The sequence below is a fragment of the Streptomyces sp. NBC_01546 genome (genome assembly GCF_045208355.1).
GTDB lineage: Bacteria > Actinomycetota > Actinomycetes > Streptomycetales > Streptomycetaceae > Streptomyces.
Genome location: NZ_CP109379.1, coordinates 280274 through 336708 on the forward strand (window position 1 = coordinate 280274; position 56435 = coordinate 336708).

51 protein-coding genes and 9 pseudogenes (2 of these 60 running past the window's edge) are annotated in these 56435 nt (G+C 69.4%); 28 read left to right on the top strand and 32 right to left on the bottom strand.

All coding sequences use genetic code 11. From position 1 onward, the window contains the following. Window positions 1-392, bottom strand: the beginning of a protein-coding gene (locus OHA89_RS01500) for an ATP-binding protein (RefSeq protein ID WP_266615542.1). 877 nt of this gene lie to the left of the window's left edge; 392 of the gene's 1269 nt are visible here — the first part of the coding sequence; it begins with the start codon at window positions 390-392; its stop codon lies off the left edge, out of view. Between the two features lie 565 nt (window positions 393-957). Here OHA89_RS01500 and OHA89_RS01505 point away from each other — a divergent pair. Continuing rightward, on the top strand, window positions 958-1728 hold the full coding sequence (locus OHA89_RS01505) for a maleylpyruvate isomerase family mycothiol-dependent enzyme (protein ID WP_406364949.1): 771 nt from the start codon (window positions 958-960) through the stop codon (window positions 1726-1728). A gap of 1046 nt (window positions 1729-2774) precedes the next feature. On the opposite strand, the gene OHA89_RS01510 is transcribed toward OHA89_RS01505, so the two are convergent. Together OHA89_RS01510 and OHA89_RS01515 are read right to left on the bottom strand one after the other, a co-directional pair. After that, window positions 2775-3209, bottom strand: a complete 435-nt coding sequence (locus tag OHA89_RS01510; RefSeq protein WP_406364951.1) for a hypothetical protein — start codon at window positions 3207-3209, stop codon at window positions 2775-2777. 34 nt (window positions 3210-3243) lie between these two features. Continuing rightward, window positions 3244-3972, bottom strand: coding sequence for a YafY family protein (locus OHA89_RS01515; RefSeq protein WP_266615548.1), 729 nt, complete (start codon window positions 3970-3972; stop codon window positions 3244-3246). 205 nt (window positions 3973-4177) lie between these two features. Between OHA89_RS01515 and OHA89_RS01520 the strand changes: the two are divergent. Further along, window positions 4178-4649 (top strand): annotated as a pseudogene (locus tag OHA89_RS01520) (transposase); the annotation flags it as partial. 192 nt (window positions 4650-4841) lie between these two features. Next, a complete protein-coding gene (locus OHA89_RS01525; RefSeq protein ID WP_406364953.1) occupies window positions 4842-5246 on the top strand; it encodes a hypothetical protein in 405 nt (134 codons plus the stop codon). Here OHA89_RS01525 and OHA89_RS01530 read toward each other — a convergent pair whose 3' ends face one another. Together OHA89_RS01530 and OHA89_RS01535 are read right to left on the bottom strand one after the other, a co-directional pair. Then, on the bottom strand, window positions 5247-5381 hold the full coding sequence (locus OHA89_RS01530; protein ID WP_266615552.1) for a hypothetical protein: 135 nt from the start codon (window positions 5379-5381) through the stop codon (window positions 5247-5249). Between the two features lie 253 nt (window positions 5382-5634). Further along, window positions 5635-6372, bottom strand: coding sequence for a dienelactone hydrolase family protein (locus OHA89_RS01535; RefSeq protein WP_266615554.1), 738 nt, complete (start codon window positions 6370-6372; stop codon window positions 5635-5637). Window positions 6373-6824: 452 nt separating this feature from the next. Between OHA89_RS01535 and OHA89_RS01540 the strand changes: the two genes are divergently transcribed. Beyond that, window positions 6825-7577, top strand: coding sequence for an ASCH domain-containing protein (locus OHA89_RS01540; protein WP_322975481.1), 753 nt, complete (start codon window positions 6825-6827; stop codon window positions 7575-7577). Window positions 7578-7920: 343 nt separating this feature from the next. On the opposite strand, the gene OHA89_RS01545 is transcribed toward OHA89_RS01540, so the two are convergent. Continuing rightward, entirely contained in the window at window positions 7921-9264 is a 1344-nt protein-coding gene (locus OHA89_RS01545) for a lipase family protein (RefSeq protein WP_266615556.1), read from the bottom strand. 244 nt (window positions 9265-9508) lie between these two features. Here OHA89_RS01545 and OHA89_RS01550 point away from each other — a divergent pair, with 244 nt between their 5' ends. After that, the gene (locus OHA89_RS01550; RefSeq protein ID WP_266615558.1) at window positions 9509-10783 is read left to right on the top strand and encodes a CdaR family transcriptional regulator; all 1275 of its coding nucleotides are present in this window, start codon (window positions 9509-9511) and stop codon (window positions 10781-10783) included. 111 nt (window positions 10784-10894) lie between these two features. On the opposite strand, the gene OHA89_RS01555 is transcribed toward OHA89_RS01550, so the two are convergent. Continuing rightward, window positions 10895-11416 carry a MarR family winged helix-turn-helix transcriptional regulator gene (locus tag OHA89_RS01555; RefSeq protein ID WP_406364956.1) on the bottom strand — a complete coding sequence of 174 codons (522 nt, stop codon included), beginning with the start codon at window positions 11414-11416 and terminating at the stop codon, window positions 10895-10897. Window positions 11417-11528: 112 nt separating this feature from the next. On the opposite strand from OHA89_RS01555, the gene OHA89_RS01560 reads away from it, so the two are divergent. Then, on the top strand, window positions 11529-12377 hold the full coding sequence (locus OHA89_RS01560; RefSeq protein ID WP_406364958.1) for an alpha/beta fold hydrolase: 849 nt from the start codon (window positions 11529-11531) through the stop codon (window positions 12375-12377). A 234-nt stretch (window positions 12378-12611) separates the two neighbouring features. Then, on the top strand, window positions 12612-12992 hold the full coding sequence (locus OHA89_RS01565) for a hypothetical protein (protein ID WP_406364960.1): 381 nt from the start codon (window positions 12612-12614) through the stop codon (window positions 12990-12992). 214 nt (window positions 12993-13206) lie between these two features. Here the strand turns inward: OHA89_RS01565 and OHA89_RS01570 are convergent, their stop codons facing one another. The 3 genes from OHA89_RS01570 to OHA89_RS01580 are packed head-to-tail and all read right to left on the bottom strand — an operon-like array spanning window position 13207 to window position 16405. After that, entirely contained in the window at window positions 13207-14061 is an 855-nt protein-coding gene (locus tag OHA89_RS01570; protein WP_406364962.1) for a PEP/pyruvate-binding domain-containing protein, read from the bottom strand. Further along, window positions 14058-15764: a PEP-utilizing enzyme gene (locus OHA89_RS01575; RefSeq protein ID WP_406364963.1), complete on the bottom strand. Its 1707-nt coding sequence runs from the start codon at window positions 15762-15764 to the stop codon at window positions 14058-14060. The genes OHA89_RS01570 and OHA89_RS01575 overlap by 4 nt, the downstream gene beginning before the upstream one ends. A gap of 17 nt (window positions 15765-15781) precedes the next feature. Then, complete coding sequence (locus tag OHA89_RS01580; RefSeq protein WP_266615569.1) at window positions 15782-16405, bottom strand: TetR/AcrR family transcriptional regulator; 624 nt, start codon at window positions 16403-16405, stop codon at window positions 15782-15784. Window positions 16406-16553: 148 nt separating this feature from the next. Between OHA89_RS01580 and OHA89_RS01585 the strand changes: the two genes are divergently transcribed. Then, on the top strand, window positions 16554-16817 hold the full coding sequence (locus OHA89_RS01585; RefSeq protein ID WP_406364965.1) for a transposase: 264 nt from the start codon (window positions 16554-16556) through the stop codon (window positions 16815-16817). A 265-nt stretch (window positions 16818-17082) separates the two neighbouring features. Here the strand turns inward: OHA89_RS01585 and OHA89_RS01590 are convergent, their stop codons facing one another. Further along, window positions 17083-17490 carry a hypothetical protein gene (locus OHA89_RS01590; RefSeq protein ID WP_266615571.1) on the bottom strand — a complete coding sequence of 136 codons (408 nt, stop codon included), beginning with the start codon at window positions 17488-17490 and terminating at the stop codon, window positions 17083-17085. Between the two features lie 522 nt (window positions 17491-18012). Between OHA89_RS01590 and OHA89_RS01595 the strand changes: the two genes are divergently transcribed. Next, window positions 18013-18411 carry a hypothetical protein gene (locus OHA89_RS01595; RefSeq protein WP_266615573.1) on the top strand — a complete coding sequence of 133 codons (399 nt, stop codon included), beginning with the start codon at window positions 18013-18015 and terminating at the stop codon, window positions 18409-18411. Between the two features lie 40 nt (window positions 18412-18451). Here the strand turns inward: OHA89_RS01595 and OHA89_RS01600 are convergent. Continuing rightward, window positions 18452-18658, bottom strand: a pseudogene (locus OHA89_RS01600) (hypothetical protein); the annotation flags it as partial. Window positions 18659-18692: 34 nt separating this feature from the next. Continuing rightward, window positions 18693-19127, bottom strand: coding sequence for a hypothetical protein (locus OHA89_RS01605; protein ID WP_257552374.1), 435 nt, complete (start codon window positions 19125-19127; stop codon window positions 18693-18695). A gap of 146 nt (window positions 19128-19273) precedes the next feature. Here OHA89_RS01605 and OHA89_RS01610 point away from each other — a divergent pair, with 146 nt between their 5' ends. Next, entirely contained in the window at window positions 19274-19822 is a 549-nt protein-coding gene (locus OHA89_RS01610; protein ID WP_266615576.1) for a hypothetical protein, read from the top strand. Window positions 19823-20139: 317 nt separating this feature from the next. Here OHA89_RS01610 and OHA89_RS01615 read toward each other — a convergent pair whose 3' ends face one another. Beyond that, the gene (locus OHA89_RS01615) at window positions 20140-20295 is read right to left on the bottom strand and encodes a hypothetical protein (RefSeq protein ID WP_406364966.1); all 156 of its coding nucleotides are present in this window, start codon (window positions 20293-20295) and stop codon (window positions 20140-20142) included. A gap of 45 nt (window positions 20296-20340) precedes the next feature. Between OHA89_RS01615 and OHA89_RS01620 the strand changes: the two genes are divergently transcribed. The 4 genes from OHA89_RS01620 (at window position 20341) to OHA89_RS01635 (ending at window position 22573) form a co-directional block, all read left to right on the top strand. Then, window positions 20341-20589, top strand: coding sequence for a hypothetical protein (locus OHA89_RS01620; RefSeq protein WP_266615580.1), 249 nt, complete (start codon window positions 20341-20343; stop codon window positions 20587-20589). A gap of 71 nt (window positions 20590-20660) precedes the next feature. Next, window positions 20661-21242 (top strand): hypothetical protein, encoded by a 582-nt coding sequence (locus tag OHA89_RS01625; RefSeq protein ID WP_266615582.1) that lies wholly within the window; start codon window positions 20661-20663, stop codon window positions 21240-21242. 80 nt (window positions 21243-21322) lie between these two features. Then, window positions 21323-21922 (top strand): hypothetical protein, encoded by a 600-nt coding sequence (locus OHA89_RS01630; RefSeq protein WP_406364967.1) that lies wholly within the window; start codon window positions 21323-21325, stop codon window positions 21920-21922. Window positions 21923-22003: 81 nt separating this feature from the next. Continuing rightward, window positions 22004-22573 (top strand): hypothetical protein, encoded by a 570-nt coding sequence (locus tag OHA89_RS01635; protein ID WP_266615586.1) that lies wholly within the window; start codon window positions 22004-22006, stop codon window positions 22571-22573. Between the two features lie 1023 nt (window positions 22574-23596). On the opposite strand, the gene OHA89_RS01640 is transcribed toward OHA89_RS01635, so the two are convergent. Next, complete coding sequence (locus tag OHA89_RS01640) at window positions 23597-23830, bottom strand: hypothetical protein (RefSeq protein WP_266615590.1); 234 nt, start codon at window positions 23828-23830, stop codon at window positions 23597-23599. A 412-nt stretch (window positions 23831-24242) separates the two neighbouring features. Further along, window positions 24243-25013, bottom strand: coding sequence for a 2OG-Fe dioxygenase family protein (locus OHA89_RS01645; RefSeq protein WP_406364968.1), 771 nt, complete (start codon window positions 25011-25013; stop codon window positions 24243-24245). Window positions 25014-25412: 399 nt separating this feature from the next. Here OHA89_RS01645 and OHA89_RS01650 point away from each other — a divergent pair, with 399 nt between their 5' ends. After that, window positions 25413-26144, top strand: a complete 732-nt coding sequence (locus OHA89_RS01650; protein WP_406364969.1) for a hypothetical protein — start codon at window positions 25413-25415, stop codon at window positions 26142-26144. 21 nt (window positions 26145-26165) lie between these two features. Here OHA89_RS01650 and OHA89_RS01655 read toward each other — a convergent pair whose 3' ends face one another. After that, window positions 26166-26303, bottom strand: a complete 138-nt coding sequence (locus tag OHA89_RS01655; protein WP_406368772.1) for a hypothetical protein — start codon at window positions 26301-26303, stop codon at window positions 26166-26168. 32 nt (window positions 26304-26335) lie between these two features. Between OHA89_RS01655 and OHA89_RS01660 the strand changes: the two genes are divergently transcribed. The 3 genes and pseudogenes from OHA89_RS01660 to OHA89_RS01670 all read left to right on the top strand — a co-directional run. Next, window positions 26336-26683: a hypothetical protein gene (locus tag OHA89_RS01660; protein WP_406364970.1), complete on the top strand. Its 348-nt coding sequence runs from the start codon at window positions 26336-26338 to the stop codon at window positions 26681-26683. Between the two features lie 429 nt (window positions 26684-27112). Then, window positions 27113-28702 (top strand): alpha/beta hydrolase, encoded by a 1590-nt coding sequence (locus OHA89_RS01665; RefSeq protein ID WP_266615594.1) that lies wholly within the window; start codon window positions 27113-27115, stop codon window positions 28700-28702. A gap of 507 nt (window positions 28703-29209) precedes the next feature. After that, window positions 29210-29487 (top strand): annotated as a pseudogene (locus OHA89_RS01670) (glutamate--cysteine ligase); the annotation flags it as partial. 93 nt (window positions 29488-29580) lie between these two features. Here OHA89_RS01670 and OHA89_RS01675 read toward each other — a convergent pair. Further along, window positions 29581-32238, bottom strand: a complete 2658-nt coding sequence (locus OHA89_RS01675; RefSeq protein WP_406364971.1) for a hypothetical protein — start codon at window positions 32236-32238, stop codon at window positions 29581-29583. Between the two features lie 818 nt (window positions 32239-33056). Here OHA89_RS01675 and OHA89_RS01680 point away from each other — a divergent pair. Then, complete coding sequence (locus OHA89_RS01680) at window positions 33057-33566, top strand: GNAT family N-acetyltransferase (RefSeq protein WP_266615597.1); 510 nt, start codon at window positions 33057-33059, stop codon at window positions 33564-33566. A 104-nt stretch (window positions 33567-33670) separates the two neighbouring features. After that, a pseudogene (locus tag OHA89_RS01685) lies at window positions 33671-34150 on the top strand (IS5 family transposase); the annotation flags it as partial. On the opposite strand, the gene OHA89_RS01690 reads toward OHA89_RS01685, so the two are convergent. Then, the gene (locus OHA89_RS01690) at window positions 34147-34476 is read right to left on the bottom strand and encodes a hypothetical protein (RefSeq protein WP_406364972.1); all 330 of its coding nucleotides are present in this window, start codon (window positions 34474-34476) and stop codon (window positions 34147-34149) included. The pseudogene OHA89_RS01685 and the gene OHA89_RS01690 overlap by 4 nt on opposite strands. Before the next feature lie 131 nt (window positions 34477-34607). Here OHA89_RS01690 and OHA89_RS01695 point away from each other — a divergent pair. Together OHA89_RS01695 and OHA89_RS01700 are read left to right on the top strand one after the other, a co-directional pair. Next, window positions 34608-34976, top strand: a pseudogene (locus tag OHA89_RS01695) (transposase); the annotation flags it as partial. Window positions 34977-35005: 29 nt separating this feature from the next. After that, complete coding sequence (locus OHA89_RS01700) at window positions 35006-35398, top strand: DUF6193 family natural product biosynthesis protein (protein WP_406364973.1); 393 nt, start codon at window positions 35006-35008, stop codon at window positions 35396-35398. A gap of 147 nt (window positions 35399-35545) precedes the next feature. Here the strand turns inward: OHA89_RS01700 and OHA89_RS01705 are convergent, their stop codons facing one another. Both OHA89_RS01705 and OHA89_RS01710 read right to left on the bottom strand, forming a co-directional pair. Further along, a complete protein-coding gene (locus tag OHA89_RS01705) occupies window positions 35546-35773 on the bottom strand; it encodes a hypothetical protein (protein ID WP_406364974.1) in 228 nt (75 codons plus the stop codon). A gap of 911 nt (window positions 35774-36684) precedes the next feature. Further along, window positions 36685-36771 (bottom strand): annotated as a pseudogene (locus OHA89_RS01710) (transposase); the annotation flags it as partial. A 376-nt stretch (window positions 36772-37147) separates the two neighbouring features. On the opposite strand from OHA89_RS01710, the pseudogene OHA89_RS01715 reads away from it, so the two are divergent. Next, window positions 37148-37240, top strand: a pseudogene (locus tag OHA89_RS01715) (transposase); the annotation flags it as partial. Between the two features lie 75 nt (window positions 37241-37315). Here the strand turns inward: OHA89_RS01715 and OHA89_RS01720 are convergent. The 5 genes and pseudogenes from OHA89_RS01720 to OHA89_RS01740 form a co-directional block, all read right to left on the bottom strand. Then, window positions 37316-37618, bottom strand: a pseudogene (locus tag OHA89_RS01720) (transposase family protein); the annotation flags it as partial. Between the two features lie 68 nt (window positions 37619-37686). After that, window positions 37687-39195: a DUF4246 domain-containing protein gene (locus OHA89_RS01725; RefSeq protein WP_406364975.1), complete on the bottom strand. Its 1509-nt coding sequence runs from the start codon at window positions 39193-39195 to the stop codon at window positions 37687-37689. 653 nt (window positions 39196-39848) lie between these two features. Next, window positions 39849-40172, bottom strand: coding sequence for a hypothetical protein (locus tag OHA89_RS01730; protein WP_266615604.1), 324 nt, complete (start codon window positions 40170-40172; stop codon window positions 39849-39851). A gap of 460 nt (window positions 40173-40632) precedes the next feature. Next, window positions 40633-41025 carry a nuclear transport factor 2 family protein gene (locus OHA89_RS01735; protein ID WP_266615606.1) on the bottom strand — a complete coding sequence of 131 codons (393 nt, stop codon included), beginning with the start codon at window positions 41023-41025 and terminating at the stop codon, window positions 40633-40635. A gap of 75 nt (window positions 41026-41100) precedes the next feature. Continuing rightward, complete coding sequence (locus tag OHA89_RS01740) at window positions 41101-42324, bottom strand: alpha/beta hydrolase family protein (RefSeq protein ID WP_406364976.1); 1224 nt, start codon at window positions 42322-42324, stop codon at window positions 41101-41103. Between the two features lie 91 nt (window positions 42325-42415). Here OHA89_RS01740 and OHA89_RS01745 point away from each other — a divergent pair, with 91 nt between their 5' ends. Both OHA89_RS01745 and OHA89_RS01750 read left to right on the top strand, forming a co-directional pair. Then, complete coding sequence (locus OHA89_RS01745) at window positions 42416-43039, top strand: TetR/AcrR family transcriptional regulator (RefSeq protein WP_257552395.1); 624 nt, start codon at window positions 42416-42418, stop codon at window positions 43037-43039. 578 nt (window positions 43040-43617) lie between these two features. Further along, window positions 43618-44658, top strand: a complete 1041-nt coding sequence (locus tag OHA89_RS01750; protein ID WP_406364977.1) for a hypothetical protein — start codon at window positions 43618-43620, stop codon at window positions 44656-44658. Between the two features lie 318 nt (window positions 44659-44976). Here the strand turns inward: OHA89_RS01750 and OHA89_RS01755 are convergent, their stop codons facing one another. After that, window positions 44977-45417, bottom strand: a complete 441-nt coding sequence (locus tag OHA89_RS01755; protein WP_215140860.1) for a hypothetical protein — start codon at window positions 45415-45417, stop codon at window positions 44977-44979. A 484-nt stretch (window positions 45418-45901) separates the two neighbouring features. On the opposite strand from OHA89_RS01755, the gene OHA89_RS01760 reads away from it, so the two are divergent. Continuing rightward, window positions 45902-48220, top strand: a complete 2319-nt coding sequence (locus OHA89_RS01760) for an NACHT domain-containing protein (RefSeq protein ID WP_406364978.1) — start codon at window positions 45902-45904, stop codon at window positions 48218-48220. Between the two features lie 582 nt (window positions 48221-48802). Here OHA89_RS01760 and OHA89_RS01765 read toward each other — a convergent pair. Beyond that, window positions 48803-49636 carry a PIG-L family deacetylase gene (locus OHA89_RS01765; RefSeq protein ID WP_266615615.1) on the bottom strand — a complete coding sequence of 278 codons (834 nt, stop codon included), beginning with the start codon at window positions 49634-49636 and terminating at the stop codon, window positions 48803-48805. A gap of 607 nt (window positions 49637-50243) precedes the next feature. After that, window positions 50244-52291 (bottom strand): annotated as a pseudogene (ligA, locus tag OHA89_RS01770) (NAD-dependent DNA ligase LigA). A 297-nt stretch (window positions 52292-52588) separates the two neighbouring features. Here ligA and OHA89_RS01775 point away from each other — a divergent pair. Next, complete coding sequence (locus OHA89_RS01775) at window positions 52589-52930, top strand: HopJ type III effector protein (RefSeq protein WP_266615618.1); 342 nt, start codon at window positions 52589-52591, stop codon at window positions 52928-52930. Between the two features lie 193 nt (window positions 52931-53123). Here the strand turns inward: OHA89_RS01775 and OHA89_RS01780 are convergent, their stop codons facing one another. After that, window positions 53124-53651 carry a hypothetical protein gene (locus OHA89_RS01780; RefSeq protein WP_266615620.1) on the bottom strand — a complete coding sequence of 176 codons (528 nt, stop codon included), beginning with the start codon at window positions 53649-53651 and terminating at the stop codon, window positions 53124-53126. A 308-nt stretch (window positions 53652-53959) separates the two neighbouring features. Between OHA89_RS01780 and OHA89_RS01785 the strand changes: the two genes are divergently transcribed. Further along, window positions 53960-54445, top strand: a complete 486-nt coding sequence (locus OHA89_RS01785) for a hypothetical protein (protein ID WP_266615621.1) — start codon at window positions 53960-53962, stop codon at window positions 54443-54445. Between the two features lie 170 nt (window positions 54446-54615). Here OHA89_RS01785 and OHA89_RS01790 read toward each other — a convergent pair whose 3' ends face one another. Both OHA89_RS01790 and OHA89_RS01795 read right to left on the bottom strand, forming a co-directional pair. Then, on the bottom strand, window positions 54616-55266 hold the full coding sequence (locus tag OHA89_RS01790) for a hypothetical protein (RefSeq protein WP_266615623.1): 651 nt from the start codon (window positions 55264-55266) through the stop codon (window positions 54616-54618). A gap of 85 nt (window positions 55267-55351) precedes the next feature. Then, window positions 55352-56435, bottom strand: the 3' portion of a protein-coding gene (locus OHA89_RS01795; protein WP_266615625.1) for an MFS transporter. Its footprint extends 182 nt past the window's final position; the window shows 1084 of its 1266 coding nt (coding positions 183-1266); its start codon lies off the right edge, out of view; it ends in the stop codon at window positions 55352-55354.

Consider the following 56435-nt stretch of genomic DNA (forward strand, 5'->3'; position numbering starts at 1 on the left):
AGGCCCGGGCGGGCGCCGAAGCCGCAGTTGTGCAGGGCGGCGGCTCCGGTCCCGCCGTCGGGCAGGACCGCCTGCACCGTTCGGACGCCACCGGCGAACAGCCGGTCCTCCAGGGCTGTGATCAGATTGCTGCCCAAGCCCTGGTGCCGCCAGGCGGGCGCCATGCAGATGCGCAGGATCCACGCTCTGTCACCCTCCACCTTGCTCACTGCGGCGCCGACCACCACCTCGTCCGCCGTGGCCACCACCGCCGGGTGGAGGGCCTGAAGGGCGGCCACGGCGTCCGCGAGCGGGAAGAGCGGTGGCTCCTCGGCCGTGCGATTCTCCGCATCGACGCGGATCACCGCTTCGAGATCGTCCTGGGTGTAGTCCCTGACACGCCAACCCGTCATGATCAGCTCCGCGCGTTCGGCCGTACTCCCATCATCAGCCGATGCACGGAGGAAGCGCGCGACGGGGCCACACGTCCGATCAGCCGGCGCCCTGCCACTCGATCAGCACGTGCTTCTGTTTCGCGCCGGGCGCAGCCCGGAGGCGCTACGACGTCAAGCCGACGGGTGCGTGCCCCAGCCGTACCCTTAGTGGCTGTTGTTGTTCCGAACTTGAGGAGTGCTGGTCGAACGGGAGTCACCTGAACTCCCGACCCGACCGGTCCTCCCCCGCCGTCGTGACCTCCGCGTCCATCACATCGAGCGGCATCATGACCGCGCGCACCGGGTGGACGTCACGTCGCCGAGTGCCCGGCCGCACGGCGAGGCCAGAGCACCCACAGGCACGACGCCTGGCGTACCGCCACCACCAGCGTCCTCGCAGCCGTGCGCAGCTTGTCACCCGAGCGGTGGGAGGCGAGGACGTCCGCAATGGCCAACCGGCGGCGACTGTGAAAATCGCTGTCCGATCACCGGAGCACGGTGATAGACATCCGGTGTGGAAAAGAATCTTGAGTTTTTTGATCTGTTGCGACTGATCGATGAACGGTCGACCGCCTTCCGCGCCGTGGTCGCCGCCGCGCCCGGTCTCGACGCGCAGGTGCCGACCTGCCCCGGGTGGACGCTGTTCGATCTGGTGAAGCACCTCGGTGGGGGAGACCGTTTCTGGGCCGCCATCGTCGGCGCGGGGTCTGCCGACGCTCCCCCGGCCGAGGCCGTCGCCGCGCGCGCCGCGCTGGAAGTGCCGCAGGAGCGCGAGGCCCTGCTGGCCTGGCTGGACGCGTCGACGCAGCTTCTGCTGGGCGCCCTGCGCGCGGCGGGACCGGAGAGCGGTTGCTGGACGTGGTGGCCCGCGTCGCAGTCACCGCAGACCGCCGGCGGCACCGCCCGGCACCGGGTCCAGGAGACCGCGGTGCACACCTACGACGCCCAGCTCGCCGGGGGCGCCCCGCAGCCGCTGCCGGTCGAGCTGGCACTCGACGGTGTGGAGGAGTTCCTGTTCACCGTCTGCGCAACGCCGAGTGCCTGGCCGCACAAGCCCACGGCCTTCGACTTCCACGCCGCCGAGGGCCGCTCCTGGCGCCTCACCGTCGACGGCGACGGCGCACGCATCACCCGCATCCCCGCGCCCACCGCCGCGACCGGCGAAGACTCGGATGCAGCCGGCGCCTCCGTCCACGGCACGGCCAGTGAGCTGGTCCTCTACCTGTACGACCGGATCCAGGCCGACTCCTTGCACGTTGACGGAGACGCAGGGCTGCTCGACCTGCTCCGCGCCTGGGAGCCGGAGGAGAAGTAGGACGTAGCGGGGCGGTTGGCCGCGCCTCGAGCCGGTAAGACACGACTCTTCGCCAGGCTCGTCAGTCGCGGCACCGGGCTCAAACCCGCGAGGCGGCCTCGGGGCGTCACCAAGCCGACCGTCTACCTGGATGGCAGTGCGAATTTGTCCGTCCCAGCGATCACGAGAAGCGACGCGACTGCCGTCGTCCCGATCTCGTCGAGAAGTCAGTCGATCGGGTGACTGCGGCGGCTGCCGTGCATGAGAGCAGGGCCTCTTGGTAGCTCGAAGGTGTCGAAGCCAACGTGCGGTCCAGGAGGCCCTGTTGTCGCATTTCTACGGCAACGCGGGAGCGGGTCCACTTCAGCCAATCTCGCGTGTGACTGTCTGGCTCACAGGTTCGGGAACGCCAGAGACCACGGGGCGCGCGAGCGTCGGTATCCCACCGACATGTCGGACGCCGAGTGGGCGGTGGTCCGGCCACTGCTGCCGGTGCCGGGCTGGCTGCGGGTGCCGGGGCGGGCAACCGGAGGCTTATTGCCACCGCGCGATGCTGGACGCGATCCGCTAGGTGGCGACCCGAGTGTGGAAGATCGTGCTGGCGAACAAGCAGGAGAACGGGGTCGTTGAACGCAATTCGGCAGATTGATCACCATTCGACACATGCATACCTGGTCCGCTTGCAGCGAGGAGCCCGGTTCGCAGGAGCCGTACGGCTGGGGAGGGCTGGCGTCGGCGCGTGATGAGTCCGAGCCGGCGTGCGGCGAATTGCGGCCCTGGCGACAGCCGGAGGCTCCCGCCACTGTGCTCCCGCGCGGCGTCTCCAGACCACCCCGTCGAACTGCTCCCGCAGTTTGGCGGGGTACGAGCCAGCCTAGGCGTCAGACCGGCTCCAAGGTCAGCGAAGTGACTGTCGGCGTACACAGGAATCTGCTCAGGCCCGTACCCGTGAATGTGCTCGGGCTCTCGGAGTCCGCGCCGGCCGGCTCGGTTCGAGTGGGGGCTACGGGTGGTTCAGACGAGAACGTGACGGCTCGCGATCTCCGGTACGCACGTATGGAGGGTGGCTACGCGGCGAACCGGCGGTTGCCGGTGAGCGACCACACGCCGGAGATCCGGCCATCGGCGATGGAGAACATGTCGATGCCGCTCTTCGTGACAGGTGCGCCTGAACCGTCAACGTAGGTCACGGTCCACCGGGATGCGAGCTGTCCGTGAGCAACGTCGATGACGGGCGGACCATCGAGGTCGTAGGTCAGTCCGGTAAGGGCCTGGCGGTGGGCGGTGATGAAGGTGAGGAGGGTGCTGCGTTCTAGCATGGAGTCGGTGCCGGTGCCTTCGACGGCGTTCGCGAAACGCAGCTGGAAGCCGGGGGCAATGATCTGCTCCGCGAGTGCGAGCTCGCCGTTCCACAGCGCCGTCCACCCCTCCAGCAGCCTCGTGCCGTGCTCGCGGGTCGGCAGGGCTGCGTCGGCGGTGGGAGGCTGGGTTGTCAGATGCATGGGGTGCCTTTCCGTTGTCGTGGGGCACCAGCTTCTATGCTTTGGGCGACAGCCCTATGTCGGTGTTTACAAGTTCGTCGAGAGGGACGAACTCCCAGCCCAGGGTGTCGACGGCGGCAAGATCCACGGGGCGCGGCGGGGCCGTCTCCGCCAGGGCGTTCGCCTGCTGGATGCGGTCGAGACGGAAGCCGCGTACCGCGGCACGGAGCCGGCACCAGCCGATGAGGTACCAGTGGTCGCCGCCCAGAAAACCCATGGGTTCGACGATGCGATCGGTGCTGGCGCCCTGCGCGTCGGTGTAGTGCAGGCGTAGGACCCGTCTAGTGGAGAGCGCCTCTCGCAAGGTGTGAGGGACGTTGGCCCGTTGCCGCTGGGAGACAGTGAGCCGGACGCGGTCGGCGAGCTCGTGTGTGGCGTGGCGCTCGCGCTGGGGCATGACGGCGAAGACCTTGCGCAGCGCCGAACGGGCATCGCCTGCGAAAGGTGTCCCGGACAGTGCGTGCAGTCCCACCGCCAGAGCTATCGCTTCCGCCGGGGTAATCGTCAAAGGTGGCAGGGTGTGGTCCTTGTCCAGGACATATCCACCGCTGCGGCCGGGCTCAGCGTAGATGGGCACACCGGATTGCTGCAGGGCGTTGAGGTCGCGCTCGATGGTGCGGGAGCTGACATCGAAGCGCCCGGCCAGCCACCGGGCGCTCCGCGGGCGGGGCGAAGCTGCACGCAATTCTTCCACCAGCGCATACAAACGATCAGTACGGTTCACAGGAAGGGACCGTAGACCAGCGTGACCAGAGACGCCCGGGCAGGTAGGTGCCTCCACCACCCGCCAGCGAGCCTGTTCACTCGTACCCGGCTGAGCACATTGAGGTGTACGCCGACAATTGACCGTCACCCGCGAGTCATCCCGAGAGACTTGGCTGAGCTGGGATGTTCATGCGGCCACTGCTTCTGATTGGGGTGGTTGGGCCCTGGATGAAGCGATCGCCACCATCGACGCACGCATCGCGGCCCGATTCCGAGAGCACCGGGATGCCAAGGTGATCCTCAGCATGCCCGGCATGGGCCCGTTTACTGGGGGCGGAGTTCATCGCCTGCACCGGCGGGGACATGGACGCCTTCGGCAGCGCGGGCCGCCTCGCCGGAGTCGCCGGCCTCGCACCGGTCCCACGGGACTCAGGACGGATCAGCGGCAACATGCGCCGACCACACCGCTATCACCGCAGGCTCCTGCGCGTTTTCTACCTCTCCGCCCAGATCGCCGCCCGTTTCCGCCCCACCTCGAAGACCTTCTACGACCGCAAGCGGAACGAGGGCAAGAGCCACAAACAGGCGATCCTCGCCCTCGCTCGCCGCCGCCTCGATGTCCTGTGGGCCCTCATCCGCGACCAACGCCAATGGACAGCCCAGCCACCGCAACCAGTCCTGACCGGCGCCGCATAAAGCCGACCGTCCTGGTGAAGGTAGGTTGATCACCAGTTGGCGGGTGGCCGTGGGGAGGAGCTGCTATGACAGAGATCGAGGTCCCGGGGCCTGAGCCCGACTGGCAGCCGGCCACACAGCCGCCCTACTACACCGGCAAAAAACCCCGCCAACCAGTACAGCGTCTGGGAGCACTCCGCCCCGCTGTTCCAGATGATCGGAGCGCTGGCGTTGCCGGTGCAGCCCGTGGCTCAGCGGCTACGTCTGCACGTGGAGCGGTCGTGGGACGGGCTGGACGAGCTCGATGTCGTTCTGTTCCGGCTGGACGGTTTCAGCTTCGCGATCAGCAAGCACGACGGCAATCCGCTCGGCGTCTCGTATGTCTGGCTCACCCAGCCGCACGAGCAAGCCGACAAGGCCCTGGACACCCTCCTGGAGACAGTCGGGATCGGGGAGGACGCCGTCGCGTTCCGCGGAGACGCCCATGATTTTCGAGCAGAGCAGATCGCCACATCACAGGAGACCAGCTCTCCTGCCGAAGCTTCCGGCGCCACCTCGCCGACCTCTCTGTGGGCAAGGTTCCGCCGTGCCATCGGCATGACATCAGCCACCCCGTAGTCACCCTCGACGCTTGACCTCCGCCACCAGCTGATCGAAGGCCGGGCTGATGTGCCCCGTGTCGGTTTGGTCGTCGCGCTGAACACCGTCCCCAGGTACGCCGTTGTCGATGCGGACGGGACGGTCGTTGCTCATGTTGTCCCGTACCTGCGCGGTCTGATCCTGGACGACAACCGTCCGGCGACCGTGAAGAGCTACGGTCGGCCGCAGGTCGCGACGATCACGGCCAGGGCTCCGTCGCAGTAAATCCGGTATTTACTGCGACAGTTGGGAATACGTATCCACGACAGCACAACTGTCCGAATGCGGATCGGCTGTGAGGGCTTGAGGGGAGGAGGCTGTCAGTGCGCGACGCCAACCAGGCCTGGCACCAGCATGTTTGCCTGGGTCATGCCCCCAGGTCCTCCATCACAGGCAGGCACTCGGCGAGCAGGTCGACGACGTCGCGCCATGCTCGCTGCGCGTGCTGTGGGTGGTAGCCGACGCCGGGAACCGTGGGGTGGTCGACCGGCGGGTGGTGGAAGGCGTGCAAGGCGCCGCCGTAGACCGTGAGGCGCCAGTCGACGCCCGCGGCCTGCATCTCGGCGGTGAACGCGTTCCGTTGTGCGGGCGGCATGATCGGGTCTTCCGACCCGACCCCGGCCCACACCGGGCAGCGAATGCGCGCTGCCTCGCCCGGTCGGCCCGTGGTAGTTGCGTTGACTGTCCCGATCGCGCGCAGGTTGACGCCGTCGCGCCCGAGTTCCAGCCCGACGGCGCCTCCGGTGCCGTAGCCGATGGCGGCGATCCGGTCGGGGTCGGCCCGCGATTCGGTGCGCAACACGTCGAGCGCCGCATGGCCGATGCCCCGCATCCGGTCGGGATCAGAGAGCAGTGGTATGCAACGGGCCAGCATCTCCTCGGGGTCGCCCAAATAGCGCCCGCCGTGAAGGTCGAAGGCCAGCGCTACGTATCCCAGCCCGGCGAGAGCATCGGCCCGGCGGCGCTCGACGTCGCTGAGCCCCATGCCCTCTGGTCCGAGCAGCACCGCGGGCCGGCGGTCGACACCGGCCGGGAGCGCGAGGTGCCCGATCATCGTCAAACCGTCCGCCGGGTACTCGACCGCACGCGTCGTGATCGTCGTCATGAGACTGGACTGTAGTGATCGTCGAGCTCGGTCCGGCCGGTGTTCTGCCGCTGGCAGAACAGCGTGCGTGTCCCTCGTGTCCCTCTGAAATACGGGGGCCGAGCGCTCAGGGCTTCAAGATCATCTCGTTGGCCCTTTGGCGCGTACCTCGGTCACACCCCACCCGACGTGCAGAACACCGCCGCCGCCTTCACCGTCGGCATCAATGGGCCACCACAGCCACGGCAGAGCCGCGGCCCGGGATCGTCGTCCGTGACCACGACCAGCCTCAGCCAGGGCGCTCCATCCCTGCCCACAGGCCACCATAGAGGCCCAGTCAAGGCAAGCCGAAATCCCGTGGAGCCCACCTGCATGGCGTGGAATGATCTTGGCGACTGCTGACGAAAGGGAAGGCTGAAAACGTGTACGTACCGTCATCTGCACGAGCTCTCGATGATGACGAGCGTGAGCTCGTGGAGCTGGCACGCCGCACGATAGACGCGCATACCGACGCCGGGCCCGACGAAGACGGCATCCACACGATGGGCGCCGCGGTCATGGCCGCCGACTACCGGATGTTCGCCGGCGTGAACCTCTACCACTTCACCGGCGGACCCTGCGCCGAACTCGTGGCTCTGGGAGCCGCACGAGCCCAGGGCGCCCGCCAGATGCGCTGCATCGTTGCCGTGGGAAACCACGGGCGCGGGGTCATCGGCCCGTGCGGGCGCGATCGGCAGGTCTTCGTGGACTACTACCCCACCATGCGCGTCATCGTGCCCACGCCCGCGGGGCCCAGGTCCGTTCTCGCCGCCGACCTGATGCCGCTGACTCAGCGATGGACCCCGGAAGGCATGAACGGTCTCGACCCATCGCTCTACCAAGACCCCGAGACGGCCGGTCCCCCGATCATCCGGTTCAACCCCCGCTACCTCGAAGACGTCCGCTCCGGCGCCAAGACCAAGACCACCCGCTTCCGGGACCCGGCCCAGCTCGGGCCGGCACGGCTGGTGTTCGAGAGCGACCCCGAAGTCGTCCTGCCGGCAGAGGTGACCGGTATCAGGCACTGCCTGGTCAGCGACCTCACCAACCAGGACGCCCAAGCCGAGGGGCTGACGACCGCAGCCGAACTCCGGGAAGGCCTCAAGGGCCACTACCCAGATCTGGCGGGAACCGACGAAGTCGACGTAATCACCTTCCAGATCAACGACAAGACAGGCGCCGCTTAAACCGCGGAGGCACCAGCAACGACTGGGCCGCAAGGTGACGACGAGCACGGGGGCCACCATATTCACGGCGAGTTGGGAGCGCACCGCACAAGTCGCCTACGCGTACGCGAGCGCCGGCCCGGGCGGCGCCGATGCGCCTCACCAGACGACGTTGCCGCGATCACTGCGGGCCTCGATCCGGACTGCTTCGGCATCGGCTTCCACTCTGTCGACCACGAGGTCTTCGACCTCCGGCCAGACCAACTCCCGGAACCACTGCTCTCACTGCGGGCGATAGCGGACCCAGTCTGGTGTTCACGCGAGGCCCTGCCGCGGGTTCGCGCGGCAGGACCTCGCACGAAAGTCAGGACAGCGGCGCGGGCTCTTCCGGGTCCAGTGAGTTGCCTGCGGGGATGCGGCCGCAGTCGGACGGGGCCGACCGGCCGGCGAAGCGGTCACCCAGCCAGCTCAGCGCGACGGGCGCCCAGACGACGGGCGCGCCTGTGTGGCTGAGCAGCTCGTACTGGCTGTACTTGACGGCGGCCTCGCCGGTGGCGCAGTACTGCCGGGCGAGAGCCCGCGCGTCTCCGGTGACCATGACACCGTCGCCCGTGCCGATTCCCGGATGGTTGTTGAAGGTTCCTTCCAAGATGCCCGCGTTGCCCTGGGCGATGAATCCGGGGACGGACGGGGTGCCGGCGGAGCCGAGGTTGAGCTTGTTCACCGCCTCCAGAAACGCGGGAATCGAGTTGGGGTTGGCGTACTCCGGCTTCGCCATCTTCTTCCAGGTCAGCCCGGGGTAGCGCCCGAGGGCGTCAACAATGGAGCCGTGCTCCAGCTCCTTGTAGACCTCCAGGCCGTAGCCGTTGAGATGGGACTTGAGGTCGATGCCGTAGGAGCGGGCGACTCCGATGACCGACATGGGAATGACACCCGACCACGCCAGTGAGCCGTCCACGTACTTCAGGTTGTGTGCCGGGTCCACGAGCAGGCCGCCCTCGGCATACCCGACCAGCTTGCGGTTGACGTCCGGCGCGTAGCTCGGCGCGAGCGCGGCCGCCCAGTTGGTCGCGATGGCACCGCCGGAGTAGCCCATGAGGCCGAAGGCAGTGGAGGAACTTAGGCCGGTCTTTTCCGACTTGGTCGCGGCGCGGATCGAGTCCAGCGTGTTCGTCCCGTACTCCGGCCCCGCGGCGAAGTTCGCTCGCTGTCCCTCGGTGTCCGGGATGACGACGTCGTAGCCCTGCGTCAGCAGTGGTGCCAGGAAGAGGGCCTCGACGTTCGGGATGAGGCCGCCCAGGGTTACGTCTCCGGCGATCGCCCGGGATGGCCCGTCTTCCGGGCTGAGCGAGTCGTAGAACGACTGGTAGGACACCGCCTTGCTCCGGTCGCCTGTGGGGCTGCGCACCACCGTGGTCACGTTGGCAGCCGGGCGGCCCTGGGCGTCGGTGGTGCGGTAGAGCAGTTGAACTGCCTTGAGCGGCGTGGGAATGCCGACGAGGTGGTACTGCAGCGTCCGGGTTTTCAGCACTGTGCCCGGCGCGAACGCGGACAGGGGCTCGCTGCCTCCATAGGCGTAGAACGGGTCGCTCGCCGTTGCCGTCGCTGCTTCCGGTGTGGACTCGGCGGCGGTGGCCGCCGGCGCGGCGGTCATGGCCGCCGCGGTGGCGACTGCGACGGAGATCAGGCGAACGGTTGCCTTGGTCATGCGTTCCTCGATTCCTGGGTGGGGGGCTGACGCGCCGGCACGAGGTCCCGTACATCGGCGCGTCAGGTCGGGGCGGGCGGCCCCCGGCAGGCAATTGCGGTGAACGATGCGGCCGCGGTCCGCCACATCTGGCCATTCACCGGCCAGTCGTGTTACCAACCAGTAGGTGATGTCCCGGAAACATCATGGGGCCGGTATGCGGCTGCGGCTCCGGGGCGGGGAACAGAGATGTGCGAGGTGGATTGTGACCGGATCCAACGCGGTGGAACGGGACCCGGTGCCGCAGTTCGGCGGCGTGCCGGTCCACAAGCGGCTCCAGGACGCCACCGGGGCGCTGGAGCGTGCGGTGATGGCACGGCTCGTCGAGCGGCTGCCCGTCTACGGAACGCTGCCGGCGGAACACCTGAGCGGCGACATCGCCAAGCAGGTGACCCTCGGCATCCGGAGCTTCGCCGCGGTCCTGTGCACCGGCGAACTGCCGGAGCAGGCTGAGGCCGCGGCGATTCGCGAGTCCTCGGCCCGGCGTGCCGACGAAGGTGTGCCGCTGGAGGCCGTGGTCGGTGCCTATCACCTGGGTGCGGAGGAGTGTGCCGCCCAGGTCTTCTCGGCGGCCGAACCGGGTGACCTGAGCGACGTGCTGCTGGTCCAGCGCCAACTGCTCGCGTATCTGCGGCTAGTGAGCTGCGAGGTCGCAGCCGGGTACGTACAGGAGCGGCAGACGGCCCTCAGTGACGAACAGGTCGCCCTGCAGTCGCTGTTGTCCCGGCTACTGGAGGGCGGCAGCCCGCAGGTCGCGGCCGACCGCGCCGGCATCCGTCTGCCGCCCCGCTACCTGGTGTTGAGCATCTCAGTGGGACCGCACCCGGACGAGCTGGTGCCGGGCGTGAACCATTCCGTCGCGGCGCGCCGCAAACTCCGGCGGCTGCGCAATGAACTGCAGCGCCAGACGACGGGAGTGCCGCTGTCCGTGCTCTCCGGCGACGGCGGGCTTGTACTGATCCCGTACGAGACGCCCGCCGCCGACTTCGGCCGTGCGGACCGGGACCGGCTCTCCCGGCTGGTCGAACAACTCGGCCGGATGTGCGGCGCCGAGCTGGTGGCTGCGGCGGCAGCCGCAGCACCGGAAGGTGTCGCGGAGGCTGCCCGGTTGGCCGGGGAGGTACGCGAGGTGGCGGAGGCGTCCGGCCGAGGGCCCGGACTGTACCTGCTCGACGATGTGCTGCTCGAGTACCAGCTGAGCCGCCCCGGCCCGGCCAGGGAAGGGCTCGCTGCGCTGCTCGCCCCGCTGGATGCGCGCCCGGAGCTGCTCGTCACGTTGCGCGCGTTCCTCGCGTGCAGCCTCGACCGGCGCCGGGCGGCGGCCCGGCTCCAGGTCCACCCAAACACGGTTGACTACCGCCTGCGCAAGGCGACCGAGTTCACCGGACTGGACGCTGCCCGCGGTGCCGATGCGCTGACGCTGCGCGCCGCACTGGCCGCCCACGACGCCGTACTGCAGGGTAAGCCTGACGCAAGCTGACACCGCCCGGCTTCGCCGGGTCGGAAGACCGGCCCGTACGCGCCGTCTCCCCCGCCGACGGGCCCGACGCCCGGTCAGCGGTTCTTGGGGGGTGGGGCCGGTTGCCGTCGGTCAGCCCGAAGGGGCGCTGTGACGCTGTCCGGCATGGGGTGGCTCTGTAGCGGCGTCAAGAGCGCGACCACGGACCGCGATTGACGGGGTCAATCGCCGGGCCAGCAGGTCCAGGGCCTGGGAGACCTCGCGAACGACGCCCGGATCCGGGGCGGTGCCGTCCGGGTCGGCCAGAGCCGCGGCAAGCACGTCGTCGATGGTTGCGGCGCGGACCTCGGCAACCCGGCCGGACGGCTTCGCGGTGGGCCGAATGAGCCGGCGTCGCCGATCGGCCGGATCGGGCTCAGTGTCGACCGAGCCGGCTGTCTCCAGCCGTGCGACCGCGGTGGATACCTGACTCTGTGGCAGACCTGTCCGCTCGGCAACTTCGCCGACGGTTGTCCCCGGGTGGGATACGAGGTCGCCGAGGACGACCAGCACCGAGCGGGTCGCCCCTGGCGAACCGGACTTCACCTGGGGCATCGCCTGCTCACCGATCTTCATGAGGGTGCGACCGAGGAGGAACAGCTCGACTCCGTTCATACACGAAGAGTACATCGAAACAGATGCATCCATCTTGATGTATCTGTTTCGATGGATTACGCTCGAGTCGTCAGCCGCCCCAGGCCGACAACACCATCAGAGGGGACCTGCCATGCCCACGACCGCCGCCACCCTTCGCACACTCTCCGTCCCGGGCTCCACGCTCCACTTCCGGACCGAGGGCCGCGGCCCCGTCCTCCTCATCTCCCAGAGCGGCGAGGGCGACGCGGACCGCACGGTCGACCTCGTCCCGCACCTGGCGGACACCTTCACGGTCGTCACCTACGACCGCCGCGGCCTTTCGCGCAGCACGCTCGACGACCCCGCCCGCCCCGTCACCATGGCCGACCACGCGGACGACGTCGCGCGCCTGCTCGCCGAGGTCACCGATGGGCCGGCATTGATGGCCGGGTTCAGCATGGGTGCCGCCATAGGCCTCCAGACCGTGGCCCGCCACCCAGGCATACTGCGCACACTGATCGCGCACGAGCCCGTGATGCCGAACCTACTGTCCGAGACGGGCCGTGCGGAGCACGTGGCGGAACTGACGGCCATCCAGGATGCGTTCACGTCCGGTGGTCTGCCGGCGGCGTTCCCGGCGATCGCCCGGCACCTGGGCATCGACCCGGAGCACGACGAGACAGAGGAAGGCCTCACCCCCCAGCCGCTGACACCCCGCCGAACGGCCAACTTCGAGTTCTTCATCGGAACGGAATTCACGGCCGTCACCACAGACGCCCTCGACCCGGCACGACCGGTGCAGGCCGCGGCGCGGACCGGAACACGCATCATCCCGGCGACGGGCCGAAACACCCGGCGCACGGTGCACACCTACCGCTGCGCACTGGCACTCGCCGCGCAACTGAACACGGAATCAGTCCAGTTCCCCGGCGGGCACAACGGCAACACCGCGTTCCCCCGCGCGACAGCCCAGGTGCTCAAGGACCTCCTCAGGGGGTGACCCGAGCAGCAGACACAGAAGGGACACAGCGTGCGCTCAGCCGCGGACAGCGGACAGCGGACAAGCCTCAATCCCTGTCCACAAGCGCAAGACAGGCGCGGCCCTGCAGCGGATCAAGGACACCCTCCAACGGCTGGCCAAGACCAGAACACCGATCACCATGGCCGCCGTCGCCCGCCAGGCGGACGTTTTTCCCGCACTTTCCTCTACGAACACGCCGACGCCAAGACCCTGGTGAGCGAGGCGATGAGCCGGGCCGCTGGCCGCCGCTTCCAAGACCGCAGGGACGAGCAGGCTGCCATGGGGGCATCTTGGCGCGAGCGCGCGCTCAACGCCGAGGATGCCCTCAAGGCCTCAAACGCCGAGATCCTCGCCCAGCGCGAACAGATCGGCGACTTCCTTGGCCAGATCAAGGACCTGCAGACCCAGTGGACCGAGGAAGACATCGTCCGGATCACCACTGACAACGGCACCTTGAAGAGGCGGGTCCGAGAACTGGCCGCGGAGAACAAGTCGCTGATCGGCAAACTGGCCGCAGCCCGCGACAACATCCGGTTCGCCGACAAACGGATCGCCGAACTCGAGACCCAAATCCTCGAACACCAACGGACCTGAGAAGTCCTATCTCAACCGATCTTGGAACGTAGGTCGAACATTCCTGATCACCTTCGACGGCCGACTCCCAGTGGCCCGTCAGTAGCCCCAACCACCATGGTTACAGCGTTCGACTGACCCTCTCTGGGTCGTGCCCCATCTGGGACGCCGCCAGCATCTTCAACCACAAGCAGTCCACGCTCGTCCCGAGCTGAGGTGGGTGGCTATGCAGGGGTCAGTGCGGCGGCACGGCCCCGGTCATCGGCCGGCGCTGGAGCAGACGGAGACGGTCGGCGACGAAGGCCCACTCCAGGTCCTGCGTCCCGCCGAAGACCTGCTCGCAGCGGGCGGTGAGTTCCCGCAGGCTCTCCAACCGCGTCTCGTCGAGGCAGAGTCGGTGAATTCGGTCGGCGGGGACCGGGACCTGGCTCGTTCCGCCGACCAGCGCGGGCTCCACAGCCAGGTCCTTCATGCCTGCCGTGCGCTCGATCACCCGGCCGTCGCGGCGGACCCGGTAGTGATCCGGTACGACCAGGCCGCTGACCACGGCTTCGCCCAGGCCCCAACTCGCCTCGATCACCAGGACGTCGGAGCCGTCGAGGGGGTCTCGGGAGAACAGGACTCCGGCGCACTCGGGTACCACCAACTCCTGTACCACCACTGCCACTCTGGGCAGGCCGGGCAGCCCGAGCCGCTCACGGTAGGCGAGCGCGGCGGCCGAGCGCGCCGAATCTCTCACCGCTCGGACCGCCTCGGTCAGCCCGTCCGGACCCTGTACGTTGAGGCAGGTGAGGTGCTGTCCGGCGAAGCTCGCCGCGGCCGAGTCCTCGCCCAGTGCGGATGAACGCACGGCCAGCCCGCCGCCCTGCAAGTCGGTGGTCGACACGTGCAGGGCGGCGAGCGCCTCGTCGTCGCCTTCTGCGACGGCGTCGACAAACAGCCATTCCAGGGCGATTCCTTCCGGTACCGGTAGACCGACCCGGGCGGCGGCCGCGAGCTGTGAGGCCTTGCCGCCGTACCGGCTCTCGTCGGTGGCCAGGCGGAGCGGCACCGGGGCGGACCACGTGCTCGGCGACAGCGGACCGGTCATCGGACCACCGCCGCCTCTCCGGCCCTGCCGTCGACCCGCACCCAGGCGCCGTCGGGTATCACTGCCGTGGCATCCGTGCATCCGACGACGCCGGGGATGGCGAACTCCCGGGCGACGATGGCGGCGTGGGAGAGCGCCCCACCGCGATCGGTGACGATCGCGCCGAGCAGTGGCAAGACGATGTTGAAGGCCGTGGTGGTCGCGCCGGTGACCAGAACGTCCCCGGGCTGGATGCGGTCGAACTCGGGCACGCCGCTGATTACCCGTGCCGTGCCCTCGTACACGCCCGGGCTCGCGCCGAGCCCGTGCACGGTCCGCCCCTCGGTCCGCGCTGCCGGGTTGCTGAACATGGCAAGGACGATGGCCCCGAGGGCGCGTTCCAGGCGTGCCGCGGCGGGCGGCAGCCAATCAGGCGGCAACGGGTCGCCCGGGGGTGGACCCAGCATCGGCGGTGCGTCTGCGTACCGGGCGTGGTCGCGGTAGTGCGCCCGGGCGGCGAGTTCTGCGGCGTCGGGCCCGGAGCCCGTATGGACCAGGGCGCGCAGCTCGGCGTAGCCAGCCTCGGCCAGATGGGCGGGTGCGTAGATCCGGCCCTGCTCGGTGAGCCGTCGGCCGGCCGCCAGGATGGCGCGCCGGGTGAGTCCGATGGCCGGCAGGTCCGCGCACGAGCCGCGCTCGTCGCGCAGCCGGGAGACCAACCGCGCCTCGGCGAGCAGCTCGTCGAAGCGGGAGCGGTGCGGCGCGGGTACGGCGGCGCGAAGGTCGGCCGCCGCGTAGGCGCGCTGGTCGACGCGGGCGTCCGCCTGGGGCCTCGTCGAGGAGGAGACCGCCGAGCGAATGGCCGCGAGCACGACGGCGGGCAACTCCGCCACGCAGGGATCGCCCACGTCCTCGCCATTGACGGGGCGCCAGCCCGCCGTCTCCAGGTAGTCGGCGAGGGCGGTACTCGTACGTCCCGCGACGGCCCCCAGCGCCGCCAGCAGCTCCTGGGGTCGCGCCGGGGAGGCAAGCAGCTCGCTCGCCCGGGGGTCCGCTGCTACGGCGGCGGCCAGCTCGGCCAGTTCCTCCCGGTCCGCCAGCGGGTCGGGGCTCGATCCGGCCAGCGGGGCCAGGATCTCGCCGCTGGTACGCCCGGTCCACTCCTGACAGTGTGCGAGCAGATCGCCCATCGGCAGCAGTGCCGGCATGTTGAACAGGTGGTGCAGGTAGCCGGCTCGGCGCTGGTGTTCCCGGCACCGGTCGAGGTAGGCGAGCAGACTGCCGGTATCGAGGAGACCGGGCTCGACCTGCTGCAGTTCGCGCCGCTCGCGCTGCAGCCCGGGTCTGACCTCCTCGTCCCAGCGGCGCAGGTCCTCGCGCCACAGCTTGCGCTCGAAGACGGTCGCGCTGGTCGAGAGCCTGGCGCGGATCTCGGGATGAACGGCGGCAAGGCGTTCCCAGACCTCTCGCGGCGGGTGGTCCGTGGCGTCCGGCGGGGCTCCCAGCGGCTGGGGATGGTAGTAGCAGAAACCGTTGACGAAGGCCCAGTCCAGCCGTTCGAGCAGCGACCCGTACCGGCGCAGGCTCTCTCCGAAGCCGCGGTGCATCTCCTCGATGAAGATCTCGGCGTGGAACCTGGTCACCGGGCGGGTGAAGTGGGTCGGGTCCAGGAACCAGGTACCCGGCCCCGGTGGAGCGAAAGTGCGTTCCGTGGCGATGCTCATGGCTTCCTCCTCGCCGGTCATCTACCCGGGTCGCGCAGCGGGCCGTCCGGGTCTCGCCGCAGCTCGTCCGTGAGCACCCGCACCGCCCAGGCGGCGGCCGCGCCGGCCTCCGCCCCGTCCAGCCCCGCCTGCAGCCGCATGGCCTGCCAGGCCGGGGCGCTCACCAGCAGGTACAGCACGGCGACCGCGCGGCGGCGGGCTACCGGGTCGGCCTCCGCCGTGAGCTCGGCCAGCGCCGCCTCCACCGAGTGGAACCGGTGCCTGCGGCCCTGCTCCCGCAGCGGCCGGGCCGCCTTGGAGTTCAGCATGGCGAGGATCAGCGGTGCGTGCTCGTCGTACGAGCGGTAGAGCTCCGGCGCCACGCGGCGCAGCCCGTCCAAGGTGTCCGGGTAGGACTGCGTGAGCACGTGCAGATTCTCCTGGGCCCACCCGCTCCAGGCCGCGAAGAGCGCCTCCCTGGTCGGGAAGTGCCGGTAGACGGTGCGGACGGCGACGCCTGCGCGCTCCGCCACGAGTGGAATGGTCAGCTCCTGGACGCTTTCGTCGGCGATGGCCTCGGTGAGCGCGGCGAGGATCAACTGCCGGGTCTGATCAAGCTGCCCGGCACGCAGTGGACTCTCGTACGCGCGCTTCTCTTTCATGGCACGTCGACAGTACTACAATTCACGCTAAACTGTCAAGAAACGGGAATAATCCCCCCAAGGAGGGATGGAGGCTGAGAGAGATGTTGGACGGACATCCGGCTCTCACCGGCTGCGTGGGAAGGTCGGTGAGCGCGAGGGCCGGGAGGTGGAACCGAGCGCGGGGATCATCGACGCGCAGTCGGTTCGGGCCGCCGCGTCGGTGCCGGCCGCCTCACGCGGCTACGGCGGCGGCAAGAAGGTCCCGGGCCGCAAGCGGCACGTCATCACTGCTGAACATCCCCGACGCCTCCTGGACCAGCCGCCCTCGCTCCGCCAGGCGCTCGGCCTTCGACCGCACCCCCCGACCTTCGCCGGTGTCGGCTCCAGCCCCAGCACCACCACGCTCTCCCTGTCCCGCACCGGCTGTTGACCGGCCGGCGAAATGCTGGAGGCCAGGCGGAATGCACAACGTGCCAACTACTGAGGTTTTCGGGTTGTCGTCGGTAGTCACGGTTGATGATCCCTGCGGTATGCCGGTGAGATGAGGTATCCGGAGGGTGGGGGGCCTGACCGCTGAGCGTCGGGCGTTTCGTGAGGGGATACGGCTTCAGGCCGGCGAGAGGTTCGCGGCGGGCGAGAAGACCACGGTGATCGCGAAAAGACCTGCGGGTGAGCGTGGCCCCACCCTGAAAACCTCAGTAGTTGTTGTCAGAGATCCGTTTTCTCGCCTCGAGCGTCCGGCGCCCATCCGGGCGCTCCGTCCCTGCCTTGAGGCGTTCGCGACGGTTCATCGCGCTTCCAGGATGCTGCATCCCGAGCAATCGGGAGATGGCAGCCCACTGCATGCCGTCTGCCCGGGCGTCTTCGATGGCTGCGAGCTCCTCCCTATCCAGCACCGCGCGAAGGTGCCGCACGATGGTGAGTCGGATTCCGGCCTGGTCACCGCGGTGGCGCTGCCCGCAGGTCGCCGGAGGTAGCGCGCAGTGGAACCGGCGGGCGTAATCCAGAATGCCAATGGCATCTTGATAGTCAGGCCACAGAGCGAGACATGGATCGTCGACGCCAAGATGTATCTCAAAGAGGGTGGCCAGGAGATCTCGCAATTTAGCAGGTTCTGGCGGGTGTGGCTTTCCTTGGGGCACTCCCCGATCTTGGCAGGGCCATCGCGCCCTTTCCCAGCCTGGCACGCACATTGCTGCGTAATATGCCAGCGGCAGTTACTGAGGTTTTGAGGGTGGGTCGGTGGTGCGAGGGTCAGGCCGGTGGCGGTGAGGCAGCCGTCGATGTGGTGGGACCGGAGTTGGATTCTGCGTAACTCGTGACGGAGCTTGCGGTCGAGGTCGTCGGGTGTGTCGAAGGCGGTGTTGGCCATCGCGAGCCAAGGCGAAGGCGCGGCCGAACCCTGCCCTGGCGCCGCACCGCCCAGCCCGGCTCACACCTGGGACGGGAGCCGGGGACATGAGGGAGCTGTGCCGCGCGGCCCATGGCGTCACCAGCCCCGCAGTCGCCTCGCCGTGTTGGTCCTGTGCCATCGAACCTTGACCGATTGCCACTGCCATCGAACCTTGACCGCCCAGGTCAGGGCCTCGCTGAGCAGTGTCAGAACCCTGCTGAATGATCGGGCCATGCTGATTGCGACCAACGAACGCGGCCATGTGGTGAAGCGGCCCTCCAAGCCGGCCATCGGGAAGATGCTGGCCGACCTGCAACGGGGGAACGCTTACCTGGTCTTGGAGCGGGTGGACGAGGAGCGGCCCGGCAGCTGGTACATCCAGGTCCTGCTCCGCGAGAACAACACCTTCCAGCTCCAATACCGGGACGGCGTGGCTGAGCTGCACTACCAGACACAGACGATCTCCCAGGAGAAGGTCCTCGGGGCCCTGCTCGGCTGGGCCCGTGCAGCGCCGGACTGGCGGGACAGCTTCATGTGGAGCAACATCTCCGAGCAGTTCGGCCCGAGCGACCGTGAGAGCCCGCAGCAGCCGGGTGGCGAGGAGCCCTCGACCGGTACGCATACGGGCTGACCAGGGCGGTCAAGGTTCGATGACACGAAGCGCATAGTGGTCAAACTTCAGTGGCAATGAGGAGCGCGTGGAGCTGCTGCTCCACCACGTCCATGGGGTCTAGCTGAGGATTCCCGTGTTCGGGCGGGGCCCTGTGGAGGGGCTGCTGAAGCTGGAAGAGGATGCGCTCCGTGAGGTCTTCACCGGGCGCGTCGGCCACCACGCTCAGTACGGCGCTGACGTCCCAGCGGTCGCGTCGGCCTGTAGCGGGTTGAGCAGGACCAGTGTGAACTCCGAGCTCTTCACTTTCCGGCAGGCGGTAGAACGCCCTTCTTCCGGGCCTCGGCAATCCACCGTCCCGCTGTCGCCTCCGACCTGGCCCACCTGCTGGCGATGGCACGGCGGGGCGGGATGTTCCGCTCGGTCGCCCACTGATACACCTCGGCCACCTTCGCGAGGTGCTCGTCACCCCCGCCGTACGGGCGGCCCTCGGTCGCGGGTGCGGGCTGCACCTGTACGGCGATCTCCGCCGCCCTCACCTCGGCTGCCACCCGCAGCAGCCGGTCCAGCGGCAGCCGGCGCAGCCATGTCGCGCTCACCGGCTGGTCGTCCGGGGCCTTGACGTAGAACCCGTTCGGTTTCGTTCCGCCCGCAGGGAAGCCGATGATGAAGCTATGGCCCTCGTAGCCGGGGAAGTCCTCCACTGTGACCCCGCTTCCGCCGTTCTTGACCTTCATGCGTCGCCCTCGCTTCGACTTCTGATCGCACACTTGTGAGATGCGCGCGCAAGTTGATCGTTGCTATGTCATCATGATGCCGCCCCTGCCGCATCGCCGCATCGCTGCGACCTGGGGACTCCATCCTTCCTAAGGATCGCCCAGTCATGTCCGGATACCCGCAGCAGCCCCAGCCGCAGTACCCCGCCCCGAAGCCGGGAATGAGCACCGGCAAGAAGATCGCGCTGGGCTGCGGCATCCCCGCCGTCCTCGGCCTGCTCCTTCTCGGCGGCTGCACCCTCCTCGTCGGCGAAGCCGCCGAGGAGGTAGGCAAGGAGCTCGACAAGTCGTACGACAGCGCACAGGTCAACCCCTCCGGCGGCACCAGCGGGAAGAAGGGCGAGCCGGACATCACCCAGGACGCGAAGGTGACGTCCTGCGCGGTGAAGACCGGCGAGTTCGACATGAAGGAGCTCGACGTGAAGGTCGAGTACACCAACAGCGGTGGCCGCCGGTACAGCTACCTCGTTGAGGGCGAGATCCTGGTCAACGGCGAGAAGAAGGAAGACCTTCTGTCGACCGCCCAGAATCTGGCCCCCGGCCAGAAGTACACGGACGACAATGCCGGCGCCCTCGCGTTCAACACCGCGAAGGCGGCCAAGGCCTCCGACAAGATCGAGTGCAAGATCCTCAAGGTCTCACGCAACGCACTCTGACCCGCGGCCAGCACCCTGACCACGGCGGCTTCAACGCCTTCATGAACGACCCTGACGCCGGTCCTCCGGCTCGGCCCCAACCCGCCCGCACCGGAGCGCCCCGCACCGTTCCCAGCCGGACCCGAGGACGTCGACCAGGGCCAGCCGACCGAGTCGGATCCCACCTACGTGTCCGACGCGAGCGCGACGGTGCCGGTGCCGGTGCCGGTGCCGACAGCGCGAGCCGCCACCGGGTGTGGCGGCGGCCCGCGCCGGGATTCGGCAGGGGCGGTCTCTCAGGCGGAGGACCACAGGGACCTTGATGGGGTTTCTGCTCGTCAGCTTGCCCGCTCGAAGGCCAGGTTCGCGTTCGGACAGTCGGCTGCGTACCGCAGCAGCGCCTCACGCTCCGCCTGGTCCCCCTCCAGACCCCACCGGTGTTTCGTGGCCACCCACTCCCCGATGTACCGGCAGTGCACCGCCGGGGCCGGCATCCACGAAGCCGGATCCTGATCACTCTTCTGCCGGTTCGAACGGCCGTGACCCCGACCAGCGTCACATCGCTGCCCAGGTCGTTGGTGTACCGGCGGCGCCGCTTTCCGCATGAGCAGTCCGCCTACCTCGCCGGACACCCCGCCTACGAGATGCGAGAGAAGAACCCCAACACCGGGTCTCCGATTGACCGTGTGTTCGTGTACCTGGACCGCGCCGAAGACCCCCACGCCGTTGCCATCGAACTGACACGCCGCGCCCTCGCGCACGCCACCGTGGTCGTCCTCGCCAAGTAAGCGCGCACCGCGGCCCCGCCGACCAAACAACCGGTGGGGCCACCATCCCCGAGAACATGGAGAACCGTCCCGTGGCATACGACCCGAACCAGCAGCAGCCCGGCCCCGCCTACGGCTACCCCAACCCCCAGCAGCCGCAGTCGGCATGGGCGGCGGCCACCGGGAAGTTCCAGAGCATGAGCACCGGCCAGAAGGTCGGCATAGGCTGCGGCGGCCCCTTCGGCCTGTTTGTCTTCCTGGGCCTGATCGGGGCCGCGGTCGGCCCGGACACCAAGGAGATACAGGTTCCCGGGCCGACGGTCACCGTCACCGTGACTCAGACCGTGCCCGGCCCGACCGTCACCGTGCCCGCCGCAGCCCCGGCGGCCAGCGAGGCCCCGAAGCCGTCCGACACCCCGGCGCCGGCGCAGCCGACCAGGGAAGCCACCGGCACCCTGCCCAACTTCGTCGGCAAGCAGTTGCAGGCATCCCAGGACGGCGCGCAGGCCGCAGGTTTCTACCTGCTCAGCAGCACCGACGCGACCGGCGCAGGACGCATGCAGGTCTTGGATCGCAACTGGAAGGTCTGCGCCCAGACCCCCGCCCCGGGCACACACCCGCTGACCACCCAGGTCACCTTCGACACCGTCAAGACCGAAGAGTCCTGCCCGTAACGAACCCCCCGCGGAGCCCCGCCGGCGCGAATCCGGCGGGGCCCCACACCCCCCAGCATCCACCACGAAACGGAGCACCCGTGCTCTACACCCGCAGCGCCGCCCTGACCGGCGCTTTCCTCCTGGCCGTGTCCATACTGACCGGCTGCACCAGCAGCCCAGATGCGCGGCCGGCCGCGGCGTCCCCGACATCGGCGGCGTCCTCGTCCAGCCCGATACCGATCACGCCCGGACCTGCCACCAGCGACCCGGCCAAGGCGGCTCCCAATCCGCAGGCGGGGTTCGTGGACTGCTGGGACCACACCACCAGCGGCACGGCCAACGACGGGTCCGGCATCACCTTGACCGGCATCGAGTGCTGGCACGGCCAGGGCTTCGTCAAGGTCACCGCCCGGGCCGGGACGCCCGGACCGGGGGGTATCGACGGGCAGGGCATCGTCACGATCACGTACACACAGCAGGGACGCCGCTGCACCGGCCGGAACCTGGTGACAAACATGACGGAGATCGGCCGGACGGACGGAGACAAGACCCGCATGTCCACGGACATCGTGCGCGCCGTAGCGGGCAGCGGATGCCCGGGAACCGCCGACCCGGACCCCGGGACAAAAGTGGCCGTGATCGAGGCGCACATGGCGACCGCGCAGGACCTGGCCGAGGCGCTGCACCCCCAGCATTAGCGCCCCAACTACCTGTCAACCACGCCCCGCCGGGACCGGATTCCGGCGCGGCAGCACACCCCGACGAGAGGCCGCACCATCGTGACCGACAACAACACCGAGTCGACCGGCAGCGCGGAGCAGCCCACCACGGTGCCGCTCGCCCCGCCCGTACCGGCCCCCCAAGTATCCGGCCGCACGGCCAAGGGCCTGCCTCGGTGGGCGCTGCCGGTCGCCACCGGCCTGGCGGGACTCCTTCTCGGCTCCGGCATCACCTACCTCGCCAGCAGCGGCAGCGAGGACGAGCCCAAGCCGGTGAAGGGGCCCGCCACGTTCCAGATGGGCGGCTCCATGAAGATCAGCGGCGACTACAAGTCCGTCTCCAAGGACTACGGCGGCGGGTGCAGCGGCGTGGGCGGCTACAAGGACATACGCGCCGGCGCGCAGGTCAACGTCTATGACAGCGCCGGTCGTGTGCTGGCCACGGGGGCGCTGGACAAGGGCGCCGCTACCGAAAGCAAGACGGGGACGGTGACCGTGTGCACCTTCCCCGTGATCGTCAACGACGTCCCCACGGGCGCGGGCCTGTACCAAGTCGAGGTGTCCCACCGGGGCAAGCTCAGCATCTCCGAGGCAGACGCGGTCGCAGGCACCTTCGCCGCCTCCCTCTGACTCCTGTCCGCACACAGCAGCTGATGGCTCCGGCGACTTCCCACGCGTTGAGCACGGCTTGGCCGGCGCCGTTGGCGGAGAGCTGGAACGGCAGCTGGAGACGGTGACCCGGGCCTCGCGCGGGTAGCAGGTGCGTGAGGGCCGCGTCACCGTCGGGCTGGACGACCTCGATACCGGCGGCGGCGATCTGAGGGCCTGGTCGTTGCCGCTGGCAGCCGCGTGGACGGTGGAGTACGGGATGGGCAACGACAGGCCCCGGTTCGCGTGGACACCGGGACCTGGTGGGACGGCGGCCCACTCCCTGTGATGGAAGCTTGACTGGTCTCGTCCGGGAGGTCACGGGCCGCCCCCACGGTGTCGGCATGGACTACATCCCGCGGCGGGCGGCGAGTGAGCTCCCCTTCGACAGCACGGACATTCTCCTGCGCTACAGCTTCGAGCACCCCGCGCTCCCCTGCGAGTTCGAGGACGCGCTGGAGGTCTGGTCGGTCGGGATTCCGCAGTACCACCACGAGGACGGCTGCCCGCAGTGCCCGCCCGAAGACGTGTGCCGCTTCCACGACGGGACTCCGATCGGCGAGATGCACTTCGTCAAGATCCGCGGCTTCACTGCGGACCCCGCCTGGGAAGCCGCGGACTCCCACACCGGCGACATCGAGAAGATCGTCGCGGTATGCACCGACCCCGCCTGCGCAATGACGCCGGGCCTTCACTGGTCACCCGAGTTCCAGGAGCGGATCGACTGTCCCGTCGGGGACCTCCTGATCATGGACCGGGTGAAGATCGAGCCCCAGTGGCGCGGGTTCGGGATCGGTGCTCTCGCCGCGGCCGAAGGATCCACAGGCTCGTCGCCGGATGCTGCGCGGTCGCCTCTGAGGCAGCGCCCACGGACGGCGACTACGAGGACGATGAGCCCGGCTACCAGGCCGCCCAGGCCGCCCAGGCCAAGATCGCAAAGGCGTCGGCCAGTGGCAGCACCCGGTACGGGACGGGCGTATGGGCCGCGCCCGAGGAGAACGACCTCTAGGCGAACTGGTTGCCCGTCCCTTGGAGGTCTGCGACTGGGGTGATCACGTTTCCGATCCCGTTGTTCACCGAGTCACCGAAGCTCTGAGTGTTGAAATTGAACGACTCGTCCCGTGAGACGCTCCCGATGTCGCCGTGGCTGTCACCCTGACTGGCCATCGCGGTTCCCGTGAACGACAGGGCGGCCCCCGCGAGGGCAAAAGCAGCAAGTACGCGCTTGGTGTTGTTCATGCCCAACCAACGATCTTGAATCCCGGCGGGTTACGTCCGGACCGGGCAGACCCGGCCCCGTACACGACCCGGAGCGTCATCCAACCGAGGAGCGCAACAGGGCCCTCGGAGGCGGTATCAGGCCTCTCGGGCACAGCTACCGGCTGCAGTTCCTCCCGGGGAGGATGAGCGAAGAACTGCAGCGGCCCCTCCACAGCAGGAGCCGCACATGAGCAGGCGCATCGACCACTCCCGGTCCCGCCCTCTGGCGTGCCGAGCGCCCTTGAGAATGCGGGGCGTCCAGCGTCGGCGGCGCGGTCTGCGGAAGGTGCAGGGCGCCAGAGCGCCACGCGCCGGCCAGCACCACGGCTCCGGCCCAGTCGAGGACGGCAGCGCGTACTGGCGTGTTCGGCGGGCTCGGGTGGTGCCGGTGTCACAGCTGGGGGATGTACGGGGCGAGGCCGATGATGAGGATGGACCGTTCGCCCGGCCCTGGCTCGGAGCCCGCGCGGACCGGGCCGACGTAGTGGCTGACTCTGTGGTCGTGGACGGCGTAGCCGTCCAGTGGGTCGGTGAGGGTGAAGTCGGCGTGGATGTCCGCCCACGGGTCCTCGGGCTGGAGGCCTGCGCTGCCGGGTGTGGCGATGACGTTCTGCCCGCCGGTGACGTTGGTACGGCTGATCAGGTGGGCGAAAGTGAATGTGCTGGCCGAGCCTCCGTCTTGGTGCAAGCAGTTCGGGGAGGAAACGGCGTCCTGTCCGGGACGGTCGACGCCGAGCCTGATCAGGTGGACACCAGCCCACAGCGGCCGTCTCCCCAGGTTCTTCAGGGACAGGACCTGCTCGATGTCCCAGCGCAGGAGTCGCAACAGCAGAGCGTTGCCGCGCAGCGCCTCGGGGATGTCGGGGAGCACTCGCCGCGTCCGCGGGTACTCAGGGTCGTCCTCGCCCTGGGAGAAGTCGGTGACCGTACCGTGTACGGGGTGGGGGGTTCCGGGAATCCAGGACAGTTCGTCCTTCCACGGCAGGTACACGGCATGGGAGTACCGGCGGAACCGATTCGTTCCCGGAGCGTACGGGTCGGGCGGCAGAGCCGCGAAGACCTCCCGGATCCTGGCCAAGTCCCTCGCAGCGGAGCCGGCCGGGATGATACCGAGCTGCGCAGCGCCGTAGCGGGCGAACCCGCGCTCACGCAGACCGTCCATGCCCTCACCCGGCTCCCCCGCATCACAGTGCGATCGCCGCTGGGGTTCAGCCTTTTCCACGTGTTCCTCCAACAGGTCACCACCAGGGCCATGGCGCCGGCGGCCCGTGCCGGCCTTGCGCACGACTCCCCCGTCACGCCCCGGGCTCGACGCGGCCCTGCGCTGCAAGCCACAGCAGCCCTTGCGGCGTGCCCGTCGGACGGTCGAGGCTACGGGCAGTTCGGGTGCGAGCGTCCTACGGGTCGCCGGAGGAAGCAAATGCCTGGGCTGCGCTGTCTCCTCGCCGCTGAGCCCGCAGCCCGCCCGTACCCCGGCCGGGGTACTCATCGGTGGTCCGGAGCCCGGAAGTGAGTACGGGTACTCACGTGCGGGGCAGCGGTCCACCGGCAAGCTGCGGTCATGCGAACGATCTCCCTCCCGAAGCCCCTGATGGCGGCCGTACTCGGCGCCCTGGCCCTCTCCGCCTGCGGCGTTCCGAACGCGGACGCCGAGCGGTCCCCCGCCGGCAAGGCGCTCCTGGCCGACGCGTCGCACGCCCCCGGGGCCGACGCGGCGGAGATCCGCTTCATGGAGACGACGACCCGGTTCCTTGCGGAGTGCTCTCCCGGAGCCCCTTCCGACAAGGGCGCGGCCGACGCGCCCCGCCCTGAGGACGCCTGGGCCGGGGCGCCCCGCCCCGAGGACCTGCCGGGCGGCTCCGGGCCGGTCACGCCCCGCTACGGCCCGGGGCAGACGCCGCCCGGCATTCCGAACGCGGACGGGTCGATCCCGGTCCCGCTCGACGACCCGGCGCCGCCCCTTCCCGCCGCGACGCCGACGCGCCCGGGTACGGTGTCGGAGGTACCGCTCACCGAGGCGGAGCGCTGCGTCGCAGACTTGCACGCCCGCCGGATCACCGAGGCCCTGCGGAAGGCCGCCCCCGCCGACCACGAGGCGCTGCGGACCGCCCTCACCGGACTGGACTACCCGGCGGCCCGGATCCACCGGATGCCCGACGGCGACAGCACCCGGGTCGACCTGCGCTTCATGGGCGGCGTTGCGGTCCTGGAGATCACCGGCACCGGCCCCACCCCGACCCTCACCCTGAAAACGGAAGACGCCGCCATCACCGCGGCCGCCCACACCCCCTGACCTTTCCGGCCCGCGCTGACATCACGCCGCCACGAACTGCCGGTCGTCCAGATCCGCGGTCACGCCGAGATCGGCGAGCGTGTCCACGTACGCGGTCTTGAGGTGGTCGTGCCACGGGTCCAGGTACGCGGCTAGGGGCGCCCCCTGGCCGGCGGGCATTGGGCCCGCGGCGACGACAAGGGGTACGGACGATGCCGGCGGACACGCTGCGGTTCCACGGTCGTGCGGCAGAACTCGCCGGGCTGGACCTGGAGATATCCAAGGAGGCTGAGGCGGTACTGGACCGCTTCGAGTCCGTGCACGGCCATGTTGTGCCCGCGTCGGTGCGTGAGTGGTTCGCGCTGGCACAGGGCGCCGCCGTGCTGCGGAAGTTCAGCAACGACGACATGGCAGCGGATACCGCCTTGAGGGTGCCACTCCAACACCGGCCCCACGGCGTCGCCGTGCTCGGCGCACCAGGAGACGGGGACCACGCCGCCGCAGTCGTGGCGCCTGCACACGCACCCCTCGCCCGGCCCGACATGGGCGACGCCGTGTGACGGACCGGCCCGCCTCGTGCACCTGAGGCGGCGGTGCCGCGCAGGCCTGCCGGCCAGGCCAGCGTGAGGCGCAGGCCGCCCGAGCCCGACCGGAACCGGTCGAGCACGCGGGCCTCGCCGAGGACGGCCAGGGGCGGCGTCCCGGGCGCGGCCAGGTGCTTGACGGTCAGTCCGAACATGCCCGCGGACAGGGCGGCGAGGGTGTCGGCGTCCGCATCGGTGGACCAGCCGGGCAAGGCCGGTCCTCTGTCGGACTGGCGCGGTCCGGCCGACGCGCCGTCAGGCCCACTGCCGCGTGTCGGCCAGCTGTCCGGATATCGCATGGTACGTGAGTTGTACAAAGAGTGGCCCTTACGGGGGATTCGCCCCGCCCGCCGATGCAACACGGTGGGCAGGCACGCAATCTCCGAAAGAGGGGACACCGCACGTATGAAGCGCCTCGCACCGCTGTTGGCGACCGCCGGACTCATCGCAACCACCCTGTCCCAGCTGGCCGTTCCCCAGGCATCCGCTGCCCAGTCCACCCCCGAGTACATGAGCCAGAAGCCCGCCTGGCACCGTTGCAGCGCAGACAAACCAGCGACCTACGAGTGCGCGGCCCTCAAGGTCCCGCTCGACTACGAGCGCCCCCAAGGCCCCACGATCGACCTCGCGATATCCCGAGTGAAGAGCGAGAACCCGGCCAAGCGGCACGGCGTCATACTCCTCAACCCGGGCGGACCCGGCACCACCGGACTCTACCGGCCGATGCGGATGAGCACGGAGATGCCCAAGGACGTACGGGACCGCTACGACCTCATCGGCTTCGACCCGCGCGGCGTCGGAGCCAGCAGCCCGATCACCTGCGGGCTGAACCAGACCGAGACGGGCATCGGCGGGGCGTACCGGCCCGAGCGCTTCTCCTCGGACGTGGCGTGGGCGCGCAACGTCGCGGACAAGTGCCGTGAGAAGGCCGGTGACGTGCTCCCGTACATCACCACCCGCAACACGGCCCGCGACATGGACGTGATCCGCGCCGCGCTGGGCGAGCGCAAGATCTCGTACCTGGGCTACTCGTACGGGACCTACCTCGGCGCGGTGTACTCCCAGATGTTCCCGCAGCGGACGGACCGCTTCGTGCTGGACAGCGCAGTGGACCCGCACCGCGTCTGGCGCGGCATGTACCAGGTGTGGGCGACCAGCTCCGGGCCGGCCTTCGAGCGGTGGACGCGCTGGGCGGCGGAGCGCTCGGCCGAATACGGTCTCGGCGCGACCCCCGAGGCGGTGTCCGACACGTTCTGGGCACTGGTGGCGCGCGCCGACCGGGAACCGATCGACTACTTCGGGCAGAAGATCACGGGTGACGACATCCGGGACCCGGGAGTGTTCTACTCCCCGGTCGAGGCCTCGATCATCACGAGGTCCATCAAGGCCGCGGCCGAGCGGACACCCCTGCCGGCGGACGCCGGGGTGGCGGACGTGAAGAGGCTCCTCGCCGGCGGCCGGGGGGCCACCGGGCCGGATACCGACACGGCGGCCGCCCCAGCGCCGGGCAACGGGCCCGCCCCGGCGGCCGCCCCCGGTGACAACGCCACCGCCGTCTACTGGTCCGTGGTGTGCGGGGACACGGAGAACTGGCCGCGCGACCCCGAGCAGTACGCGCGGGACGCGGTCCAGGACAAGGTGAAGTACCCGCTGTACGGGGACTTCGCATCGAACATCAAGCCCTGCGCCTTCTGGCAGCGGCCGTTGGAGGCCGCGACGCCCATGACGCACCAGGCGAAGGTGCTGACCGTGCAGAACGAGTGGGATCCGATGACCCCGCTCAGCAGCGGTCAGGGCCTGCACCGCGCTCTGAAGGGCTCGCGGATGGTGCTGGCGAAGGGCGGGCAGGGCCACGGCGTGTACCTCACCGACCCCACCTCCTGCGCCAACGACCCCGTCAACACCTACCTCACCACGGGCCGACTCCCCGCGAGGGACCTGACCTGTCAGAGTCCGCCGCGCGACCAGGAGCCGAAGAGGTCCCCAGCGCCGTGAACCCTGCCATCGTCCTGGATACCGGATGAGGGGACGAGGGGACACCAGCCAGACGCCGGAACGCGATCGAGAGCCGACCGCCCTGCCGGCGCCAGGCCCGCAGTGCAGCACGCACCGCCCCCGGGCCGACGGCCTCCACCACCGCACGCGACCACCGGGCCGGCCCGACACCCGCGGCCGGGACCAGGCCCGAGCCGGTCGCCCACCGCCACGCCGCGACCGGCACCCGCAGCCGGCCCGCCGCCTGACCCTCCTCGAACACCTCACGCACCGAACGCACCACGACACACACCCCAATCCACACACCGAGGCGGTCCGACGATCGGGACACACCCGAAACATGCCGAAAGATCCCGTTTGATGTCAATGGGCATGATTCCGAGGTGAGTTGGGGGTGCACCACACAAATCGCCTACGCGTACGCGAGGGCGAAACTCACCCCTGCGGGTGAGTCCGGAGCCAGCCCCGGACACACGGCAGCGCGGGCCGCCACCGGATGGTGGCGGCCGGCCGGTGTGGTCCCGGATGTCCTTCTCCGCCGCGGAGGACAACCTGCACGCGGCCGCCCGGCACGGCACCGACGCCTCCCTGTACTGGCCGGGCATGGGCGAGGTCCCGGCCCCCGAGCTGGTCCTGCGTCGGCTGCTGCCACTGGCGCACCAAGGTCTGGCGGCCGCGGGCATGGACGACGTGTGGCACGAGTCGCTGCGCCGGATGACGGGCCAGTACATGGAGCTCATGCACATGAACGCCCCGCCCCGGCACACACCTGGCCGGTGGACTGACCCGGCCGGGGCACCGAGCATTTCACGGCGAGGCCCCGCACCGGTGTGGGTGCGGGGCCTCGGATCAGGTACGGAGGGGTTTTCGGGCGGCCGTCAGTACTGCTCGATCCTGTTGGCGTTGATGTCGTCCAGGATCCCGATGATCCTGCTGTAGCGCTGCGCGGTGCCGGAGTTCACCGGGAGGAGCAGCGTGTCCTGTGCGTAGATCACGGCCTCGCGGACGTTGCGCAGGCCCAGGGCCTGGGTGGTCCGCGAGAAGATGGCCGTGCCGGCGTTGATGCGCCGGGCGGCGAGGTTGAAGTAGACAGCCATGAGCTGCTTGCCCAGGACGCTCTTGGGTGCGGTGCTGTCACCGAAGGCCGCGGTGACCTCGGCGGCGGACAGGGCCCCGCTCCGGTCGGTGTCGTATCGCTGGTCGGTGGCCTGTACGCGGGCCAGCAATTCGGCGGTCCACAGCTCCGGGTGGTTCTTCCAGAAGCCCTGGGAGAGCGGGTCGCGGCTGGGCGGCATCACGGTGATGGTGGTGGTGGCCGAGTCCGTGACGGGCGCGAAGGTGCACGCCCCGCCGGCGTTCTTGTAGGCGACGGACACGGTGTCGGTGTACGTGGTGCCGGCCAGGGCCAGGAGCGTCGGCCTCGCGGTGAAGACGATCTGCCGGTCGCCGGAGTGGGCTGGGAGGCTGCCCACGTTCCAGACCAGGGTCCGGGTGCCGTCGTTGTTGAGGGTCACGGAACTCGGCCTGGGGCCGGTGCCGAGATCGAGGGCCTGGCTGTAGTACACGCCCGCCGGCAGGGTGTCCGTGAGGGTGACGCCGGATGCGGCGCCGCCCCCCGCATTCGCGTAGGTGAGGGTGTACGTGATGGCCTGGCCCGCGTTGACGGTGGCCGTGGCGGTCTTGTCCACGGTCAGGACCGGGGCGTGCACGGTGGTGGTGGCCCGTGCCGTGTTGTCGTCCGTGTACGGGTCGGGCACGCCGTCGGTGTCGGTGCCGGTGACCGTGGCGCGGTTGGTGAGGACCGTGCCGTCGGCCGTGCTGCACGGTACGAGGTAGGTGAAGGCCGGTGTGACCGTGGCGGTGGCGCCGTTGGCCAGGTCGGCGAGCGAGCGCTGCTGGGTGCTGCCGTCGGGCAGGGTGTCGTCCACGTGGATGCGGGTGGCGATGCCGGGACCGAGGTCGGTCACGGTGGTCGTGTAGTGCACCGTGTCCCCGCCGGTGGCTTCGGCCTCGTCGGCGGACTTGGCGATCTTGAGGTCGGCCTGCTGGAACATGGCGCGGACCGTCTCCTCGGTCAGCTCCGGCAGGTACGGGCGGTCTCCGTCGGCGAAGAACCCGGCGTTGAGGCGGGGGTTGTACTGGATGTTCGCCCAGTCGTCGAAACCGCCCAGGCTCTGGCCGGGGCTGGCCTTGCTGCATCCGCCGTCGTCGGGACCGATGGACTGGATGTAGTTGATGTCGGCGGGGATGCCGGATTCCTTATCGCCGCCGGTCTCGTTCCAGTCGATGGGGCCGTGCGTGGCGGGTGCGACGCGCAGCTTGCCGCCGACCCCGTAGACGGTGTTGCGGGCGGGTGAGGGCGTCCCGTACACGCCGTTGTTCTCGTTGAGGATCGTCTCGTTGAGCACGGTGGCCGGGGTCGTCCCGAGGGCCGTGCCCCGGGCCGCGCTGGAATAGTCCAGCGGCCTTGCGGAGTCCCTGCCCGCGAACTGCAGCGTGTAGTTCATCACGCTGAGGTAGTTCGGCTTGCAGTTGACCGCGTCGTTGCCGCCGTGTCCCAGGCTCAGCGTGTGCCCGAACTCGTGCATGAAGGTGGCAGCCTCGGACTTCCTGCGTGCGCCGATCTTTTCGATGGTCGAGGAGTCCCAGGTGCCCAGGGTCACGATGAAATCGTTGCCGCCCTGGGGGCCCACGGAGGTCCACTCGGAACTGCCGGACACCTTGGACGCCTTGGGCGGCGTGGAATCGTCGAAAAAGCTGACCGCGAAGATCATGTAGCGGAAGGCCTGGCGTTTCGCACTCAGGATGTTCGCGCAGTTCGGGCTGGACCGGTCGGCCGCGGTGCCGAAGAAGCCGGTACAGGGACCCGGCGGGCTCCCGCTCTTGAGGTCGTTGAAGTCGTCCGCTGTACCGGGGCCGTTCGACCGCCACATGAGGGGGTTCACGGTCGTCACGGCTTCTCCCTCCGTCACATGGAGGTTGATGCCCCGGAACTTGGTCTTCGTCGCGTCGGACGGGTCGGGGTACGGGTCAACCGGAGCATCGGCGAACGCCTTGACCACGTCGGCGAGGGCACCGGCCTGCGGCTTGACCGCGGCCATGTAGTCCGCCTCGACGAACAGGTCCTTGCGGTACGGCACAGCGCCGTACGGGAGGTCCCCCAGCGGCAGGTCGACCGTACCGTCGGCATTCTGGTCAAGTCCCAGCCCGGGAACCTCCCAGGCATTCATGAGACCGTCGCCATCGCTGTCAGTATTGTTCGCCACGGCGAGACAAGACGGGGTGGTGATGGTGAAGTACCCGCGGGCCGAGTTGTCGGGAAAGGCCCCGCCGCCCTCACTCTCTCCTGCCAGTGTCGGCGCGCCCGCTCCCTGCTGACCGGTGAGCCCGCTGCCCGTGAAGATGCAGGTGGTCAGGTCGAACTTCAGATCCAGGGAATTATCCTGACCAACCCACTGGACAGGATCATGCGGGGGAAAAATGTCCCGGTCCCACAACGACATGTGAATGTCGACCGGGTTGTGGGTGGTGTCCACGGTGGCTTCGTGGACCCAATTGGTTCGGAAGTCGACCCCCTCGATGCGATCATCTTCGCGGTCAGAAAGCCCCTGGTGGTCGATCTCGAATCTGGGATAGTAGTCGTTCGGGCACGGCGACGGTTCACTCACCTCTTCATCGCACGAAAGTTCAACGACCCTGTACAGGCTGATGGTGATCTTCTCGGTAGCGGCATGCGCTGGCGTGGCGCCTGCGGCTGCCACTCCGGCTAGAGCCAGCAGGAGCGCGGCGAGCAGACTGGCATAAGAATGGACCCTAGGCATCCGGATCTCCCCTCAGAGGCAGAGCAATAACGGACCAGGACGGGTCGGATGTTCGCACTGAGAAACGGGCCTGGCGGGGTCAACACGCTCTATCCGCGATCGCAGTCGTCCAGTGGGCCGTCGCCGAACCGTTTCTCTGACGACGCGGGACACTCGCCGGACAGCAGGAGGCGAGCCGGCCGCCGCCCCGGCGGGCTCCCGACCGCAGGGCCGAAGGTCCGGTCCGGCCGCGCAGGACAACCCCGCCCAGGCCTGCCGTGCACCCCGTCGCCAAGCCCAAGCCCAGAAAGGTGAAGGGGCCGACCCGTACGCACGTGCCGCACCGTCCGGCACGGCGCGCCAGGGGTGGGGGCCGCGGACATGACGGAGCTGTGCCGCGCCACGCACGGCGTCACCAGCCCCGCCGTGGCCGCGCTCTGCCACCAGACCTACGGGAGACTGAGCGCCCCAGGGTCCCTCTTCAAATGGCACTGTTAGTCGTTTCACCTGCCCTGATGTGGCATCGCTCATGCTCATGGGCGAGGCTGGAACCCATGAAGATCAGAACGGGCCGCAGGAGCGATGCGGCCGAGGTTGCGGCGCTGCATGCCGAGAGTTGGCGTAAGGCGTATGCGGAAATCATGCCCAGCAGCTTCTTGGCCGGCCCTCTCCTCGAAAATCGCCTGGAGCTTTGGTTCGGCCGACTTGACGAGCCGCACCCAGGGGCGGCGCTGTTCGTGGTTGAGGAGGCGGTCAAAATAGTGGGTTTCGCGTATTTGATCCCTCGATCTGACGGTCGGCTCTTGTTGGACAACCTGCACGCCAGGCCGGGCCGCACCGGGTCCGGGATTGGCGGCCGGCTGCTGGCGCACGCCTTGGCATGGGCGGCCGATGAACACCCGGGTAGCTCGGTCTACCTGGAAGTGCTGCGCGCCAATACACGCGCCATCGCCTTCTACGAGCGGCATGGCGCTCTCCGTACTGACGAACGCGTCTGCCGGTTCGAGCAAGGTTTTGAGCTGCCCGAGCTCGAGTACACCTGGCCTGTCGCCTCACCCGCGTAGGCAAGCACGGCGTGCACTCCTGCGGAGGGGCGGGGAACTGTCCCCAGCACTTGACGCTTCCGGGATCATGATCCCGTACATCACCGTCAGACGAACTTGCCGATCACGAGTGGAAGTTACTCGCACCGCTGCTGCCACAGGCTAGGGCAGGCCGTCCGCGAGTAAACGACCGCAAGGTCCTCAATGCGATGGTCTACAAGATTCGGACCGGGGTTCCCTGGCGTGACCTGCCGGAACGTTACGGCTCCTGGAAGACGGTCTACACCCGCTTCCGCCGCTACGCCATTAACGGCGTGTTCACTCAGGCCCTGCAACAGATCCAGGCTCAAACGGACGCCGCCAGCGACATCGACTGGCTCGTCCAGATCGACTCCGTCATCGTCCGTGCCCACCAACACGCCGCCGCCACCGGCCGAAAAGGGGGACCTACCGGGCGGACGAACCAGACTAATGCTGCTGCAACCAGCTCAAAGGCTACCGAGGCATCGCAACCCGCTACGAGAAGACCGCCGCCTCCTACGAATCTGTGGTCACCCTCGCATCGCTCCTGCTCTGGGCTAGATCAATTTGAAGACGAACCCTAGCGGCCATTGCGGCGCCGCCGACGAGTGCTGGCGTCGTCGAAGCGGATCACGCCAACTCCTGACATGCCCCTGAGCGCGGCCATCTCCTTCGTCCCGTGCACGAGTCGGCATGCCCCGGTGTCCTGGTCGACGATGATGGGCCAGTTTCCCCCGCCCCGGATCTGGCGCCCCTGTTCGTCCTTCGCCGTGGGATACCAAGTGAAGCCATAAACGCCCCTGCTGGTCGGGGTCGCTACCAGGCCGAGTTTGAAGGCCCACTCATCCCAACGGTCGGTCAGGGTCCGGCCGAACTCTTCTGCACGTCTCCGCGCTTCGCTCTCCTCCAAGAGATCCCCCTTCACCACTCTCAGATACTTGAGAGAGCAGACGCTACGGGACTGAACCCGGCCACAGAACGGGAGCCACCTCGGTGCACACGTCTCCTTACTTGACGGTGCACACAGAGAAGTACGTCGGCCTGCGGGACTCGGAAGCGGCCGACCGCTGGACCTGGCTCGTGCTGGCCGCGCACGCCCAGCTCCGCCGCGCCCGCCCGCTCGCGCGGGACCTCCGCCGACCGTGGGAGCGGCCGGCCGAACCGAACAGACTCACCCCCGCCCGAGTCCGGCGGGGGTTCAGGAACCTCCGTGCGAAGACAGGCACGCCAGCCGGTGCACCAAAACCCACCAGGCCCGGCCCCGGCCGCCCGCTCGGCTCGAAGAATCGACAGGTGGCCACCCGCTATGACGGCGGCCGCGTCCTCGCCACCGGCGAGTCCTACACCCGACCCGCCCACCACAAGGTCGGCACCAAACCCCGACGAACAAGCCCCACCCCCACGCAGTGAGCCTGAGGGATGGCGGTCATGATGTCCCAATGATATTGGGGCCATCGAGCGATGACGCTGTGGAAGCAGGCTGGCAGAAGGTCCGCGCTGACGGACGCGTGCGCCCGGAGCTACTGGAAGCCGCTTACACCGAACCGCGCCTGCGGCAGCTGTTCCCGTGGACCGGCATGGGCGAGCTGCACTTCAGCCGCTGCACCGAAAAGCGGTGGACGTGGGACATCCCCTACATCCAGCCTGCTGCCGGAGGCAGCTACTGGGTGTCAGGTCCTCTCCGTTCGCAGGCCGTGGGGCCTGCGGAGACGGTCTCGCAAGCCATCGCCATGGTTCTGGAGCGCCTTCCGGTCGGCTGCGGGCCGGCCTTCCTCGGCACTCCAGAGGAACTCGCAGTCCACGAGGCAACGCAAGAGCCGCTCGACGGTTAACGGCAAGCTGAGGCAGTCCGTAAGACGCCGAACGCACGGTTGCAGTCGATGCAACATCGTGGCGTCAGGTGCCATCAGCCGAGGCGAGAGACCTTGTCGTCACCAGAGCAAGCGACGGCTGCACATCGCTGACCAGGTCGGAAACGGTCAGTCGTAGTACGACCACCCCACACCCCCGCTCAGCGCGCAGCCCGGACCGATGGCCGGGTACTCCACGGCCTCGGACAGCAGGACCTCTTGACGGGTGTTACAGCCGTCGTTCGGAAGGTCGCCGGTGTTCCAGTGTTTGAAGGAGGTCCGCCGGTAACCGGTCCGGTCCTCGACCGCGACCGGGAGCGCGGACACCGCAACCCCGATCGGCAGGGCCTGCGGCACCGCACGCCCCTCTTCCGCGGCGTGCGCGGTCGTAGCAGGCAGGGACAGGGCAAGCGCAGCAGCGGCCGCGACTACGGCTCCGGCTCATGATCATGATCATGATCATGATCATGATCATGATGAGCCGGTTGCACCGGCCCACACACCATCAGCAACAGGACCCTGCGACGCGGTTCACCCGGCCGGGGACATGGGTTCACCGCCGAAACGGCACTACACCGACCACCAGGTCACCGCTCGGGACCGTTCTGGAACAGCAGCGCTCTCGGCCCGCAGACCGCGCCTACTCAAGCCGTCCGCAACTTGGTCGGTGGAGCGGGACGACCCGCTGCCGCCCCACCCTTGGTACCCGTTCCAGCCGTCCAGGGAGGCGTTCCGGTACACGCCGAGGATGCTGACCCGTCAGACTTCAGTAGCCATCGCCGAAATGGCCTTCGCCCATGGCAACGCACTCGTCGTCTGCGTCGTAGTCGGTGAGGCGAGCCAGCCCAGAAACCAATCGTGGGGTGGGGTGACGCGGGCCGGAGGCCACCGTCCTGGTCTTCGTTGCCTGCGGACTCGTGAGACTCGACTGCGCACCTCGTCGGCGCCCGCATCGGCTCACCGCGCACAAAGCCCTCCACGCATCCGAGGGCATACTGCTACTCGCGACTCGATTGATGACATGTGAGGTGACCCTTGAGCAGGCTGCTGGATGGTTTCGAGACTACGGTTTCTCCGAGTTATCGCATATTTGGGCTGGTCGATACGAGCGTCGATACGTATTCGCCGCACGCGGATCGCACGAAGTGGCTCCTTTCCGCCCCCGGCATGGTGTATCTGCAAGTGCCGCCCCAGGTGATTCGGGCGTCGGTCCGTCTGGAGAGCTGGTCAACCGCTCCTCCGGCAAGCGATGCCTCGTGGTCCGGCGCGCAGGACGCGCGTTTGCCCAGGGCTCCGCAGTACTGCGGGGCCACCCCGACTGGCATTCTCCCGTCCTTGGGCAGCGGCACGTCGTCGAAGCCCGCCTTGGCCCGTACGTTGTAGGCGGCGCTGTCGAAGCGGATCTCCCCCTGCTCGCCCTCGGAGGGGATGAGCTGGGAGTAGCCGGGGAGCGTGAACTCGAGTACCGGGGTGAAAAGGCCCGTGGCAATCTGATCGCCGTTCGCGACATCGGGCAGCCTCGGTGCCAGCGACCACAGGTCGAACTTCGTGTCACCGTTGTACTTCCACTGGCTGGGTGAATCACTGCGGCCCGTGTGGAGACCTGGCTGGCAGTATGGCTGACTCAGGCTGAATTCCGTCCCGGTCAGCTGCCGATCACGACGATGAACGGGTCATGGCTCAGGATCCGGTCATTGTCGTACCAGGCGCCGAGGCGCCGCCCGGCTTCCTGGTTCTCGTTCTAACCGTCAGGTCGCGGTCAGTGTTCATGCCGCGACCGACTGCGCCTCCTGCCCGCTCCAGTGGAGGCTGTTCCTGCCTCGAGTACGGGGCGGCCAACCGCGAGAACGGCTCGGCGAACGTTCGACGCGGACAATCCGCCGCCCCACAGATGAAACGCCGGACCACCAACCAAATAACGAACCCCTGCTCAGCGAGCGGAAGATCCTTCAGCTTGTGCTCGTAGCGGTCGTGCACCCGCTCCGAGAAATGGCCGCAGTCCGGACACTTCGCCCCGGCCGCCCGCCCTCTCGCTACCACCTCGACCGTGCCGGACACAGCCGTCACCGCCTCGACATCCACGTCGTCGATCCCGTCGAACACGATCGCGTCCCAGAACGATGAATCGGTCAGCATGACCAGCACCATCACCGTCCACAGCCGACCACGGCAGAGACCACCATGGACCTGACGGAGCGTCATTCTCGATCGGTGGACGTTCAGGCGTACGCGGTCTCACCCCGCCCTGACCGGGTCCCCGCACCCGCGGTTCAGTGCTCGCAGAGGGAGAACTCCCTTTCGTAGAGCTGCTCGTTGTGTTCGTCGACGAAGAACTTCCTTTCCTTCATGAGTTCTTCGCGGTACGTCTTGGCCTGCTCGAGCGTCATGCTCGATGTGTCGGACCAGGGCTGCTGCGGCGGTACGTCGGAGGTCGAGACGATCTGCTCCGCCGGGTCGACCAGGAAGAACGCGAGGATCTTGCGGTGTCCCGGGCGGGTGGGGTCCGCGAGGCGGAACGCGTCCACGCGGTGCTGCAGGACGTTGGGAAACACCAGGCAGCGGCCCGACGGGGTCGGTACCGAGCCCAGCACCTGGTTCAGCGCGTCTTCGTCCTGAAGGCCATAGACCTCGCGCAGCCCGGCGTCGTCGTTCTGTTCATAGTGCGGGTCGTCGAGTGCGGTCCGGAATCCCAGCCGGCTCTCGGTGATGTTCTCGCTGTCCCAGTAGTAGATGCCGGTCGAGACGATCCGCTCGTTCAGCATGCCCTCGACGTGCCAGGAACCGCCGGGGTATTCGGGCTTGTCCGGGGTGAGGTGGACGGTGGCGAGCTTGACGATGACCTGGAGCCGACGGCCGCGCAGGTCGACCCGGGCAGAGGCGTCGGGCAGTGCAGGCGGGCTGAAGGCCGGGGCGTCCGGGACGATCGGGCGGCGGTTCTCCCACCAGGCCTCATAGGCCTCTTCCCAGACAGCGCGGGCATCCATGTAGGTCGCGTTGTCACTGTAGGAAGACTGGCGCGGATACTCCGGTTCCGAGTCGTACCAGCCGTAGGGATCGGCCTCGATCCGCAGGGCTCGCGGGTGCCGCAGATCGGTGAGCACATTCTCGAACAGCGGGCGCAGGCGCGCGAACACGTCCGGCAGGACGGACGCCAGTGCACGATGCGCCTCGGGGTGGACGTTATTGACGTACGAGCGGAAGGTGACGGCCCCGTCGTCACTGACGTCGACGTCCGTGGGCAGCCACTGGAACCTCTCCGAGAACTCGTACTTCGAGTAGTGGTTCGTCGGGTTCTGCCAGGCCCGCTCGGGCCCTCCGCTCACCTCCCTCACCAGGCAGAACAGTGAGGGGTGCACGAGATCCAACACCTGGCCGCCGGATCCGGGATGCCAGTCCCGCTCCGCTTCGGGTACCTCTTCCAGGACCCGGACCGCCTCACGCAACCGGGACCTGAGCTGCTCGTCGACGAGGGTGTCCGACTGCCAGACCCCGTCGACCGCGGACACCTCGATGCCAGTGTGCGCGTCCCGCAACGCGGCGTAGTGCCCCAGCTCGGCGAGAACGTAGCGCACCTGCGCTTCGGTCAGACCCTGCGCCACCGCTTCCTGCGTCCATCTGGCGACGATGTCGGCGTCGTTCATCTTGTCGAACCACACGGGCTTGGCGCGCAGGTGCGAGCTGCACTGCATCATCTGCAGCTCCCGCAGCGTCCGGGGCGTCGCGAACGCCGGGGAACGGGAGGTCTGGAAAGGCAGCGGGAAGGCGGGCAGGCCGGTCACTTCTGGTGGTCCTCACGATCGGTGTGCGGTGCCCGGAAGAATAGCCCGGCCCACTGACACCACAGCAGCGGCCCCCGAGCGGGGACGACCATCGCGGTCGCCCCCGCCCGGGGCCGGACACCGTGGGATGTCCAGCCCCCGGGACCGCGCGGGTCAGGCGTTGTCGCCGGTGAGGCCGGCGTGGACGTCGCAGGCGGCAGCCACCAGGCTCTCCAAGCACACACGGGTCTCGGGCCAGCCTCGGGTTTTCAGGCCCCCGGCCGGGGTTGACCCACAGCCGTTCGGCGGGGATGGCCGCCAGGCGATGCGCAGCAGACCGGCCACCTGGATGGACTGAGCCGACTCGCCCCTGAATTCGAACATTGAACTGGGCGCGGTAGACGGGGACTCTGGGCTGTCGGCAGAGAAGCGAGCCCTACACACACGCCACGCCGACTACCCGCCGGTGGGGCTGGTTGCACTACGAGCTGCACGGGACACTCGCCGCCCCGCGGCACGCAACCGTGCTCGACCGGCCGGTCGAGCAGTGGCTGACCACGTCCGCCGCCCCGGCGGGCTGGGCAAGCTGGGCGTGAAGAGGCCGCACGGGCGGGCAGGGTCCCGGTGAAGGCGGCCGCGGCCGCAGGGCGGCGGGTGGAAACGGGGGCGGGCGGCTACCAGCTCTGCCATGCCGGGGCGGGGTGGCGGAGTGCGCGCCGCTTCCGGGCTTCGATCCCGAGGAACATGGCTCCCGAAGCGAGGGTCGCGAGGAACGACACCAACATGGCCAGCGGCAGCAGGACGCTGGCGGGTTCCCCCAGGCACAGCCACAGCGCCGCCGTACCCACCGCCAGGGCAACCAGCAACGAAACCCTCGCCGCGAGCGACAGCCTGCCGCTCACAGCGACGAAGGCATACCCGACGAGCAGGCCCAGCGCGACGACCACTATCAGGCCCAGGAACAACAGGAACAAGAAGACGAACAAGGCGATGATCATGTCGTACCGACCTCCGGATCTCATGGCCAACTCGTGCCGAAGGCAGACGGATCCACGTCCCCCCGGCCTGGCAGGCCCTTCCGGACGCCATGCTGTCAGATTTTCTGAACACGTTCAACGCAGCTCGTGGACGGTGTCCATGAAGGCGCGGAACCGGGCGGTCTCTACCCGACGGGAGGGGCGTCGCTGAAGGGGACCCAGATGCGATCTCTCGCCTCCGTGTCAGTACACGAGCTGCACGTCTATCGCCCGATGACAGTAGGGACACCCCAGATCTCTCACCTTCGTGGCAGTGACCCCACACACCGAAACAGCCACCGACCAGCACCAACGCACAAACCCGCACTGCCTCTCACACCACCGTCACGAAACCGAGAGATCGCACCCGGGCGCGGCCACGGTGGTGTCGGCGGAGCGGGGGCCGGATGCGGGCGGGGCCGGCAGTCGGCATGGTGGGGGGTCAGCGGGCGCTGCCGATGTTGCGGTCAGCGTCGGAGCCGCTCAGCATCAGGGTGGTTTCCTCGATGCGGTGGAAGCGGCCGTCGGGGGCGAGATCGGCGAAGACGTAGACCTCCATACTGACGGTGGTGCCGTCGTTCTTGGTGATGTGGCAGGTGTGCCGGTCGGCGTACTTGTTGCCGTCGTAGAGCTCGTCGTGGACCTCGACCTTGCCGCCGGCGACGATGCCGCGCAGGTGGCGGATGTGGTCGAGGAACTCGGCGTGGTCGGCCCACTGGCCGTCCGTGCGCTGGCGGTACCCGGGGGTGAAGTGGCGGTCGGCGGCCTTCTCCAGGGTGATGTCGTGGTTGAAGAGCAGGTCGTTGAGGGCGGCTTCGATACAGGTGCGGTTCATCGGGGCTTCCTTGAGGTGTGAGGCGGTCCGGGAGACCGGGTCTGCATGACAGGGCAAATGCCGGTGCCGGACGGGCTATCGGGCGACGGTGGCGAGGGTGGTGTCGAGCCAGTCGTAGATGCGGGCGAGGGCCAGGCGCATGGCGCCGGGGTGGCAGTGAGCGCCGGCGCCTTCCTCTGCGGTGAACAGCATCAGGGTCTTGGGGCAGGTCAGGTGCTCGTAGAGCTGCTCGGGCTGGCCCTTGAAGAACTCGTCCTCGGCGGCGTCGCACACGAGGGTGGGGCACTGGATCAGCTCGGCGATGCCGCCGCCGAGGGTGTAGTCGAGGTAGGAGGCGCTGAAGGCCCGGGGAGTGTCGACGCCCATCACGTACATGCCGTGGTTGATCGCCCACCGCGCGGTGGCGTCCTGGGCCGTGATCTGCTCGAGGCGTGCGTCGAGTTCGGGGGCGCAATCCGCGCGCAGGAGCCGTTCGGCCTGGTCGCGGTCGCCGGGGATGTGGCGGGTGGATATCTGGCCGAGGTCGTAGACGCCGTCGACGGCGATCAGGGCGGCGAGGCGGTGCTCGAAGGCTGCTGCCCTGGGGGCGAGTACGCCGCCCATGCTGCTCCCGAGGAGCGCGATGCGGCTGCTGTCGACCTCGGGGAGGGTTTCGGCGAAATCGACGACCGGGGTGATGACGTTCTCCCAGTCCGGGCGGAAGACCAGGCCCTGGTGGTGGCGGGGGCCGGGCTGCCCTGGGCCGTCGAAGGTCAGGACGGTGTACCCGCGCTCCACGGCGGCCAGCGCGCCGCTGAAGTGGAGTTCCTCGGCGGTGCCGTCGAAACCGCTGTGCATGATCAGGGTCGGGCGGGGCGTGCCGGTGTCGTCGGCCCGATAGAGGTAGCCGGGCAGGGTGGTGTCCTCGTAGGGGATGCGGACCGGTTCGATGCGGGGCGCGCAGAGCGCGGCCGCGGCCCGGAAGCAGGCCACGCTGCGGCCGTAGGTGTGGTCGTGGCGGGGATCGCACGGGTGGCCGTGCTGGAAGAACTCCGCCGACCGGTAGTAGTTCGAGGCGCGCAGGAATCCGTCCCGGGCGCTGACGGTGTGGCCCGCGTCCAGGGCCCGCTGGGCCTCGGCGGCCACCCGGTCGGCGGTCGCCGTCCACTCCTCGTGCCAGCTGTCGTAGTCGCCTTCCTTGATACGCGCGCTGGTGGAGACGACCTCACCGAAGTCGGCGCCCCCGTAGGCGATATGGCTCATCGAGCGCAGGGTCTCGTACCAGAACTGGGGGTTGTCGGGGAACAGCAGCGGCTTCATCACACTCTCCCTAAGCACAGATCTGTGCGTACGGCAGGACTGTAGACCCTGCCGGCCCCCATAAGCAAATAGATGTGCTTACGATGTGCGGGTGACTCCGAAACAACCGGCCGCGCGCCTCCGCAAGAGCCCCGAGCAGGTCCGCTCAGCCGTCCACCAGGCCGTCATCGACCTGCTGTCCGACCCCGAGGGCGCGGACCTCACCATCCCGGCGGTCGCGCAGCGCGCCGGGGTGAACCACACCAGCGTCTACCGGCGCTGGGGCAGCCGGGAGGCGCTGCTGGCCGACGTGGTCGTCACCCGCCTCGAACGAGACTGGCCGCTGGCCGACACCGGAACCCTGCGCGGCGACCTGACAGCATGGGCCGAAGCGGGCGTCGCGAGCATCCGCACCCCCGAAGGGCGACTGCTCATCCGCGCCGTCGCCCTGTCCATGCCAGGCAGCGCCACAGCTCAGGAGGGGCGCGCGCAACAGTTCGAGCGCCGCATCGGCGCCATCGAGCGCATCCGCGACCGCGCCACCGCCCGCGGCGAGGTCCCCCCACCCCTCGACCAGATCCTCGACCAGCTCGTCGCGCCGCTCTACCTGCGGGCGATCTTCGGCATCGACCCGCCGGCCTCCGGCTACCCAGAACTCCTCGTGGACCGCCTCCTCGGCAGCACGATCACGCCGCAGCTGCGAGACCGAGAGGCGGCGCGAGACGGGCGCTCGTGACCAGGACGAACGTAGGATTGCGATCATGATTCGTCCGGCGGAGTGGAGTTGACCAGCTGTGATGCCCCCGTACTGCGCGATCTGCAACGCGTCACTCAGGGACCACGGCTACGAGACTTTCACGCTCGTGTACTTCCGTGCGATAGCGCCACCTCTCGATCACGAGGGGCATCCCGAGAACGCCCTCTGGTTCTGCAAGAGTCACGTCCGGTACACCGAGGGCAAGACCCACATGAGCGCCATCCTGGCCATGGTCCACATACGCGCGGCGATCCGACGCAACGCCCAAAACCCCTGGCCACTCACCAGCATGCCCTGAGCACCATGCCTTGAGCACGATGCCTTCGCCCCGATCCGCGGGGCGCCGGCGCCGAACAGTTGTCAGGCGGAAGACGGCAGTCTCGCGCCGCCGCAGCCGTGAGGCCCGCCAGCCCGGCAGCAAGTTGGCCGCGCACTGGGCAGCGTCGGGTGCAACGCCGTGCGCGGCGGCCCCCGCCCTCCGGACTCAGGACCGAGCCCGGGCCATCAGTCACGAGCGTCCGGGAACCGTCCGACCTGCGCAATCGTCGGTTACGGATGTGACTGAAGCGACGCCCATGCTGCCTGCCGACCACCGCGAACTGATCTCCGACCTGTCCGGGATCGTCAGCGACTACCCCTATGCGGATCCCGAATCGACCCTCGCCGTCCTCGCCGGCGACGCGGCGGAAGCGCTCGGCCGCGACGCCACCCCGGAGGGCCGCCGGGAGCGGACCGGGTACACGATCCTCCTGCATGCCACCTGCTGGTACGTCAGCGCACGCATCTTCAGCAAGACCCTGTTCGCGTCGTACATACAGGCCCTGGACGGATTCCGTGCGCAGTTGGACCGGGCCTCATGCACCTGCCCGGCCGGCGCCCACCCCGCGGAACTGGACTCGGAGTACCAGGTCGAGGCGGGGGTGAGCATGCTGACCGAGGCCGGACGGGCCGCATTCGCCGAGGACTACGGTCTCGACGAGGAAGAGCCGGCGGTGTTCGACTGCGACGGGTTCCTCGCGGACCTCGCCGATGAGGCCCTGGGCCGCTTGCGCGAGGCGTACCAGGAGCTCTTCGGCGGCATCGACGTCTCCCATCTGGACGCGCAGTTCGTCCGGGACGACGGCCGCCTCGACCTCGTCGCCATGCAGGAGGCGATCAGCCGTAGCTGGGAGGACAACACCGGCCCGGTCGCCCTGTGGTCCGCCCGCCGATGGCTCACCGGGCAGGCGCGGGACGAGGAGCGGATCGGCCTGTTCCTGTGCCTGTGGATGGGCATCGCCCAGACGTACGAGGGTCTGCCGCCCTCGTACGCGCGCGACCTGGCCGCCGCGCTCGCCACCATCGACCTGGACGTCTCCTGCGAACATCCGCAGCACCCCTGGTCCACCGCCGACTCCACCGTGCAGTCCCGGTACCGCGCGGTGGTCCACCTGTACGCGCCGGAGGACCACCCCGACACCCCCGTGCCCGCCGAGCTCTCGGCCCGCGAGCTGTGGGAGTGCCCGGTGCAGTACGCCCAGTTGGCGCGCAAGGCGCTGGAAGACCTCGAGGGATGGCGCACCATGCGCGGCGGCGACGACGAGGACTGGGAGGGCTGAACGGTACGGGGCCGCTTCGGCGCTCGTCCTACTCCCAGTCCAGCAGGTACCCCTGGTGGCGTACGCATCCTCCGCCGGCCGGGAAGTGAACCGTTCCTCTTCCCACGGCTACTGCGTGGGAAGAGGTGTCATTTTCCGGAGGAGGCTCCCCCACGGGGGCTGACCTGGGCAAAGGGACAGTCCACGCTTTGATGGGCCCCACAACCGGCGCGGGTTGCGGGAGGCGCCGTGCCTTCGCACGCTGGTTGGCCAGGCTCTGCGGCGTTGGATGGTCAGATGACCGCCATCTCGACGCGAGTGTGTGCGGGTGACCCCCGATCAGCGGCGGCCGGTGGCCAGGATGACGAGGAACTGGCCGCCGCCCGCCTGGATGTCGGCGGTCACCGGCATTCCCGGTACCAGTCGGGAGAACCGGTCCACCAGCCAATCCGCCGCCTCTTGGGCGTCCTTCCTGGTCGGGCAACGGCCCACCATCTCGCGGCCACCCTTGCGCTCCAGCCTCTCGGCAACGGCGATCAGCGGCGCGGGTTCGACTACGTACAGGCGCTCCGGCCAGGCGATGACCACCTTGACCGCACCCTTGCGGGTGTTGCACCCGCGGTGCGCGAGCCGCTCGGCCACCTTGGCCTTCCGGTCGGCCGTCCGGCTGTCGACACTGGGCCCCCGCGGGTCGTTCACCGACTCGTCGGGGTCGACCGGTTCGTCACACACCCAGCACCGCCAGCCGTCGCGCTCGGCCACATCATCAAGAAGACTCATCCGAGCAAACTAGCCTGCCCGGCCGCCACCCGCGCACCAGGGGCCCCCGGCAAGGTCTCAACACCGGCGAACAGGGCTGCGACGCCTGGCCGACTAGCGTCCCGACCACAGGCACGACGCGGGCCAGGCCGGCTCCCCCTACGGCCGCAGCGCGAGACATCGCCGTGGTGCAGTTCCAGTTCTGCGCGCTGCGGCGGCCGTGGGCAAGCCCCCGTTCGAGGGTGGCTTGCCCACGATCACCAGGGCTTGCCCGACTCGGCGACCAGAGAGCATAGCTGCCGGCCCCCTCCGCAATGCGCGGGGCACGGTCCGTCTTCGTTACGCCGACCACGGGCCGGGCGCGCTCTGCCCCCGAACGCCCCCGCCGCTCCCCCGGTTTCCGTGCCCCCGCCCGGAACCACCTCGTTGGTCCGGCTGGATGTTCTGAACGTGCTGGACGCGAAGACCGCCGGGAGACCGGCGCCGGGAGACGGGGGGGAACGGCATGCGCTACGGGCGCTGGAGGGTGACCTGGGGGCTCTGCGGGGCAGTCGCCCTGACACTGGCGGTGCTGTGGGGCGTGCAGGACGCCGAGGTCGTCTCGACGGCCGCATCCGTCCTCGCCACCGTCCTCAGCGTGTTCGGCGCGCTCTCGGTGTGGGCCTGGCGCCGCTCACCCGGCCGGGCGCGCTCCCACGGCGACCAGCTGACGCAGGCCCAGGACGCCCTGGCCCGGTTGGTCCAGGCGCAGTGGCGCGAGGAGGCGCGGCTGCGCGGCCTATACACCCCCCTGCCTCTCCCCGTGACCTGGTCGGACTCTCCACGGGAGGACCTGCGGGGACACTCCCCGCTGATCGGCGGCCCGGTCTCCTGCCGGGTGGACCAGCCCGATGAACTGGCCGCGCTCCTGGGCCCGCCGCCCCGCCCCCGCCGGCTCGTCGTGCTCGGTCCGGCGGGGTCGGGCAAGACCACCTTCGCGGTCCTGCTGGCGCTTGCCCTGCTCGGCGCCCGCGGTCAGGACGATCCGGTGCCCGTGCTGCTCACCGCGGCCTCCTTCGACCCGGACCGGGAGAACGGCACCGTATGGCTGCGCCGCCGGATCGCCGCCGACTACCCAGCCCTCACCGACGCCGACGCCTACGGCCCGAGTGCCCTCGACGACCTCCTCGACGGCCGGCGGATCCTGCCGGTCGTCGACGGGCTGGACGAACTCCCAGAGGCGGCCCAACAAGCTGTTCTGAAAGCGCTGAAGGACGCCTTCGACCCCGACGCACCCCTGGTCCTGACCTGCCGGACCGAGGCCTTCGCCGCCGCCGTGGCCGGGGCGGGCCCGCTGACCGGCGCCGCGGTGATCGAGCCCGCCGCACTACATGCCGCGGCCTCCCTCGAACAGCTGCGCCTCGCCACGGCGGCGGGACCTTCCCGGACCCGTTGGGACCACGTGGCGGAACACCTGCGGGACCACCCCGACGGCGCCCTCGCGCAGGCCCTCACCAGCCCTCTGAGTGTGGCCCTCGCCCGGACCGTGTACGCCGAGGGCACCGGCGACCCCTCGGTGCTGCTGCCCCTCACCACCAAGGAGGCCGTCGAGGACCACCTCCTGGACGCCGTCGTACCCGTCACATACGAACGCGCCCGGCGCCGGGACCCCGCACGCCGCTGGGGCCCCGAGGACGCCCACCGCCACCTCACCCGCCTCGCCTCCGGCATGGCGCGGCGGCGCAGCTATGACCTCGCCTGGTGGCGGCTGTACGACGACACTCCCACGATCGCGCGCGCCTGCTCCCGCGCCACCGCCCTGGCCGCCGCCCTCGTCGTCCTCACCTTGCTGGGCTGTGCCGTCGCACGCTCCCTGCCAGGGGTTCCGCCGCCGGAGCCGGGCCTGGCCGAGTGGTACGTACGGTCCGCCGCCGTCGGCGTGTGGTGCGCGTGCCTGACCGCCGTGTGGATCCCCGCCCGCCCGGCCGGCCCCGCCCTCACCGCCTCTCTGGGCGGACTGGCCTTCGCCGTTCCCGGGATGACGGTCGACCCGGTCCCGGGAGTGGAGCGGGCCTGGTACGCGATCGGCTGCGTGTGCGTCCTCGGCTTCTCCTTCCTCCTCGTCCTGTACCCGTCCGGACACCCCTCACCGCCGCCCGTACCGAGCCGCGGCACGCTCACCCCGGCACACCGGTCGCGCCGCCTCGCGCGGGCCGCGCTCCTCGTCGTCGGCACGACGCTCCTCACCGCGGTCGCCCTCTGGGCCTATGGCCTCGTCGTGCACCCCACGGGCGCAGCTGGGCCCACCGCCCGGTCCGCCGTCCCGCTCTGGGCGTACGGCCTGGGTCTCGGCGCCCTCTTCGGCACCGGCCAGGCCATGCTGTACTTCACCCGCGGCACGACGACCGTACGAGACCGCCTCCACCCCGCCGCCACCGTCCGCGCCGACCGCCTCGTCACCCTCGTCGGCTGCTGCGCGGCACCCCTCCTCGTCACCATGCCGTGCGGTCTCCTCCTGGTGCTGCAGGGCAAAGCAGAGGCCGCTGAGTTCGTCGGCCTGTTGCTGAGCATGGGACCCACCGGTCTGGTGCTCGCCCTCGCCGCCCGCGCCTGGCCGTACTACACCGCCGCCCGCCTGCTGCTCGCCGCCCGCGGCCAACTCCCCTGGAGCCTCCAGGCCTTCCTCGACGACGCCCACCGCCTCGGCGTCCTGCGGCAGGTCGGCCCCGTCTACCAGTTCCGCCATGCCCGTCTCCAGCAGCGCCTCGCCCACCGCGACATGGTCCCGACCCCCCGCCCCGCCCCGGACAGCGACACGCGTTCCGGCCGGCCCGCCCTGCCGTGACCGCACCCGCACCCGCACCCGCACATCTCCGTCAGCTGATGGGCGGAGTGACGCCGGCGCCTCCTGGCACCTCCTCAGGTACCTGTGCAGCTTCAGCTGGGCGGAAGAAGGAAGGCCGAATCGTGCGCGGCCTGCCGGACTGCCGCGAATGCCGGCGCGAGGTCCAGCTCGGCGCCGAACGCCCTCGCGGCAACTGGTGATCCGCCTAACCCTTCCCGCGTGCACGGCTCTGACCAGGTACGCAGGACAGAGCAGGATGAGTACGCAGTCGGGGCACGCCACAGGACGCCGCGCCCTCCCGGGTCTGCCGCTCCACCGCGTCCTCGATGCCGTGTCCGCCCGCCGGGCGGGCGCTGCCCCACGGTGCGCGGCGACCGCGCGGCGGTAGCCGTCCGGCGCCGGCCGCCGTACCGGCTCAGCGGGCGCCCGGGCGGGACTACCGGGGCGGCGGCATCGGCCTGTGCGGGCACGGCACCGGGAGGCAGAATCCGCAGGGAGCCGCCGGCGGCCGGGAGCTCCCGGGCCCGCTCGATCGGGCCGTGCGGCCGATGAGCTTTCCCGGGCCCCGGCCGGACGGGCGGATCAGCGCAGTCCCGCGAAGAGATCGTTCTCGGGTACGGCCGCACCGGTGGCGTCCTTGACACGTACGAAGGTCTCCATGCCCATCAACTCGCCGAACCTCTCCTTGCCCATCTTGAGGAAGAAGATGTTCTCGCCCTGACTGGCGTGCGCGGCCAGCGCGTCGAACTTCTGACCGCTGAACGCGGTGGTGTCCACCCACGTGGTGATCTCATCGTCGGGGAGGCCGATTTCAGCCATCGCGGCGGCCTCGGCAGGATCCGGCTCCGGCATGTCCTCATGAAACTCGCGCATGATCTCCCCGAACCGCTGCATTCCCGAGCGGGGCATCGTCGTCCAGTACACCTTCGGTGTCAGCGCGGTCATCTCCAGCGCCGCCATCGTGATGCGGTGGGCCTGGATATGGTCGGGGTGGCCGTAGAAGCCGTTCTCGTCGTAGGTGACGACCACATCGGGCCGGTAGTGCAGCATGAGTTCCGCGAGTCGGGCGGCGCCTTCCTCCACGGGGGTCTGCCAGAAGGATCCGGGGGCGTCGTTGCTCGGCCAGCCCATCATCCCGGAGTCGGCATAGTCCAGCATCTCCAGATCGCTGACCTTCAGGACGTCACAGCTCGCCTCGAGTTCTTGACGGCGCATCAAGGCGACGGCCGCCGGATCGTGCCCGGGATCGCCCGGCTTGACACCCCCCGGTCCGTCACCGCAACCGCCGTCAGTACACGTCACGAGAACCGTGCGGATGCCCTCCGCCGCGTACCGCGCGAGGACCCCTCCGGTTCCGGTCGCCTCGTCGTCGGGGTGAGCGTGCACTGCCATGAGCGTCAAAGGGCGGTCAGTCATGAAAAAATCCTCCTGCAGAAATACTTCTTGGTCCGAGTGCGCGGCGGGCGTACCGCGATCTTGGGGGCCTGGATCCTGGTGGCGCGGACGACCTTGTGGCCTCCGTGTTCCCCGCCGTGCGGCGCCGGCCCCTCGTCGATGCAACCGCGCCGACCGGCCCGGCTGTTCCCGCCGCGGCTGCTTGATGTAGCGCGGGCACCAGGTACTCATGCACGGGGACCACCCCGCGTCGGCGGGGAGCACGACGAGTTCGACCCGCACGTCGAGAAGAACAACCTCTCTGTCCTGCCCATCCCGGGCGACCAGACCGGTGCCGATCGATCACGTACCGCTCCACCCCGTACGCCGTGCCCTCGTCCCGCGTCACACGTTCCACCTCAGCCCTGCCCGCGCAGCGGACCCGGACCCGCCACATACCGCCGCGGCCAAGCCGGATCAGCTCCTCGGCACGGCCGCTCCCCCACACCGCCACATCGCCCGTGACTGACTCGTAGTCGATCTCCCCCTGCTCCTCCCACTCGCCGTCCTCGGCATCAGGCGGGCTGTCCCAGACACGGCTGTCACCCCGGCGGTATGGGGGCCGTGCCGAGGGCTGGGCGGCGGTTTGTTAGGTGGTGGGGAGGAGACCGGCGACGAGGACGGCGAATTCCTCGGGGTCGAGGATGCGGATGCCCAGTTCTTCGGCCTTGGCGCGCTTGGAGCCGGCCTTCTCGCCCGCCACCACGAGGGTGGTGCGCTTGGATACCGACGACGATGCCTTTCCGCCGGCCCGCTCGATCAACTCGTTCATCTCGTTGCGGGACAACACCGCAAGGGGGCCGGTCATGGAGCCGGTTACCACGACGGCCTGTCCGGCCAACGGGCCGTCCGCCGATTCCTCGCCGTCGTTCGCGTCGGTCGCGGGCTTCTGCGGCTCGGTGACCTGCATGCCGACCTGCTGCGCCTGGAGTTTGTCGAGGAGCGGGGCGAGTTCGAGGAGTTCCGCCGCAATGCCGCGGGCCTTCTCGGTGCCGATGCCGTCGACCCCGGCCAGCGTGTCCGCGTCGGCGGCCCGGATCGCGGCCATCGAGCCGAAGTGCGCGGCGATCCGGCGGGACATCGTGCGCCCGGTCCCACGGACACCGAGGGCGCAGAACACGCGGCTCAATACAGCCCCGCGGGCGGTCTCGATCGCGGCCAGGAGGTTGGCGGCGCTGGTCTCACCCATCCGCTCCAGACCGAGGAGCTGCTCGCGGGTCAGCGTGAACAGGTCGGCGACGTCCTTGACCAGACCGGCCTCCACCAGCTGGATCGCGCGCGTGCCGCCGAGACCTTCGATGTCGAGCTGGTCCCGGCCAGCCGCGTAGATCACCGAGGCCACGGCCTGACAGCTCCGGCCGCGCACACACCGCCACCGCTGCTCGGAGGTGTCGATCGCGTCGCCACAGCGGGGGCACGCCTCGGGGAAGACGATCTGGCTCTCGGCGCCGGTGCGCTGGTCGACCAGCGGTGCCTCGACCCGGGGGATCACGTCGCCGGCCCGGTACACGAACACCTGGTCGCCGATCATGAGCCCGCGACGGGTGATGTCAGACGGATTGTGAAGCGTGGCGTAGGTGACCGTCACCCCGTCGATGACCACGGGCTCCAGAACAGCGCGCGGGGCGATGATCCCGGTCCGGCCGACGTTCCACTCCACCGCCAGCAGGCGCGTCACCTTGTGTTCGGCCGCCAGTTTCCGGGCAACCGCCCACCTCGGGCGCGCGAGCCGTTGCCTGCCTGCTGCTGGTCCTCGGCCGTGTCGGCCTTGACGACGACACCGTCGATCCCGAACGGCAGGTCTCCGCGCAGGCCGGCGATCACGTCGATACGTTCCTGCACCTGCTCCACGGTCTCGCATCGCATCGGGGCGGCGGCCGTGCTGGCGGCCGTGTTCGCGCCGAGCGCGGCCAGGTTCTCCAGCAGAGCGACGTGGCCGAGGTCGTCCAGGCCGATCGCGCTGTAGGCGAAGAAGGTCAACTCGATCCGGTAGGGGCGGTTCTTGGCCCGCAGGGTGCCGGCCGCTCCGCTGCGCGGGTGCGCGAAGGGCGTGGCCGCGTGGGCGAGCCGGATCCGGTTGGCCTCCTCGAACTGTGCGGTCGTCAGCAGCACCTCGCCGCGCAACTCGACCTCGATCGGCTCGGTGAGTACCGGAGGCAGACCGAGGACGGCGTCGGCAGCGTGGGTGATGTCCTCGCCGGCCAAGCCGTCGCCGCGGGTGAGGACCTGAACGAGCCGACCGCCCCGGTACCGGGCGGCCACCGCGAGACCGTCGAGCTTCGGCTCCACACACCACCCGGCCACAGGGTGCCCGAGACGCCGTTCCAGCCCTGCGGCCCACTCGGCGAGCTCGTCCGCGTCGAAGACGTTGTCGAGGGAGAGCATCGGCACCGAGTGCGGCACGTCACCCTGCACAGCCCCGCCCGCCACCTTCCCGGTCGGCGACTCGGCAAGCACCTCGTCCGGGTGGGCCTCCTCGTAGGCCGCGATGGCGCGCAGCAGTCCGTCGTACTCGTCGTCACCTAGCGGGGTGGTCCCGTCGCCGTAGTACGCGGCCGACGCCGCCACGGCGGTGGCCACGGCCTCCACGTAGGCGGCAGGAGAGAGCAGGGCACTGTTTTCGGTCATGCGGGTCATCATCCTGCGCCGCACTGACAACCTCGCCGACCGACCCCGCCTTGCCGCGGCACGCAACCGAGCCGCCCTGCGGCACAGGGCGGGGAACGGCAACGGTGTGCTGATCAGCACCGCCCTCGAAATCGATCGCCCGGACCGAAACCGGCTCTCGACGGGTCACACAGACGCACCCCGTGACCTGCGGAGATGCCCCTCGTTCCGACATGTGGCCCGATTCCTACCGGATGGCCTCAAGGGGCTATTGTCCTCCGGTCACGGACGGCAATCGGCTCGTCCGTTCAACCCAGGGGAACCGACATGACTGATCTGAACTCGCTGCGGGCAAGCCTTGCGTCAGGTGAGCACGAGTTCGCCGACACCTTGGCCTTCATCACCGCACATTACGAATACCAGCCGCAGGCGTTCCGCAACGGGGAACTGGAAAATGCCGCAGGTGAGAACGAGGGTTCCTGCAAGACGCTGGGACTGGCCCTGCTGGAAGGGCTGAGCGGCCAGGAGGCGCTGCTTGCATTCGGTGAGCACTATCGCAGTGTGCTGGCGACACCGAACGACACTGATCACGGCAACATCCGCAACCTCATGGCCCATGGCCTGGCAGGGGTGCGCTTCGCCGGGCAACCGCTGGCCCGCAAGAGCTGAACAGCGAACTCCGGGCGAGCACCAAAAGTCACCTCCACCACCCCGTCCGGAAAGCCTCGCCTCGTGCCGCAGTCGACGGCAGCACTGCCTACAGCGGCAGCGCGGATTCGGGCCGGGGCCTGCCGAAGCCAGGCTATGCGCGCCCAGACGATTCCCCAGGTTCGCCCTGGTCAGCCAATCCGCTGGCGGTCCGTCAAGACTGCCAGCTGGATGGGCCGTCCTCGTCGGTGAGGAAATAGACGTGGCGCAGTTCGGCGGGCGCCAGGGGGCCGAGATCGAGAAGGACGGAGTCGACTTGGACCTGTTGCCAGAACTCCGCTTCGGTCGACGCGGTCCCGAGGACCATCCACGGCGCGCCGTACTTCGTCCTCGCTACCCATACCCCGAGCCCGCGACGACCCGAGCCGAAGAGGTCCTCCCCGACCGGTTCCTCCTGCATCTCAGCGACCAGGCTCGACGTGTGCTGGTGTGGACACTCGGGCTGCAAGCGCCACTGCTCCCACCAGGTGCAAAGACGTTCCGTCGCCGAGTCGGCGACGTCGTCGGCGGCATCCAACGCCCCTTGATCAGCGTTCGAGGCAGCCGGCCGGACAACACGCACCAGCAGCTCGTGCCCGCAAGGCTGGTAACTGAAGAGTCTGAAGATCTTGACCGGGACGCCCACGGAACCATTGTGCCGTTCACACGACAGCGACTCTTCTTCCCCCATCTCGTCGCCCACCGACCTGCCCACCGGCGGCCGAGAGGCTATCCCTGCATGCGCCGTGAGCAGGTGCCGACGCCGAGCTGCACCCACGTGCCAGGGGGACATAACCACACATGCGGGGATGAACCCTGCCGCTGCTACCTGGCCGCAGCCGTCGCCCCCTTGGCTGGATGCTGGCGGATGTCGATGAGAAATGGCGGCACCTGGGAGCGTGGGGTCGGTCGGCCAGGTGGGTCAGAGCCAGACTCCCTCCCCCAGACGGGGGAGGGAGTCGGTACGAGCGGAGGAGGTGGCCCGGCCGCTGCTCACCGCAGGATGAACCCATGCCCCGATCCCACAAGAAGCAACTGGCCGCAGCCCTCACCGCCAGCCTCGGCGCTCTCGCCTACACCGTCAGCAAGGTGGACCTGGCGAGGGCGGGCGAGCTGGGCATGCCGGGCTTCCCCGCGCCGGCTGAGGCCTACGCCGCCGTTGCCGACGTCGAGACCGCCCAACTGGCCAACGCGGCCCTCGGTCTGCTGATGGCCGTCGTTGCGCTGCTCCTCGTCCGCCTGCCGGGGACCCCGCTGGTCCGCTGGCCGGCGCTCGTCGTCTCCTGGGCGGGCATCGCGATGGTGGGAGCGGGCGTTCTCGGCTTCGGCGCCCGCGCGGCGGGCCTGGCACCGGGCCTGGGTGCCACCCCTCCCCACATGCCCACCGCGCTCGCGGCATTGCTTGTCGGAGCCGTGTGGGTGACGGCCTGGACCATCGCCACGGTCTCCGCTACGCGCAGCAGCCGCAGGCGGTGCGCCGCCAGCGCCAATCTGTGAGGTGCAGAGTCACCAGCCGACGCAGCGGGTTGGCAGCGGTCCATCAACTGCGGAACCAAAACGCCACCGTTGACCCGAAACGCACTGTATCGCCCTCCTGCCTGTGGTTTCCCACTGATGTGCCCAGCAGTGGCAGAAGGGTCGTGCGGTTCGAGAACCCCTGCCGCGAATCACGGCGGATCGCCGCGTCCGACCCGCTGACAAAGCCACTCAGTGGCCGGCCTCTCGGCCTGGGGGCGGGCCGGGACGTACGGGACGGCGGGCCCGCTCGTCGCCCTCACGCACCGGATGCGGTACGGGACGCGCCTGGTGGGCGTATCGCTTCGTGAGCGCGCGGCCTCGATCGACCATCTCGGTGACGGAGTCCGTGAGGTGACGCAGCTGCTCCACGTCGGTGCGGGACTTCTGCAGGGCCCGCACCGCCGCCAGGCCGAGGCCCGTCTGCGGCTCGTCTGCGGCTCGTCGTCCAGGCGGTCGGCCTCGGAGTTGGCTTCCGGGAATGGCACGAGGAGCTGCTCGGGCATCGCGGCCTGCTGGTGCGCGGTGACGTCGTACATGGCGCGGGCGGTGCGCAGTTGGGCGGCCAGCATGGTGGTGGCGATGACCGCGCGGTCGTAGCGCAGCGGGACGCTTGGGATGTCCCACTCCCCCGCCTCCAGCGGCAGCTGGAGCGCGTCGCGGTCGCCGGGGCTGGCCGGGGGCGGCTGGTCTGGGTCGGGTGCGGCCGTGGGCTGCCGACGGCGAGTGGGTTGCGGGTCGGTCAGGGCCAGGCGGGCGGTGTAGAGGCGGTAGTCCGCCGTGAGGCCGCGCACCACCGGCACGCACTGGGGGGCTACGTGCTTCCTGGAGAAGGCTTCGTGCCGACCTTCGAGACGTTCCCCCGCTTCACCGCCGACCTCCACCACCTCACCCGCGCCCAGCTACGTGTGCTCGATCATCGGCCGGGGCGGCGGCGCGCAGCGCCGCCTCAACCTGGCGGTTGCTGGTCATGGTCGCGGTGACGGTGGTCATGGTGAGGAGGAGGCCGGCGGCGGCGTACAGCGGGGTGCGTACGTCGTAGGTGGTGGCCAGCCAGCCGCCGAGGAAGGCGCCGAACGGGGCGGCGCACATGGCGAGCATGCGGGAGGTGGAGGCGACCCGGCCCATCAGGTGGGCGGGGACGATCGCCTGTCGGAGGGAGGGAGCGAGCACCATCGTGGCGCCCATGGCCGCTCCGCAGATGGCGAGCGCGAGGCCGGCGACGTACGGGTTCGGGGCGACGGCAAGGCCCAGGATGGCGAGTCCCTCGACTGCGGCCGTGCAGGTAAGCGCGGTGCCGGTGCCGAGTCGTCGGCCGAGGAAGGAGGCGATGCCCGCGCCGAGCAGACCGCCGGTGGCCTCCGCCGTGAGGAGCAGGCCGAAGCCGAAGGTGTCAATTCCGAGACGATCGTGCGCGAAGAGGGCGAGTACGGTCTCCACGGCGAGGAAGGCGACGTTCCCGACCGCCGGACGCAGCGCGAGCCCGAGCAGCAGCCGATCCCGGAAGACGTACGAGGCGCCGGCCCGCGCCTGCCGCAGCAGCGACTCACGGGCCTCCGGTACGGGCCGGGGTGCGGCAGGCAGCGACCGTACGAGCAGTGCGGAGAGCGCGAAGGACACCGCGTCGGCGAGCAGGGGAACCGCCCGCCCGAGCGTGAGCAGAGCACTGCCCGCGGGCGGCCCCGCGAAGCCGGACGCGGCGGTCTGGGTGCCGCGCAGACGGGAGTTGGCGCGCTCCAGGAGCGCGGGGTCGCGGCCGAGCAGATTCGGCAGATAGGCCGTGGCGGCCGTGTCGAAGAAGAGTCCGCCGAGGCCGAGCAGGAAGGCGACGGCCGCGAGCAGTGGAATGCTCAGCACGTCGAGCGCGGCCGCTGCCGCCGGTATCGCGAGCAGTACCGCACGCGCCGCGTCCGCGACCCACATCGTGCGCCGGCGGTCCCAGCGGTCCACCAGCGCACCGCCGAGCACTCCG

Coding starts and splice junctions, on each gene's coding strand:
- OHA89_RS01535 (WP_266615554.1), bottom strand. CDS start 6,372: ATGACGACGATCACGACGCGTGCGGTCGAGTACCCGGCGGACGGTTTG.
- OHA89_RS01605 (WP_257552374.1), bottom strand. CDS start 19,127: ATGAAGGTCAAGAACGGCGGAAGCGGGGTCACAGTGGAGGACTTCCCC.
- OHA89_RS01700 (WP_406364973.1), top strand. CDS start 35,006: ATGATATTGGGGCCATCGAGCGATGACGCTGTGGAAGCAGGCTGGCAG.
- OHA89_RS01755 (WP_215140860.1), bottom strand. CDS start 45,417: ATGAGTCTTCTTGATGATGTGGCCGAGCGCGACGGCTGGCGGTGCTGG.
- OHA89_RS01560 (WP_406364958.1), top strand. CDS start 11,529: ATGCCCACGACCGCCGCCACCCTTCGCACACTCTCCGTCCCGGGCTCC.
- OHA89_RS01510 (WP_406364951.1), bottom strand. CDS start 3,209: ATGCATCTGACAACCCAGCCTCCCACCGCCGACGCAGCCCTGCCGACC.
- OHA89_RS01575 (WP_406364963.1), bottom strand. CDS start 15,764: ATGAGCATCGCCACGGAACGCACTTTCGCTCCACCGGGGCCGGGTACC.
- OHA89_RS01650 (WP_406364969.1), top strand. CDS start 25,413: ATGCGAACGATCTCCCTCCCGAAGCCCCTGATGGCGGCCGTACTCGGC.
- OHA89_RS01525 (WP_406364953.1), top strand. CDS start 4,842: ATGATCGGAGCGCTGGCGTTGCCGGTGCAGCCCGTGGCTCAGCGGCTA.
- OHA89_RS01760 (WP_406364978.1), top strand. CDS start 45,902: ATGCGCTACGGGCGCTGGAGGGTGACCTGGGGGCTCTGCGGGGCAGTC.
- OHA89_RS01530 (WP_266615552.1), bottom strand. CDS start 5,381: ATGAGCAACGACCGTCCCGTCCGCATCGACAACGGCGTACCTGGGGAC.
- OHA89_RS01730 (WP_266615604.1), bottom strand. CDS start 40,172: ATGATCATCGCCTTGTTCGTCTTCTTGTTCCTGTTGTTCCTGGGCCTG.
- OHA89_RS01785 (WP_266615621.1), top strand. CDS start 53,960: ATGCCCCGATCCCACAAGAAGCAACTGGCCGCAGCCCTCACCGCCAGC.
- OHA89_RS01765 (WP_266615615.1), bottom strand. CDS start 49,636: ATGACTGACCGCCCTTTGACGCTCATGGCAGTGCACGCTCACCCCGAC.
- OHA89_RS01615 (WP_406364966.1), bottom strand. CDS start 20,295: ATGCCGGCCCCGGCGGTGCACTGCCGGTACATCGGGGAGTGGGTGGCC.
- OHA89_RS01570 (WP_406364962.1), bottom strand. CDS start 14,061: ATGACCGGTCCGCTGTCGCCGAGCACGTGGTCCGCCCCGGTGCCGCTC.
- OHA89_RS01655 (WP_406368772.1), bottom strand. CDS start 26,303: ATGCCCGCCGGCCAGGGGGCGCCCCTAGCCGCGTACCTGGACCCGTGG.
- OHA89_RS01775 (WP_266615618.1), top strand. CDS start 52,589: ATGACTGATCTGAACTCGCTGCGGGCAAGCCTTGCGTCAGGTGAGCAC.
- OHA89_RS01740 (WP_406364976.1), bottom strand. CDS start 42,324: ATGAAGCCGCTGCTGTTCCCCGACAACCCCCAGTTCTGGTACGAGACC.
- OHA89_RS01680 (WP_266615597.1), top strand. CDS start 33,057: ATGAAGATCAGAACGGGCCGCAGGAGCGATGCGGCCGAGGTTGCGGCG.
- OHA89_RS01645 (WP_406364968.1), bottom strand. CDS start 25,013: ATGGACGGTCTGCGTGAGCGCGGGTTCGCCCGCTACGGCGCTGCGCAG.
- OHA89_RS01545 (WP_266615556.1), bottom strand. CDS start 9,264: ATGACCAAGGCAACCGTTCGCCTGATCTCCGTCGCAGTCGCCACCGCG.
- OHA89_RS01580 (WP_266615569.1), bottom strand. CDS start 16,405: ATGAAAGAGAAGCGCGCGTACGAGAGTCCACTGCGTGCCGGGCAGCTT.
- OHA89_RS01735 (WP_266615606.1), bottom strand. CDS start 41,025: ATGAACCGCACCTGTATCGAAGCCGCCCTCAACGACCTGCTCTTCAAC.
- OHA89_RS01660 (WP_406364970.1), top strand. CDS start 26,336: ATGCCGGCGGACACGCTGCGGTTCCACGGTCGTGCGGCAGAACTCGCC.
- OHA89_RS01595 (WP_266615573.1), top strand. CDS start 18,013: ATGCTGATTGCGACCAACGAACGCGGCCATGTGGTGAAGCGGCCCTCC.
- OHA89_RS01665 (WP_266615594.1), top strand. CDS start 27,113: ATGAAGCGCCTCGCACCGCTGTTGGCGACCGCCGGACTCATCGCAACC.
- OHA89_RS01610 (WP_266615576.1), top strand. CDS start 19,274: ATGTCCGGATACCCGCAGCAGCCCCAGCCGCAGTACCCCGCCCCGAAG.
- OHA89_RS01640 (WP_266615590.1), bottom strand. CDS start 23,830: ATGAACAACACCAAGCGCGTACTTGCTGCTTTTGCCCTCGCGGGGGCC.
- OHA89_RS01555 (WP_406364956.1), bottom strand. CDS start 11,416: ATGAACGGAGTCGAGCTGTTCCTCCTCGGTCGCACCCTCATGAAGATC.